The sequence below is a fragment of the Roseateles sp. P4_D2 genome (genome assembly GCF_056401875.1).
The window spans coordinates 170,477-228,147 of the sequence record NZ_JBFUIM010000001.1 but is presented as its reverse complement, the minus strand read 5'-3'; the positions used below and the strand labels follow the sequence as shown (position 1 = coordinate 228,147).

The window sequence follows — 57,671 nt, the reverse complement described above, 5'->3', positions numbered from 1 at the left end:
AATCGCCTCGGCCACGCGCTCGACCGGGATCGCACCGTCATCGGCCAGTGCCTTCAGCGCAGCGACGACGATGTAGTGGCGGTTGACCTCGAAATGCGCGCGCAGCTTGGAGCGGAAGTCGCTGCGGCCGAAGCCGTCCGTGCCCAGCACCTTGTAAGAGCGGCCCTTGGGGATGAAGGCGCGGATCTGCTCGGCGTAGTTCTTCATGTAGTCGGTCGACGCGATGACCGGGCCCTTGGTGTGGCCCAGCTGCTGGGTCACGAAGGGCACGCAGGCCAGCTCGGTGGGGTGCAGCAGGTTCCAGCGCTCGGCGTTCTGGCCGTCGCGGGCCAGCTCGTTGAAGCTCGGGCAGCTCCACACATTGGCGCCCACGCCCCACTCTTCTTCCAGCAGCATCTTGGCGACCTGGCTTTCGCGCAGGATGGTGCCCGAGCCCAGCAGGTTCACGCTGACCGGCTTGGAAGCATCCGCCTCTTCCAGCAGGTACATGCCCTTGAGGATCTGCTCCTCGGTGCCCGCCTTGAGCCCTGGCATCGGGTAGTTCTCGTTCAGCAGGGTGATGTAGTAATAGACGTTTTCCTGGTCTTCCACCATGCGCTTGAGGCCACGCTGCATGATGACGGCGACTTCGTGGGCGAAGGTCGGGTCGTAGCTCACGCAGTTCGGGATGGTGCCGGCGAGGATGTGGCTGTGGCCGTCCTCGTGCTGCAGTCCTTCGCCGTTCAGCGTCGTGCGGCCGGACGTGCCGCCCAGCAGGAAGCCACGGGCCTGCATGTCGCCGGCAGCCCAGGCCAGGTCGCCGATGCGCTGGAAGCCGAACATCGAGTAGTAGACGTAGAACGGGATCATCACCCGGTTGTTCGTCGAGTACGACGTCGCCGCGGCGATCCACGAAGCCATGCCGCCGGCCTCGTTGATGCCTTCCTGCAGCACCTGGCCGGCCTTGTCCTCGCGGTAGTACATGACCTGGTCGCGGTCGACCGGCGTGTACTGCTGGCCCGCGGGGTTGTAGATGCCGATCTGGCGGAACAGGCCTTCCATGCCAAAGGTACGTGCCTCGTCAACGAGGATGGGCACCGTGCGCGGGCCCAGTTCCTTGTCGCGCAGCAGCGTCGTCAGGAAGCGCACATAGGCCTGGGTCGTCGAGATCTCGCGGCCTTCGGCCGTCGGGTCCAGCACGGCCTGGAAGGTGGCCAGGTCGGGCACGTTCAGTTTTTCGTCGGTTTTGGCGCGGCGCTTGGGCAGGTAGCCGCCCAGCGCGTTGCGGCGCTCGTGCAGGTACTTCAGTTCCTGCGAGCCTTCGGCCGGTTGGTAGAACGGGATCTTGGGCAGGTCTTCGTCCGACACCGGGATGTTGAAGCGGTCGCGCATCGCGCGGATGTCGTCGTCCTGCAGCTTCTTGGTCTGGTGGGCGGTGTTCTTACCTTCACCGATCTTGCCCATGCCGAAGCCCTTGACGGTCTTCACGAGCAGCACGGTGGGCTGGCCGACGGTGTTGACGGCCTTGTGATAGGCCGCGTAGACCTTCTGCGGGTCGTGGCCGCCGCGCTGCAGGCGCCAGATGTCCTCGTCGCTCATCTTGGAGACGAGTTCCAGCAGCTTGGGGTGCTTGCCGAAGAAGTTCTTGCGCACGAAGGCGCCGTCATTGGCCTTCATGGCCTGGTAGTCACCGTCGACGGTGTCCATCATGACCTTGCGCAGCAGTTCGTCCTTGTCGCGCGCCAGCAGCGGGTCCCAGTAGCCACCCCAGATCAGCTTGATGACGTTCCAGCCCGCGCCGCGGAACTCGCCCTCAAGTTCTTGAATGATCTTGCCGTTGCCGCGCACCGGGCCGTCCAGGCGCTGCAGGTTGCAGTTGACGACGAAGATCAGGTTGTCCAGCTTCTCGCGCGCGGCGAGACCAATCGCGCCCAGCGATTCCGGCTCGTCCATCTCGCCGTCGCCCAGGAAGACCCAGACCTTGCGCTTGCTCGTGTCGGCAATGCCGCGGGCGTGCAGGTACTTCAGGAAGCGCGCCTGGTAGATGGCCATCAAGGGCCCCAGGCCCATCGAGACGGTCGGGAACTGCCAGAAGTTCGGCATCAACTTCGGATGCGGGTAGCTGGACAGGCCCTTGCCGTCGACTTCCTGGCGGAAGTTGATCAGCTGTTCTTCGGTGATGCGGCCTTCCATGAAGGCGCGGGCATAGATGCCGGGGGCGCTGTGGCCCTGGATGTAGAGCAGGTCGCCGCCATGCACGCCGTCGTCGGCATGCCAGAAGTGGTTGAAGCCGCAGCCCAGCATGGTGGCCAGCGACGCGAAGGAGCTGATGTGGCCGCCCAGGTCGCCACCGTCCTCGGGGTTGTGCTTGTTGGCCCGCACCACCATCGCCATGGCATTCCAGCGCATGTAGGCGCGCAGGCGTTCCTCGATCTCGATGTTGCCGGGGAAGCGCTCTTCCTGGTCGGGCGGGATGGTGTTGACGTAGGCCGTGTTGGCCGAGAACGGCACCTCGATGCCGGCCTGGCGGGCGTGGTCGATCAGGGTCTCGAGCAGGAAGTGGGCGCGGTCGCCACCTTCTTCGCCGATGACGGCCGAAAGGGCATCCAGCCACTCACGGGTTTCCTGTGGATCTTGGTCGTTCGCGGCGGCGCCGAGAAAGTCTTGCGGCTGGGCTGACATGGCCGTGTCTCCTAATAAATCCGCCTCTGCGGGCGAAAGTGGCAGTTCTAACAGGTGCGAGGTGCGGACCCAGGCCCGCGAGCGGGGCGGAGTGTCTCACAGGCTCGAGCACTTTCCCAAATGGTGCGAGGTGATTTCTTATTATGAAATCAACGAGGCCGGCATCGGCCCGGATAATTGCGCATGCCCCCTGTCTCTGCCTCGCCCAACCGCAGCCAACGCTGGCTCGCCACGATGCGCCGCCTGGTCGCCACCTGGTGGTTCAAGCAGTCGCCGTCACGCCAGGACCGCCTGGCCACGCTGGGCCCGCTGATCTCCGTGCTGCTCTTCCTGGCGGCCATCATTTCGGCCTTCTGGTACCTGCGCAACGAAGAAATCGAACGCGAGACCGAGTCGGTCAAGCGCGACACAGAGATCGCCCAGCAGCAGATCCGCCTGCGCCTGATCGAGAACCAGGAGCAGCTCGTGCGCATCGCGCGCGAGGTCGTCACACGGCAGATCGACGCGCACGAGTTCTCGGCCCAGGCCCAGGCTTTTGCGCGCGAGCGGCCCGAGCTGACGCACGTAACCTGGCTGAGCGCCAAGCGCGAGCGCCGCAGCAGCGTCGGCGCGGCGGGCTTCCAGGCCGACGGGCTGATGTCGGCGGACGGCGGCGACCCGTCCATGCCCATGGCCAACCAGTCCAACGCCGCGGCGATCGCCTTCGAGGCCGCCAAGGACCGCCGCCAGCCGGTCTATTCGCCGCCCTTCGCCGATGCCAACGGCGTCACCGTCTTTCAGCTGCACATCCCGCTGATCGACCGCGGCGGCTTCGCCGGCGTGCTGATCGCCGAGTACACCGTCGAATCGCTGCTGCGCTATTACGTGCCCAGCGAAGTCGCCACCCGCCACAGCATCGCCGTGCTGGATTCGCGCGACCAGGTCGTCAGCAGTACCGTCACGCCCATGCCGGGCCAGGTGCTGCGCCGCGCCTCGCTGCTGCACGACGTGCCGCTGGCGCCGGCACTCAATGGCCTGGTGCTGCGCGGCCAGGGCTGGCGCACTTCCATCGGCCTCATCAACAACGCACTGTTCTGGCTGGTGCTGGCGCTGGCGGGCATGACGGTGTGGATGCTGCTGGGCACCTGGCGCCACATGCGCCGGCGCACGCAGATCCAGAACGCGCTGACGCTGGAAACCAACTTCCGCCGCGCCATGGAGAACTCCATGCTGACCGGCATGCGCGCCATGGACATGGACACGCGCATCACCTACGTGAACCCGGCCTTCTGCGCGATGACAGGCTTCTCGGAGGCCGACCTCGTCGGCCGCACACCACCCTACCCGTTCTGGCCCGTGGACCGCCGCGAGGAGAACGCCCGCCTGCTGCAGCAAGAGCTGCAGGGCCGCAGCCCGTCGGGCGGAGTGGAGGTCAAGATCCAGCGCAAGGACGGCAGCCAGTTCGATGCCCGCGTCTATGTGTCGCCGCTGGTCGACACCAAGGGCAAGCAGACCGGCTGGATGACCTCGATGACCAACATCACCGAGGCCAAGCGCGTGCGCGACCAGCTCTCGGCCTCGCACGAACGCTTCACCACCGTGCTGGAAGGGCTGGACGCCGCCGTGTCCGTGCTGTCTGTGCAGCCGCCCGAGCTGCTGTTCGCCAACCGCAGCTACCGACTGTGGTTCGGCGCAGACCCGGCCGGGCACGCACTGCTGGCCGGCGGCCATCTGCTGGGCACGACCAGCCGCCGCGGCGGCCTGGACGACGGCACTGACGAAGTCGATGACTATTCCGGCCTGCCCGCCGAGGCGCTGACCGAAACCGGCTCCGACCCGCGCGAGGTCTATGTCGAGTCCCTGGCCATGTGGTTTGACGTGCGCGCGCGCTACCTGCAATGGACCGACGGCCGCCTGGCGCAGATGCTGATCGCCACCGACATCACGATGCGCCGCCACGCCGAGGCCCAGGCCGCGCTGCAGGCCGACAAGGCCCAGGTGACGAGCCGGCTGATGACCATGGGCGAGATGGCCTCCAGCGTCGCCCACGAGCTGAACCAGCCGCTGACCGCCATCACCAACTACTGCAACGGCATGGTCAGCCGTGTGCGCAATGACAGCATCGACAAGGATGCGCTGATGGCGGCACTGACCAAGACGGCCAAGCAGGCCGAGCGCGCCGGCCAGATCATTCACCGCATCCGCAACTTCGTGAAGCGCAGCGAACCGCAGCGCCAGCCGGCCAACGCGGCCGATATCGTCGAGGACGCGGTGGAGCTCGCCGGCATCGAGCTGCGCCGGCGCAACGTGGCCATCCACACCTATGTCGCCCAGCGCCTGCCGCAGCTGATGGTGGACCCCATCCTCGTCGAGCAGGTGCTGATGAACCTGCTGAAGAATGCCGCCGAAGCGATCGACAACGCCTCGCTCCCGACGTCGCGCCGCCACATCGAGCTGCGCGTCATCCCCAAGCACAGCGCCGAGCTGGGCGGCCAGATCGAGTTCTCGGTCACCGACATGGGGCCGGGTTTGCCCGATGAAGTTCTGTCGCGCATGTACGAGGCCTTCTTCTCGACCAAGGCCGATGGCCTGGGCATCGGCTTAGGGTTATGCCGGTCTATCGTCGAGTCCCACCAGGGCCGGATAAAAGCCGAGAACCTCTACAATGGCTCCTTGGTCGTCGGCTGCCGATTTGCATTCACGATTCCGGTCACCATCACCTCAGAACACCTGCGTCAGGAAGCCTCACCAGGCACTCCCGGCAGCGCTCAGAGAACAGAACCCACAGCACCATGAGCTTGATCCCCAAGAAGGGCAACGTCTACGTTGTCGATGACGACGAAGCGGTCCGCGACTCCCTGCAGTGGCTTCTCGAAGGCAAGGATTACCGGGTCAAGTGCTTTGATTCCGCCGAATCCTTCCTCGCCCGCTACGACCCCCGCGAGGTTGCCTGCCTCATCGCCGACATCCGCATGGATGGCATGACCGGCCTGGAACTCCAGGACCGCCTCATCGAGCGCAAGAGCCCCCTGCCCATCGTCTTCATCACCGGCCACGGCGACGTGCCCATGGCGGTGCAGACGATGAAGAAGGGCGCGATGGACTTCATCGAGAAGCCCTTCAAGGAAGAAGAGCTGCTGGCCCTGGTGGAGCGCATGCTCGACCAGGCCCGCGAAGCCTTCTCCAGCCACCAGGAAGCCGCCAGCCGCGACGCCCTGCTGGCGCGCCTGACGACGCGCGAAGCGCAGGTGCTGGAGCGCATCGTCGCCGGCCGCCTGAACAAGCAGATCGCCGACGACCTCGGCATCAGCATCAAGACGGTCGAGGCGCACCGCGCCAACATCATGGAAAAGCTCAACGCCAACACCGTGGCCGATCTGCTGAAGATCGCATTGGGTGCCACGGCGAAGGCCTGACCTCCACTGACTACCGGAAGGCCGCTGAACTCTCAGCGGCTTTTTGCTTTCTGAATTTTGAACACGGCCACAGAGGCACAGAGACACAGAGAAATTCAAGGTTTCTCTCTGTGTCTCTGTGCCTCTGTGGCTTTGTTTTGCAGTTTTTGAACGGACCCACACTGCCATGACCGCCCAACTGATCGACGGCCTCGCCCTCTCCAAATCCATCCGCGCCGAAGTCGCGACCCGCGCGGCGGCGCTGACCGCCAAGGGTGTGCAGCCCGGCCTGGCCGTCGTCATCGTCGGCGACGATCCGGCCAGCCACGTCTACGTGCGCAACAAAGTCAAGGCCTGTGCCGACGCCGGCCTGCATTCGGTGCTGGAGAAGTACGAAGCGACGTTCAGCGAAGCCGAACTGCTAGCCCGCATCGATGCGCTCAACAACGACCCCAGCATCCACGGCATCCTGGTGCAGATGCCCCTGCCCAAGCACATCGACCCGCACAAGGTCATCGAAGCCATCGCGACGAGCAAGGATGTGGACGGTTACTCGACGCTGAGCGCCGGCGAGCTGATGACCCAGCTGCCGGGTTTTCGGCCCTGCACGCCCTATGGCTGCATGAAGCTCATCGAGAGCACCGGCTTCAACCTGCGCGGCAAGCATGCCGTCGTCATCGGCCGCAGCAACACCGTGGGCAAGCCCATGGCCCTGCTGCTGCTGCAGGCCCATGCCACGGTCACCGTCTGCCACAGCGCCACGCCGGACATCGGCCACCATACCCGCCAGGCCGACGTCGTCGTCGCCGCGGTCGGCCGGCGCAACATGCTGACCGCCGACATGGTCAAGCCGGGTGCAGTCGTCATCGACGTGGGCATCAACCGCAACGACGAGGGCAAGCTCTGCGGCGACGTGGACTTCGACGGCGTCAAGGAAGTGGCTGGCTTTATCACGCCCGTGCCCGGCGGCGTGGGTCCTATGACCATTGCCATGTTGCTGGTCAACACGCTTGAATCTGCGGAACGCGTCGCCAAGTCTGCTTGATATGACAAATCCTCTGCTCTCCACTGCCGCCCTGCCCGACTTCGCGGCCATCCATCCCGAGCATGTGCAGCCGGCCATCCAGCAACTGCTTGCCGCCGCGCAGGTTGCACTGGACGAGGCCACCAAGCCCGAGACGCCGGGCGACTACGACGCGCTGTCGCGCATCCTCGATACCAGCACCGAGCACCTGGGCGCCGCCTGGGGTGCCGTGGGCCATCTGAACGCCGTCGCCGATACGCCGGCACTGCGCGAGGCCTACAACGCGATGCTGCCGGCCGTCACCGAGTTCAGCACGGCCATGGGCGCCAACGAGGCGCTGTTCGCCAAGTACAAGGCCGTGGTCGCCGCTCAAGGTTCAACGCTGAGCGCACCGCGCCAGCAGGTGCTCAAGCACGCCATCCGCAACTTCGTGCTGTCCGGCGCCGAACTGCAGGGCGCGGCCCGCGAGCGCTATGCCGCGATCCAGGAGCGCAGCGCCGAACTGCAGCAGCAGTTCAGCGAGCATGTGCTGGACGCGACCGACGGCTGGAGCTACATCGCCAGCGCCGAGGAACTGGCCGGCGTGCCGCAGGATGTGCTGGATGCCACCAAGCTCGACGACGGCGGCCACAAGCTCACGCTGCATTTCCCGGTCTACCTGCCCGTCATGCAATACGCGGAAAGTCGCGAGTTGCGCGAGAAGCTCTACCGCGCCTACGTGACCCGCGCCAGCGAGACGAGCAAGCCGGAATGGGACAACACCGCCGCCATGCGCGAGATCGTGGCCCTGCGCCAGGAAGAGGCCCAGTTGCTCGGCTATGCCAGCTTCGCCGAGGTGTCGCTGGCGCCCAAGATGGCCTCGACGCCGGAGGAGGTGAAGACCTTCCTGCGCGACCTCGCCAAGCGCGCCCGGCCCTTCGCCGAAAAGGACCTGGCCGAGCTGCGCGAGTTTTCCAAGGGGCAACCGCTGGAATCCTGGGACGTCTCCTACTGGAGCGAGAAGCTCAAGGAAGCCCGCTACGCCTTCAGCGACCAGACGGTGAAGCAGTACTTCACGGCCACCAAGGTCGTGCCGGGCCTGTTCTCCATCATCGAGCGCCTGTTCGACGTGTCCATCAGCGAGGCCACGGCGTCGGTCTGGCACGAGACCGTCAAGTTCTACGAGATGCGCCGCGGTGGCCAACTCATCGCCCAGTTCTATCTCGACCTTTACGCGCGCAACGGCAAGCGCCCCGGCGCCTGGATGGACGAGGTGCGCAGCCGCTGGCTCAAGCCCACGGGTGAGCAGCAGACGCCAGTGGCGCTGCTGACCTGCAACTTCGCCAGCCCCGTCGGCGACAAGCCGGCGCTGCTGACCCACGACGACGTCATCACCCTCTTCCACGAATTCGGCCACGGCCTGCATCACATGCTGACGCAGGTGAACGACCTCGGCGTCTCCGGCATCTCCGGTGTCGAATGGGACGCCGTCGAACTGCCCAGCCAGTTCATGGAGAACTTCTGCTGGGAATGGGACGTGCTGCAGCAGTTGAGCGGCCACGTCGACAGCGGCGAGCCGTTGCCGCGCGATCTCTTCGACAAGATGACAGCGGCCAAGAACTTCCAAAGCGGGCTGATGACGCTGCGCCAGATCGAGTTCGCGCTGTTCGACATGCGCCTGCATGGCGAGCCGGGCGCTGAGGCCGACGTGCAGAAGGTGCTGGACGAGGTGCGCGCCGAGGTCGCCGTGCTGATCCCGCCGGCCTTCAACCGCTTCCAGCACAGCTTCTCCCACGTCTTCGCAGGCGGCTATGCGGCGGGCTATTACAGCTACAAGTGGGCCGAGCTGCTCAGCGCCGACGCCTGGAGTGCGTTCGAAGAGGAAGGCGTGTTCAACGCCGCCACCGGCAAGCGCTTCCTGAATGAAGTGCTGGAGCAAGGCGGAGCGCGCGATGCCATCGACAACTTCAAGGCCTTCCGCGGCCGCGAGCCCAAGATCGACGCGCTGCTGCGTCACCAGGGCATGAGCTGAAAGGCTTCTGATGCGTTACGTGGCGCTGTGGCGCGGCATCAACGTCGGTAAGGCCAAGCGCCTCGCGATGGCCGACCTCAAGGCCCTGCTCACCGAGCTGGGCGCCACCAAGGTCTCGACGCTGCTGAACAGCGGCAATGCCGTCTTCGACGTCAAGAAGAAGCTCAGCGCCGACAAGATCCGCACCGCCGTGCGGGAGCAGCTGGGCGTCGATGCCGCCGTCATCCTGAAGACGGCGGCCGAATGGGCCGCCATCGCGGCGGGGCATGGCATTGACGAGGCAGACGACCCCAGCCGCCTGCTCGTCGCGATGACAACCGATGCGGCCGCGCTGCAGGCCGCAGCTGCCATCACAGCACAGGGCGCCGAGCGCTTCGTCGTCACCGAGCACGCAGCCTATCTGTGGTGCGCCCACGGCATCCTGGAAAGCAAGGCCGCCGTTGCGCTGCTGAAAAATCTCGGCGAAGACTGCACGACTCGCAACTGGGCGACGGTCGAGAAGCTGAACGCGCTGGCGAACGGCTGATCGCCGGCCAGCGCGACCAGACAAGCGCTCGTCAGGCGCGAGCGCGGCGCCGCGCCAGGCCAGTGGCCAGACAGGCGATCGCCACCAGGGCAGCCGAACCCGGCTCGGGCAGGCGCCCTGCTTCGACATAGGTGCGGAAGTTGACGTCGTAGTCAGGGACGGCATACACCGCACCGTTCAGGAACAGCTGGCCTTGGCTATAGACATCGCCGCTCGTCCCCGTGAACGACGGGCTGAAATTGCCGGGGCTCTGCCCCTTGAAGCCGAAGACCAACTGGTCACCAGCGCTCAGCGAAATACCGGCAGACGACACGTCGATCAGATTCCATCCGGCAACCAGGCCATTCAGCACCGCGTCGAAGTCGTTCGCATCGCTTTGCCAACCCGCACCCTGGTTGACGAAGAACTGGATACCCGCGCCCAGATTGGCTGCATTGAAATACACCTCGATCGCCGTCAACTGGCCCGTCTGCCCCGCCACCACGCCTTGCTGCCAGGTCAAGGTCGGGGCGCCGCCGTTGAAGCTGACCGTACCAATCACGTCATTGGCCTGGTCAACCACGGGTGCTGCATGAGCCCCCGTCGATGCCAACACCAAAGCCCCCAGCGCGGTTGCTGCCTTGGCAACCAGAGTCTTGCTGATTCGCATGTCCGACCTCCCATAGTTATGGACAGCCCAACGCAGCAGGATCCATACCAGCGCGCCGCCTTGCTCTGTAAACAAGGCTACAGCGGCAGGGGCGAGGAACTGCTAGCGGCGGCCGCCTCGCTCATTGTCAAAAAGATCGACAGGCAATTACCCGAAGCCTCAGCACCGCTGCAGGCCCGCCGTCATGCCAGACGCGGCAGCTCAGGCCCCACCGTCCAGCGTGTGTACCCGCATGCCGACACGGTCCCGTATGGGTTCGCGCCAGGCCGCGCGCTGCAGCACGCGCCGCCCGTCCTTCAGGCCAGCTGACCAGCGCGCGCGCAGGCGCTCGTCGCTGAAGTCGATGTCGCGCCAGGAGTCCTCGCCGGGCAGGGCCTGCATGACGAGGTGGACAACGTCGATGCGCGAGTCGCAGCCCAGGGCCAACAGTTCCTTGATGGCCGGGTCTGCCGCCGTCTTGGCGTCGAGTTTGCGGCCCACCAGGCGCAGCGCGCGGCGCAGGTTCTGCAGGCGCTCGTGGTCGTCCAGGTGTTCGAAGATGCGGCTGGCGTACTGGATGTCCTTGTAGCGCGTCAGTGCGCCGGCCATGGTGCTGGGCGCTGCCTCGCTGGCGTCCCAGAGGTCGACCATGAAGCACAGGGTGTCGCGGCGCTCGCTGTCGTCGAGCACGACATCCAACGGCGTGTTGGAGTAGATGCCGCCGTCCCAGTAGGCGTCCTTGCCGATCTGCACCGGTGCGAAGCCCGGCGGCAGTGCGCCGCTGGCCATCACATGCTCGGGGGCAATGCGGGTGCGGCCGTCACGGTTGTCGAACAGCGCCAGGCCGCCGGTGCGCACATTGACGGCGCACAGCGTCAGCCGCGTCTCGGCCGCGGCGATGCGCTCGAAGTCCACCAGCTCGCGCAGCGTCTCCTCCAGTGGCGCGGTGTCATAAAAGCCCAGCTCGGTCAGCGGCGCACGCCGGTTCATGTCCCAGGCCTGCGGGCCGCGCGGCTTGAAGAAGCCCGGGATGCCGCTCGTCAGCGTCTGCCAGGTCTGCAGCCCTTGCTGCCAGATCGCCGTGAAGGGGCTGGCCGGCAGATGTGGCGCAAAGCCGGGCCGCGTCACGCGGTCCCAGAAGGTGCGCAGCGCCTTCAGGCGCTCGGCCGGCGCATTGCCGGCGATCAATGCCGCGTTGATGGCGCCGATGGAGGTGCCGACCAACCAGTCAGGCGGCAGGCTGGCGTCCTCCAGCGCCTCGACGAAGCCGGCCTGGTAGGCACCCAGGGCGCCGCCACCCTGGAAGACGTAGACGGTTTGCGAGGGGCGCTTAGCCATCAGCTGAGTTGCACCGCGTCGTCGCAGGGAATGGCGCGGAAGACCGGCAGGGCCTCGGTCGCCGCCGCATGCGCGACGAGATGTGGGAAACCATCCGCTGCCACCACCTCGGGCAGCAGGAACTGCGTGAAGGTCCAGGCGACGCCGACCGTGATGCCCGCCTGGCGGATGCCGCCTTCGCTGGCATCCAGCGGCTGGTGGCTCAGTTCTTTCTCCAGCTCGCCATAGGCTGCCAGCAGCTGGCCAGTGACGCGCTCGATCCAGGGCTCATGCCGCTTCTCGGCCGGGCGCAGGCCGCGCTCGTAGACGATCTGGGCCGTCTTCTCGCAGGCCGCCAGCGCCAGGCCGGTGAGGCGCAGCTCGCGCAGCAGCTCGGCCGGCTCGCTCGATTGCAGGCTGCGGCCGGCCAGGGCCTGAACGTACTCGAGCATCAGCGTCGAATCCATCAGCAGGCTGCCGCCAACGTCGTCATCGCAGATCAGCGTCGGCGCCTTGACGACCGGGTTGATCTGCCGGAAGGCGTCGAAGCCGCGGAACACCGAGATGGCCGCATGCTCGAAGGGCAGGCCGAGCAGCCGCATCGAGATCGCGACGCGGCGCACATAGGGGGAGTCCAGCATGCCGATGAGCTTCATGGGCCTTCCTTCTGCTTCGGAGAAGCAACGCCATGCTCGCGCATCAGCTGCTCCAGGGCTTCGCCGCCGTGACGGCGTTCAATCTCGGCTCGCATCACGCCGTTGTAGCCGTCAGCGAAGGCAAGTGCGAGCAGCGAGCCCTCCTCGCCCTTGTAGACCCAGTCGACGCCGTAGCGTTTCTCCAGCCGCTGGGCCTTGGCCGCTTCAGCTTTGGTCTTCGGGGGCCCGAATATCTGCAGTTGCAGAAGGCCTGCCTTGATGTCCGCACGTGCCTTGGCCTCACCGCGCTCCGCCGCACCGGCGGGATTGCCGACGCGCAAGTCGACGGACGCGACCAACTGCCGTTCTGTCTTGATCACGTCGCCGTCGGAAGCGCCGAACTGGTTGAACATGCCGAGCAGGCTCAAGACCGCCAGCAACGCAGCCAGCACGGCCACGACTTGAACGGTGCGAACGCCACGGCGCCGGCGCCACTGCGGCTCCACCCAATCAGAAAGCATGGTCACTCGTCGCACCGGTTTCAGTCAGCAGCCGGCCTTCGGCAGCCCCAAAGCCGCCCATCAATCCAAACATTGCATCAGCTCCTTGAACGCCGATTTTCGGCCAACGGCGCCAGCGCCGCCTGTACGCGGCCTTGCCAGCCGGCTTGCTCGGCCGCCGTCCAGTCCGGCCAGCGCTGCGCGTCGGCCTCCAGCTCGGTGGCCATGGCCTGCAGCGCCACATGCTGGGTCAGCAGCGCGGCCAGGCTCAGCCGGGCCAGCCACTCCTGGGTCTGACGCACGCGCGGATAGGCCTGGAACAGCCAGCGCGCCACCTCGGGCCGCGCGCGCCAGTCGGCGCTGCCGAAGCGTTCGGTGGCCAAGGCCGTCAGCCGCTGGCCCGCGCCCAGGCAGTCAAAGGCCACGCAGCCCTCAAAGCCGCGCGGCACCAGTTCATCGTGGATGCCGCAGCGGTGGTCAGCGCAAAGGTGGTGGCAGGGTGTCTCGGCCGGCTTGTCGAAGCCAAAGCCCTGGCTCGCATCGAAGGGTGGAATCACGCAGCACAGCGCTACGCAGGCCGAGCAGTCGGCCTTGAGATGTGCGGGGAGCTGTACTGGCGTGGTCACTACGCCGCATTGTCCGACACGCCCACCATCCAGCCCACGCCGAAGCGGTCATCGACCATGCCGAACAGCGGCGCCCAGAAGGTCTTGGCCAGCGGCATCTTGACCTGGCCACCTTCGGCGAGAGCCGCAAACGCCTCCCGCGCGGCATCGGCGTCGGGGCAGTCCAGCGACAACGAGAAGCCCTTGAAGGCCGTGTCGCCGTCGCACATGCCGTCGGACATCATGACCAGGGCCCCGCCGATATGGACCGAGGCATGCATGATCTTGTTCTCCGAGCCAGCCGGCAGCGTGCCCGGCGGCGGCGGCTCGGGGCTCTCGGAGTTGCGCATCAGGAACTCCACCTTGGCGCCCAGGGCCTTCTTGTAGAACTCGATGGCCTCTTCGCAGCGGCCGTTGAAGAACAGGTAGGGGTCGATCTTCATGCGAGTCTCCTTCAGTTCAGAGAGAGGAAGGACTCTAGCGCCGCCGGCCGGGAGGGTGCCGGCAGCTTGTGTCAGGGCGTTTTGAAGTCTCCCGCCGTCGAGATGACAAAGTTGTCGGCCACGATGTGCCTTCGCCAGGCCGCATTGGCCTGCTCGACGCTGACGGCCGCCAGCGCATCGTCGCGCTTTTGCGCCGCGGCCCAGGTCTCGCCGCGTTCGGCCAGGCTGGTCAAGCCACCGGCCAGGGCACCGGGGTCGGCGCGGCCCTGCTTGCGGCCTTCCAGGATGTCCTTCTTGGCGCGCTCCAGTTCGGCCGCCGTGACGCCATCCCTGGCCATGCGGGCCACCTCCTCCTGCACGACGGCAATGACGCGCTCGCGCTTGTCCGGCGCATAGCTGGCCTGGATGGCGAAGCTCCCGGCATTGCCCCAGTAGCCCGCGTTCAAGGAGGCGCCGATGCCATACGTCAGCCCTTCCTTCTGGCGCACGCGCTCGGACAGCCGGCTCTCCAGCCCGCCGCCGCCGAAGATGTGCACGGCCAGCTCCAGCGCGGGGTAGTCGGGCTCCTCGGCGTTCAGCGGCAGGGTCTGATGCAGGCGCACGATGGCATTGGCCTTGTCGCGCGCAATGGCATCGAAGCGTGCCGGCGGCACGGCCAGGTGCTGGGGAATGTGGCGCACGAACTTGGGCGCGGCAGGCTTCTTCCAGTCGCCGAAGAGCTTGTCGATCTCGGCACCCAGGCCATCCGGCAGCGCACCCACGACGCTGACCTGGGCGTCGTTGGTGCTCCAGTAGTCGGCATAGAAGCGCTTCACCTCGTCCAGCGTCGTCGCCTTCAGGTTGGCGATGCGCTCGTCCACGCCCATCACATAGTCGGGGTGGCCCAGGCTGACGCCGCGGGCCTTGTTGTAGTGGCCACGCGTGGCTTCCTGGCGCAGCACGCTGGGCTCCTGGCGCGAAGCCTCGATGCCGGCAATGTTGGCCTTGATGTCGCGGTCGAAGGCCTCCTGAGGGAACAGCGGCTTGCGCAGCGCATCGGCTGCCACGCGCAGGGCCGGCAGCAGCGTGTCGCGCTCGGCGCTGATGAAGATGCTCGCGCCCTGGTCATAGCTGGTGACGTTGAGGTTGGCACGCAGCTTGATCAGCGCGTCCTGCAACTGCTGCTTGGTATAGCCGGCACTGCCCTCGTCCATCAGTGCGCCGACCATGCCGGTGCCGTTGCGCGCGAAGGTCGCGTCGCGTTCGCCCCAGCGCAGCTGCATCTGCAGCACGACGGTGTTGCCGCGCGTCTGCTTCTTCAGCGTGTGCAGTGCGATGCCGCTGGGCAAGGCCGTGCGCGACATGCGCGTCTCCAGCACCGCTGGCACAGGCTCGAGCTGTTCGCCCTCCTCCACCTTGGGCGGGCCCTTGAGTTCGGCCAGGCGCTGCGCCAGCGACGGCGCGACGGGGATGTCCACGCGCTCGACGGCGTTGACCGGCAGGTAACGGCCCAGCGTGCGATTGGCCGGCTTGAAATAGGCGGCGCGCACGCGCTCGACGTCCGCCAGCGTGACCTTGGGAATGTCTTCCATCAGCTGGAAGAGCAGCCGCCAGTCGCCTGCAGCGATCAACCCGGAGATCTGCTGGATCAGCGCCTCGGGGTTCTTCATCTGCTGGCGGTAGCTGTTGACGGCGATGTCGCGCACGCGCCCGAGTTCGCTCTCCTCGAAGGGCTTGGCCGCACGGCCCTCGGCAAGGTCCAGCAGCAGGGTTTCGATCTTGTCGACATCGGCTCCCGGCGGCAGCACCGCGTAGGCGCCCACGGTGCCTGGCTCCGCTCCGCCCGCGCCGCCAATACCCGCGGCGACCGCCAGCTTGGGCTCGACCAGTTGCTTGTAGAGCTGGCCGCTGGGCTGCAGGCTCATCAACAGGCCGTAAACGACCAACGCCGGCGTGTCGGGGTGGGTGATGGCCGGCACGTGATAGGCCGCCAGCAGGATGGGCTGGCCGCCGACACGGCGCACGACGACGGTGCGCTCGCCGTCCTGGGCGGGCTCGACCGTGTAGGGCTGCGGGATGGGCGCGGCGGGCTTGGGCGTAGCACCGAAGTGCTTGGCGATCAGCGCCAGCGTCGCGGCCTTGTCGAACTGGCCGGCGATCAGTAGCGTCGCGTTGTCGGGCCGGTAATAGCGCTTGTAGAAAGCCTGCAGCTTCTCGATCGGCACATTCTCGATGTCGCTCTTGGGGCCGATGGTGGCGTGGCCATAGGGATGCCAGGCAAACGCTGCCGCATTGACACGCTGGTTCAGCACGGCAAACGGCTGGTTCTCGCCGCGCTCGAACTCATTGCGCACCACGCTCATCTCGGTGTCCAGGTCGACCTTGGCGACGCGGCTGTTCACCATGCGATCAGCTTCCAGGTCGAGCAGGAAGGCCAGGGTGTCGGCATTCGCGTTGAAGCTCGCGAAGTAGTTGGTGCGGTCCACCGTCGTCGTGCCGTTGAACTTGACGCCGCGCAGCGCCATCGCGCCGGGGATGTCCTTCTGCCTCTCGGTGCCCTTGAACAGCATGTGCTCCAGCAGGTGGGCCATGCCGTATTCACCGGGCGCCTCATGGCGGCTGCCGACGCGGTAGGTGATGTTGACGGTGGTGGTGGTCTGCGTCGCGTCGGGGAAGAGCAGCAGCTGCAGGCCGTTGGGCAGGCGGTATTCCTCAATGCCGCCCAGCTCGCGCACCTTTTCGGGTGTTGCAACGCCGGCCGCATGCGCCGCCACGGCGGGCTTGGCCTTGGGCACCGGCTGAGGCTGGGCCTGCGCCGCCCCCAGGGCCAGGCTCATCAGGGCGACGCCCAGGGCTCGCGGCATCCACCCATCCAGCACTCTCATCATCTGTCTCTCTCCAGGCAGCCGCATCTTCGGCTTGGCGGGGATTCTGCGCGGTTTTACAGGCCCGGCCATCGGTCAGGGTTCGTCAGATTCCAATGCAGACGTGACGCCCCCGGCCGAGCGTCCGCGCTCGCTTCCCCAACAACACGTCAACCGGCCTGCAAACGGGCCAACAGGGCGGAAACCGCATCCACGCTGGCCGGCTTGGTCAGGTGCTCGTCAAAGCCGGCGGCGCGCGAGCGCTTCTTGTCTTCCTCCGAGCCCCAGCCCGTCAGCGCCACCAGCAGCGTGGACGCAAAGCGCGGGTCCTGGCGCAACCGGGTCGCGAACTCGTGACCATCCATGCCGGGCATGCCGACGTCGCAGAAGACGGCCTGAGGCAGGAAGCTGGCTGCCGTCTGCAACGCGGCCGGGCCGCTGTTCGCGACCTCTACCTCGTGGCCCGACAGCGACAACAGCATGGCCAGCGACGTGGCCGCATCGTCGTTGTCGTCCACCACCAGGATGCGCGCCGGCGGGGCTGGCTCGGGCTCGCTGGCTGGCAGTGGCGCCGGTGCGGAATCTTCGGCCGCCAGCGGCAGCTCGATGGTGAACGTGCTGCCCAGGCCCGGCCCGGCGCTCACCGCGCTGACCTGGCCACCGTGCAGCGTCACCAGGCTCCTGACCAGGGCCAGGCCGATGCCCAGCCCGCCCTGGGCGCGCTCCAGCGACCGGTTCACCTGGGCAAACATGTCGAAGACGCGCCCGATCATGTCCTGCGGCACGCCCACGCCGCTGTCGCGCACGGTCAGCACGGCCTGCGCGCCGGCGCGAGCCAGCGTGACCCAGATGCGGCCGCCATCGGGCGTGTACTTGGCCGCGTTGTTCAGCAGGTTGCTCAGCGACTGCGCCAGCCGTGTCAGGTCGCCGTCCACCCAAAGCTCCTCGTCCGGCAGCGTGACGCTGAGCTGGTGCCCCCCCCGTTCGATCAGCGGCTGGCAGGACTCCAGCGCCATCTCAACGACGCGGCGCATGTCCAGCGACTCGCGCTGCAGGATGAGCTTGCCGGTCGAGATGCGCGACACCTCGAGCAGGTCGTCGATGAGGCGCAGCAAATGGCTCATCTGCCGGTCCATCATGTCCGTGACACCCTTGTACTGGGCCTCGTCCTGCGGCGGGTTGGCGCCCAGCAGCTGCAGGCCAGTCCGGATGGGTGCCAGCGGGTTGCGCAGCTCGTGGGCCAGCGTGGCCAGGAACTCGTCCTTGCGCTGATCGGCCTGACGCAGCGAGTGGTCCGCGCGCAGCAGCGAGTCGATCTGGTCGCGGATCTGGTACTGCCAGCGCCGCCCGCGCAGGGCCGTTCGCACCGCGCTGACCATGACGCGCGTGGACGTCGGCCGGTCCAGCACCGTGAGGTTGCGCAGCCTTGCCTCGCGCAGCCCCGGCGCCTCCAGGCCGTGGCGGCACAGGGCCACCACGGGCAGGTTGGACCATGCGGGCTGGCGCTCCAGCACGTTCAGCAGCACTGCGAAGCCCGCGTCGGCAAAGGCGGCATCGGTGACCATCAATGCACCGGCGCCCTCGTGCATCAGCTCCTCGGCATGGCGCCAGCCCTGGCAGACGGCGACATCGATGCCCGCCTCGGCCAGCAGCCTGCGCGTGACGTCGCCGTCACGTGCCGTCGGCGCCAGYACGATGACGCGCTCGCTGCAGGAGCGGTCAGCGTCGTCCCGTTCGATCATCGCCAGACTCACCCTCGTGCTGGAACGGCAACTCGACGGGAACGCCCGCCAGCACGCCGCGCAGATGCACCAGCGGCGGCCCCAGGTGCACGCCCTGGCCGTCGAACCACAGCTGGCGGATGGTGTCCTCATGCCGGCCGCTGCGCTTCTTGATGACCGAGATGGCCTTGCGCACCGCGCCGGCATGCTCGTACATCCTGAACAGCACGACGGCATCGGCCAGATAGCTCATGTCGACCGGGCTGCGCATGTTGGGGCCCATCAGGCCGGACTGTGTCGCCACGACGAAGGTCGCCACGCCATGGTTGTTCAGGTAGGTCAGCAGCTCGTGCAGCTGCACGACCAGCGCACGCTCCTCGGGCATGGCGTTCAGGTAGCCGTTCAGGCTGTCGATGACCACGACGCGGGCCCCATCGGTTTCGACGGAACGGCGCACGAGGTTGGCGAACTGGCTGGGCAGCACCTCGGCAGCGTCGAGCTGGCGCACATGGAGCTTGCCGGGGCCAACACCCTCCTCGACGCTCAACCCCAAGTTGGCCAGACGGTCCAGCAGCAGCGTGCGGCCCTCCTCGAAGGTGAAAATGACGGCATGGCCGCCGCGCTTGGCCGCCATGACGGCATATTGCGAGGCGATGGTGGACTTGCCCGAGCCCGCCGGGCCGACCAGCAGCGTCGCCGTGCCGCGATCAGTGCCGCCGCCAAGCAGTTCGTCCAGCGCCGCGATACCGCTGGGCACGACTTCGCGCTGGTAAGGCGAGCCATGCTGGCTGGGCTTCAGGCGCGGGAACACCTCCAGGCCGCCCTGCCGGATGACGATGTCCTGCTGGCCGCTGATGAAGTCGCTGCCGCGGAACTTGGTGATGCGCAGCTGGCGCTGTGCTGGCCCGTAGGGGGGCACATGGCGCTCCAGCGCAATGACGCCGTGCGCGATGCTGTGCAACTGGGTGTCGACGCGGTCGCTCGAACGGTCGTCCAGGAAGAGCACGGTGCAGCCGCGGCCGACGAAGAACTGCTTCAGCGCCAGGATCTGGCGCCGGTAACGCAGCGACGACTGGGCCAGCAGGCGCAGTTCCGACAGCGAATCCAGCACCATGCGGCGCGGCTTGCAGCGCTCGACGGCCTCCAGCACGCGCTTGGTCGTCTCGCTCAACTCCACCTCCGACGGGTGGTACATGGTCAACTCGGCGTCGCCGAACAGGTCGCTTTCACCAGCCACCAGTTCGACGACCTCGATGCCGTCGAGCGTCCACCCATGCGACGCCGCCCCGGCGCGCAACTCGGCCGCCGTCTCGCCCAGCGTCACGTACAGGCAGGGCTCGCCCTCGCGGACGCCCTGCATCAGGTACTGCAGCGCCAGCGTCGTCTTGCCGGCGCCAGGTTCGCCGTCGACCAAATAGAGCTGCCCGGCAATCAGCCCGCCATGCAGGACTTCATCCAGGCCGGGCACGCCGCTTGCGGAACGCGATCTGTTCCCAGTCATCGCCAATCTCCAGTCAGGAAATGCGGCCTCATGCCAGGCCGCCATGCACAGGTGACAAGCCAGTGTATGTCCGCCAAATGATCGGGTCCGGGTCGGGTCCGGGTCGGGTTTGCGCGTGCGAACTGGGGGTCAGGGGCATCGTGCCCAGGCGTACACTGTCCCGGCTGTCGCGCGTCTGCTCACTGCCGCGGCGGCCCTAGCAGACCGGGCGCCACGCATCACTTCTGCGTTCCCATGCTCGCCGGCTCCCGCCGTCGGCTTTGGTTGTCATCTGCTTGCAGCGGCGAGCCCCACTTCCACTCCTCGAAGACTCTTCGAGGCGCCCCTCCCGGCACCGCGGCCCGCCCCTTCCCGGAGCGCGCCAAACGCGGCCCCGCCCCCATTGACGACCTGCGTGACAGGGCCGCCGCTCGCACCGACGGCGCCCGATGCCCACGCCCTGGAGATGCTGATGAAGCCGGTCCCCCTTGCACCCGATACCAAACGTGACGCGCTCCGCGATGGCTTGCTCGCCACCGTCGACCTGCTCAAGCGCCGCCGCGCCGCCGAGATCGCCGAAAAAACCATCGAGGAGTACGTCGCCCTGCACTGGCTCGAGTGGCATGGCGGCTCACTGCGCCTGACGACGACGGGCGAGAACATGTGCAGGCACCTGACTTCGCAGCTGGACCGCATCACCCCGCGCCCGGCGTACTGACGCGCGGCGCCCACCCGGCCCCACGATGTCGGCACCCGATCCCCTGCTGCTGGCCATTGCGCGCATCGGCACCTTCGACGGCAAGCGCGCGCTGACCGGCGCCAGCGGCTTCTTCTTCCGGCGCGACGCCCGCCTCTACCTGGTCACCAGCCGGCACGTCTTCATCGACGAAGAGGCCGACCACCACCCCGACCGCGTCGAACTCGAACTGCATGCCGACGCCGACAACCTGACCGATGCCATCGTGCTGTCGGTGCTGCTCTACCGTGACGGCCGCGCCAATTGGCGCCAGGGCCGGGACGATGCCGGTGGCATCGACGTGGCGGTGCTGGAGATCGACGCGGGCGCCCTGCCCGAGACGGTCCAGCTCACTGCCTTCACGCTTGAGAGCCTGCCCGGCGCGGACGACGACGTGCCGCTGGGCCAGCCCATCCTGATCACCGGCTTCCCGCTCGGCTTTCACGATGACCTGCACCATCTCCCGGTCGTGCGCCAGGGCGCCATCGCTTCGCCCTATGGCTGGCGCTTCCAGGGCCAGGGCTGGTTCCTGACCGATGCGCGCACTCATCGCGGCATCAGCGGCGCGCCGGTCGTCATGCGGGCGCCGGGCCGCAAGCCCCTGCCCTGGCTGCTGGTGGGCATCCATTCGACGCGCTTCGACATCGGCAACCGCGACCTCGAGGCCGACGAGTCGCTGGGCCTGAATGCGGCCTGGTATCCCGACATCCTCGCGACCCTGACCGACCCCTCGCCGCGCCGCGAACCCCCATCCAAACCCGAGCCGGCCGCAAAGGCCTCGCCTTGAGCTCAGGGAGCGACGGCGCGCAAAGCCGGCTCGTTGCGCTGGAGCGGCAGATCGCCGCCGCCGAGGCGACGCTGCTGGAACTGCAGGCCGCCATCCTCGAAGCCCGCAGCGAACGAGGCCTGTCGGCCGCTCACGACGCCCGCCTGGAGAACAAGCGCCTGCAGGCGGAAAACCAGTTGGCGACGCAGGAAGTGGAGACCGCCCATGCAGCGCTGGAAGTTGCCGTCAAGGCATCCCAGACCGACTCGCTGACCGGGCTGAAGAATCGCGAGGTGCTGTGGGACCGGCTGAGCCACGACATCGCCCTCGCGCGCCGGCATGGTGAACGCCTGATCATCTATTTCCTCGATATCGACGGCTTCAAGCAGGTCAACGACGAGTTCGGCCACGCCGTCGGTGACCTGCTGCTGCAGCGTGCGGCGCGCGTGCTGCAGGCCACGGTTCGCGACAGCGACACGGTCTGCCGCATGGGCGGCGACGAGTTCGTCGTGCTGGTCGCCGCGGCCCGGCGCGAGGACGCCACACAAGTGGCCGACAAGATCGCTCGCGCACTGGCCGAGCCCTGCATGCTCGCCGGCCACCCCATGTCCATCTCGGCCAGCATCGGTTACAGCGTCTTCCCCGACGACGGCGAGTCGCCCGGCGTGCTGATGCGCAAGGCGGACGAGGCCATGTACCGCATCAAGCGGACCGCGTCGCACCCACGCTAGCCACGGCGGTTCCCGCCACCTGAACTTCCGCTTCTGTCGCAACAGTCCTCTGTACTGAGGATGTCGAGCCGACGCCATCGCATCACAGTGCATGGCACGCGCGCAGGTGACCCAGGGCCGTCCTGTGGGCTGAGCCTGCTGGCATGCGGAGGACTCGAAATGCGCACCATTCAACGCCTTGTTTTCTATTCCACAGTCCGCGGGCTGGTGCTTGCTGTCGTGGCTTGCCTTGGCTGCGCCGTCCCGGCGTTAGCACAGGCAGCGGCGCCTGCACCCTGCCTGCCCATCGAAGGGCCGGCATTCCTGGGCGGCAAGGACCCGAGCCGGACCTCGGTCGTGGTGTTTGTCCACGGTGTGCTCAGCAGCGCCAGGACCGCCTGGAGCGGCAAGGAAGATCAGTCCTGGCCCTGCCTGCTGAGGGCCGAACCTGCCTTCGACAACAGCAACATCTACCTCTACCGCTACGACACCCAACTGCTGGGCAGCAGCCCCGAAGTCGACAAGGTCGCCGAGCAGCTGCGCAAGGACCTGCAGAACGACGGCGTGCTGGACCACGCCCACATCACGATCGTGGCGCACAGCATGGGCGGCCTGGTCACGGCCCAGATGCTGCTACGCATGCATGCCAAGGAGGACATGCGCGACAAGCTCCGCCGCATCAAGCTCGTCAGTTTCTTCGGCACGCCGGCGACGGGCGCCGACATTGCCAACGTGGCGAGCTACGTCTCCGACAGCCTCCAGTTCGCCGGCATGAGGCCCGACGGCCACCAGCAGGCCCTGATCGACCAGTGGCAGAAAGTCGCCTGGCCGTTTCACTGGTACTGCCTGGCGGAGGGGCAGAAGATGGGCTTCTTTTCCTTTGCCTCCGCTCTGGGCGGCGGGGTGCTGGTGGTGCCCAAAGACAGTGCGACCGCGCTATGCCAGCGTCGACCTGACGGCGTCGATGTGCTGGAGCAGTTCGACCACAGCAGCATGGTCAAGCCGGTGTCGCTGCAGGACACGCCGCACCGCTATCTGAAGCGCTACTTCCTGTCCTGCGCAGGCGACGCAATTCCCAAGACCTATCCGAGCAGCGAGGTCAACACGCCCGATGGCCAGGCCATGCTGCAAACACTGGCCAGGCTGAGGGCCAGCGAGTTCAATCTCGACGCGGCGCCCACGGTCGTGCAGGAGGCGCTTTACCAGTCTGACACCTGGTCCGACAGATTCGTCCTTCCGTCCAACCTCGGCCAGCCGGCACTGATGACTCGATCCTTCGAGCGGCTCCCAGGCCGGGCGTTCGCACTCGAGTTCGTCAAGCTGTTCGCCGCAAACCCGGAGGAACTGGCGCCCGCCTGGGTAGGTCGGCTCGGCACCCTGGATCGATACCGCGCGGACGGCCAACTGACGGAACTCCGGCAGGCCTGGGTCTCCGCCGGTTACGCACAGGATTCCGACATCGTGCTGGTGCTTGAACAGCGCAGCAGCGGTGAACAGGTCGTCATCTTTGGCTCGGTGCAAAACGACGCCACGGGCGCGCGCCGGGGTCGAATCCGTGGGCTGCTGATCCTGCCGGCCCAGCCAAAGACCTGCACCTGACACCAAACCGGAACCGCCGCGCCCGCGGCCTGGCGCGGCTACGGTGCGCGCTTGAGTTCGGCGCGAGTCAGCCGACGCTGTATGGCACTGAGTGCGGCGCGACGGCGTTGCTGAGATCCAGATGATTTGAGCGTGACTGAGGCAATGTCGAAACATTGCATGCAGCGAAGCGCGCCGGCTTTGCAGGAACCGCGGGCAGCAAGGGAAGCTGCTGCGGCTGGCCGGCTTGCAATGCCGCGGGAGCCCATAGGCCTGCAGCCGGGACGCCACTGCGCGCGACGGTAGCAATCATCAGCTCTTGCAGCGCACCAACGTAGCGCCGGGGCAACTTGATGCGGGTGACGCGGCCGGCTCCGACAGCACTCGTGATCTCCATCGTTCCGCCCAGCAGCCTGCACAGGCGGGCGACGATGGACAGGCCGATGCCCTCGCCGGAAGCCGCGATTGCGGACGCGCCCGCTGTTCGGATGAGCCCGATGGGTCCACCGCTGCACAGCTCGCGGCCGGCGTCTCCGACATCGAAGTACCAGTGGCCAGCCTCCCCAGCGCCACAGTGGCCGTAGGTCAGCACCACGCCAGCGGCGCGCGTGTACTGGATCGCGTTAAGCATCAGGTTCTGCGCAATGCGCGCCACCATCAGCGGGTCGCTCTCCGCGACGAGGCTCGCCGGGCCGCTGATCTCCAGGCTCAGCCCGCGCGAATTCGCCACGACGCGCAGGTTGTTGCACATGTCGTCGAGCGCCTTGGCGACGTCCACCGTGCGAATCACCGGTCGTTCCTGCTGGGTGTCGAGCCGGGCCAGGTCGGCCACGCCGTTCAGCAGCTCTCGCAGGCCGGCAACGTTGCGATCCAGCACGGCCATCAATTCCAAACGGCGCAAGTCGCTGCGCGGCTTCTGCAACAGCGCAGTGACCGCCGTGACCACGCTGAGCTTGCCGCGCAGGTCATGGACGGCTTGCTGCCACAGCTCGGAGGCCTGCGCGTGGGGGTCGGGCCCCGGATCACCCGTCACATCCCGCCAACCGACGTGCGAGCCAAATGAGCCGTGCGTGCCGGTCAGGATCGCCGCGCCCTGGGGCGCGACCGTCATGCCGAATGGAGGGTGTTGCGAGTTCATGGTGAGCAGCCGCTATATCGACGGCACAAGCATTCCCGAAGCCCCAGCGGCGTTCCGTGCGCTGCCGCACCAACGGTGCGTTTCCAACCCAGCCTCGGTCATCACCTGCGTCGCGGATTGCTGACAACAAGGACGATGCCCGCAAAGCCCGTCAGCTGGCGGCCGAAAGCCATCATCACCTGCAGGTTCTCCTGCCCGGTGCGGACGGCCGGCCTGTTGCCAAGCCTATTTCTTGCGCGGAGCGACAGAAATCGCCTCCGCAGCCTTCTCAGCCGAGGTGGCGGGAATCACAGGCGCTGGCGCATGGGCCTTCTTCGCTTTCTTCTGTTCCTTGTTGCCGCGTTGACCTTTGGACATGGGATCTTTCGTTGAGGGAGCGAGCACAGCGCGTCGCAAGGTCTTGCTTTTAGACATTGGGAGCGCTGGTGTCGGTGCGGCGGCGCACGGACACCTGAAGCATCTGCAGATTCCAGGCGGTCGCTGACAGCGGCGCTGTACTGCTGCCGGTGTCGCCGAGGAAGGCAGTTTCCTGAATCCGTGACCTTACCTCTGTAGCCCCGCACCCTGAGGGTGCCGCCCGATGGCAACGAGTTGCCTGAGTTTGGGGAAGATTTTGGCGATGCGCGCGGTACCAGGCCAAACAGGGCGGGCGCGCCCGCATGGCGATCAGCAGCGCTCTCGCCGGCTGATCACTTCAACCAGCGCAGATCGACGGCAGCGGCCATCGCCTGGTAGCCGACTTCGTTGGGATGCAGATGATCGCCGCTGTCGAAGGCCGGCAGCAGCTGATCGGGCCGGGCCGGGTCGCGCAGCAGGCGGTCGAAGTCGAGCAGCGCATCGAAGGCGCCGGCGGTTCTGATCCAGCGGTTGACCGCCTGGCGCTTGGCCTCGCTCTGCGGCGTCGGGCGCAACAACCCCTTGGCCTCGCCGCAGGGCAGCAGCGTCGCGCCCCAGATCTTCAGGCCGCTCGCATGCGCTTTTGCAATCAGGTCGCGCATGCCGGCGATGATCTGCTGCGCGCTGACGTCGTCCTGCGGTGTTGCCGGCGCCTTCGCCGCGGTGATGTCATTGATGCCCTGCATCAGCACGATCCAGCGCACGCCCGGCTTGCTCAGCGCATCGCGCTCGAAGCGCGCCAGCACGCTCGGGCCGACGAAGGGAGCGCGCCCGTCGTTGAGGATGCGGTTGCCGGCGATGCCCGCATTGGCCACGCCGATAGTCGCCAGCTGCGGGTCGCCCTGCAGACGCGCGGCCAGGAAATCCGGCCAGCGCGCATTGCGGTCGTCGGCCGAGCCGACACCATCGGTGATGGAGTCACCTACCACCACCAAGGTGCGTGCCGGGGCGGCGGCGCTCACCTCCAGATCGGTGACGAAGTAGCGGCTGTCGTCGGTGGTCGCGCCGGCCGGGAACAGCGTCGCCGCGCCGGCGTCCTCGCCCGGCCACAGCCAGGCGGTCTGCAGCGCCGCGCCATGCAGCGTCGATGGTCCGGTCTCCTGCGGCAGATACAGGCTCAGCGCCAGCTGCTGCAGCGCGGCCACGCGCAGCTCAACCGGATCGCTCAGGACGCTGTCGCCGGGGGCGATCGTCACCGTCGGCAGCTTTTGGAAGCTGAGTGCCCGATCGCTGCCCGGTTGGATGGCCGAGCCGGCGGCGTGCAGCGCCAGATGGACCGGTCCGAGGTTCAGCGGCGCGCTGCCGAACAGATTGGACAGGCGTATGCGCACCTGCGTACCGGCGACGCTGCTGCGCACGACCTGGCGTATCGTCTGCGGCTGCAGCGACGGGCCGGGCGAGTCCGGTGCGGCCGCCCAGCCAGTCACCCAATGCGGGTCGGCGGCGACGGCGCTGGCCGCGCAGCAGAGTGCCAGCAGGCCGGCGAGCAGATGTTTCACACGCATTTCAATCATTCCCGGCTTCAAGAAAGGCGCCGATTCTGCCCATCGGCCGCGACCTTTCCGTTCGTAATGGGCGACGCTGACTTACAAGTTTGAGCGGAGGAGTGCGCGATGGCATCACCGCCGTCACTCGCGACTTCGTCGGCACATACGGGGGCGCCAATTTCAGCCGCATACAGACTGATCTGTTCGATGCAGTCGCTCAACGTTCGAAGCTACGAAAAGCCTGTTTGAGGAATGTCTGCGCTGCGGCCTGACTTACCTGGGTTGAACCGTTCCTCACCACTTGGCGCGACCCAACCCCCTTTGACCTCCAACAGCGAACCGACGGGAGCGAGCAGGCCGACGCCACTTTCAGATGCTTGCTCCCACGGGGCGTACGTGATCGCCGACAAGGTACTGCCGAGTTGTGCTTCAACTTCGGTCTCGCGGATCCACACCTTCGCTTGTGTTCCACGAAGCGAGTCGCGGATGACGGACTGAGCGATCTGCGAGCGAGTTTCGGAGTAGGCGAGTAACCGTGCTTCGAACTGCACGAGCAACCTCCTGTTCGCAGCCTCGCCAGCAGCTACGGACCGGGCGTACTGCCCCCGATAGCCGGCTGGTGAGTTGAAGAACGCATCGTAGGCAACCTCGGAAACGCGGATCAGGAAGGAGGCACGATGACAGCCGCGGATGGCTTGCCCAGAGAATTGCTCCCAGCAGAAACCTTCGACCAATGCCGATTCGAGGAGCCCGACAACGGCATCGAAGCTGAGGTAGGAGTGAAGCGTGCTCGCGCGCGAACTGTCGACTGAAGCACAGAACTGCCAAGTGCTACCGCTCATGAGCGGCTAGCGCATTCTCGACAGACCGTCAGTGCCTCTTAGGCATGCAGGCTGCACCCTAGATCGACGCGATTTGAAAGGTGCAAGCGCTTGATTCATTGAAGTCTTCTCCCAAATCTGCCGGAGCTAAACAGTCATCAAATTTCCGATCAGAGCGGCAACCCCCAGTCATAGGCCCAGCTGCCACTACCGCCGCCACGGCGCGCTCCTGATCGCCTCCGTCGCCTGCGCCTGCGGCAGCGCCTTGGCGAACAACCAGCCCTGCCCCACCTGCACGCCGAGCTGCTCAAGCAGCGCAGCCTGCTTTTCGTCCTCGACGCCCTCGGCCAGCGTCTGCTTGCCCAGCGCCAGCGCCAGGCCGACGATGGTGCGGACGATCTCCTGGGCCTCGCGGCCGGCGGCCAGGCGGATGACGAAGCTGCGGTCGACCTTCAGCGTGTCGAAGGGGAAGCGATGCAGATAGGCCAGTGATGAGTAGCCGGTGCCGAAGTCGTCAATGCTGAGCTTGAAGCCCATGCGCGCCAGCTCCTGCAGAACCTCGGCGCTGCGCTGCGGGTTGGCCATGGCCATGCTCTCGGTGACTTCGAGCTTGAGTCGGTGCGTGGGCACGTCGCCCAGCGCCGCGAGCGTGGCGCGGGCGTCGGCCAGCAGTTCCAGGTCGCGCTCCAGCTGCACGCCGGACAGGTTGACGGCCACCTCGCCGGTGAAGCCCAGCGGCTGCCAGCGTCGCAGCTGGCCCGCGGCCTCCAGCAGGGCCCAGCGGCCGATGGCGCAGATCTGGCCGCTGGCCTCGGCCACGGGGATGAAGTCGCCCGGCATGATCAGCCCGCGCTCGGGATGGCGCCAGCGGATCAGCGCTTCGAAGCCGAGCAGGGCGCGGTCCGACAGCCGCACAAAGGGCTGGTAGTGCAGCTCGAACTGCGTGCCGCTGGCCAGGGCTGCGTCGATGGCGTCGCGCAGCCAGCGGCGCGATTGTTCGACGAGCTGCTCGGCCGGATCGAACTCATGCGTCTGGCCAGGGCCGCCAGCCTTGGCGCGAGCGAGCGCCCCTTCAGCCGCCGTCAGCAGCTCGTCGGCCGTGGCCGGGCCATGGCGGCGCTGGGCCCAGGCGATGCCGGCGGTGAGCTGCAGCATGGGTGTCGCGACATTGAAGGGCGACTGCAGCAGGGCCTGCACGCGGCGGCCCAAGTCGGCCGCGCTGTCGCCACCGGCCAGCAGCAGTGCGAACTGGTCGGGGCCCATGCGCGCCACGAGATGACGCGCTCCGAAATTCGATTTGAGGCGGCTGGCCAGCTCGGTCAGCACGGTATCGCCGACGACGGGCCCATGGGTCTCGTTCAGGGCCCGGAAACCATCCAGGCCGAGCAGCAGCAGGCCGGTCTCGGGCGCCAGCACGCCGGACAGCAGCTGCGTCAGCTGCTCGCGGAACAGCACGCGGTTGGCCAGCCCGGTGAGGCGGTCGTGCAGGGCGTCGAAGCTGATCTGCTGCTGCAGGCGCTGGCTCTCGGAGATGTCGGTCAGCGAGCCGGCCATGCGCACCGGCTTGCCGCTCTTTCCTTCACCCTCGCGCACGGCCAGGCCGCGCGCCAGCAGCCAGCGCTCCTGGCCACCCTGATGGAAATGCAGCACCTGGTGGAACTGCAGGCTCTGCCCGTCCAGATGCGCCTGCAGCTCGGCCTCGAAGGCGTGGCGCATGGCAGGCTCCAGGGGCTGCGTCCACGCCTGGATGGCATGGCCGGCCTCGGCGGCAGACAGGCCCATCAGCGCCAGCCAGCGCGGTGAGTAATAGACCTCGCCCGTCGTCAGGTCCCAGTCCCACAGGCCGTCGTTGGCGCCCTGGGCCGCCAAGGCATAGCGCTGCTCGCTCGCGGCGAGCTGGCGCGCGGCCACCCGGCGCCGGCCCTGCTCGATGCCGGCACGCAGTGCGCTGCCGCCCAGCGTCGCGATGGCCAGGGCCAGCAGCGGCGGCGCCACTGCGAAGACGAAGTAGTGGCTCTCGAAGGCCCACTGCACGCCGGCCAGCAGGGCCAGCGTGCCCAACACGATGGCGGCCAAGGCGACACCCAGGGAGCGGCGGGCGAGCAGCGCCACGGCGGCAAAGGGCAGCAGGAAGACGGCGGCCAGTTCGGCCGCGCCGCCCCAGGCCGGACGCACCAGGCTGCGGCCCGTCAGCAGGTTGTCGGTGACGGTGGCGATCCTCTCCATGCCCGGCAGGCGGGCGTCGAAGGGCGTGGGCACGTGGTCGCCGGCGGCCAGGGCCGACACGCCCAGGACCACCACGCGCCCTTGCAGCCGCGCCGGCTCGACGCGGCCGGCCAGCAGCTCGGCAAAACCCACGCTGTCAAAGCTGCTGGCCGGGCCACCGGGGCCGTAGTAATTCACCCCGAGGCGCGACAGCTCGTCCAGGCGGAACTGCAGCCCCTTGCCGGCGGTGAATTCCGCGCCGAAGCGGGCTCGGGCTGCAGGCCAGTCGACACCGCGCGCGAAGGCGGCCAGGCGCAGCGGCAGGGAGGGATAGACCTCGCCGTTCAGGCGCAGCAGCGGCAGGTCGCGGCGCATGCTGCCGTCGGGTTCCGGCCGCACGCTGATGTGGCCCAGGGCTGCGGCGGCCTCGGCCAGGACGGCCTCCGGGGCGACGAGGCGGCGCGGCCGGTAGTAGCCCTCGCTGCGCGCCAAGGCCGCTTCGTCGTCATAGCGCAGCAGGGCCTGAGCCAGCACGGGCGCAGGCGCCGCGGCGGCGTCGGCCTTGCCGTCATCGGGCAGGGAGAAGGGAATGAGGGCGCAAGTGCAGGCTTTCATCGCCGCGGCCAGGGCGGCGCTGCCTTCGGGCGTGCCGCCGCCGGGCAGCAGCAGGATGTCCAGCGCCACGGCGCGCGCGCCGCCCGCCTGCAGGGCCTGCACGGCACGCGCCATCTCGGCACGGTCGGGCACGCGCCCGCCCAGGGCTTCCAGCGCGGCGTCGTCCACGCGCACCAGCAGCAACGGCAATTCGGTGCCCGGCGCCAGTTCACCGCGCCAGCGCGTCTGCCAGTCCAACGCCCATTGGTCGGGGCGTTCCAGCACAGGCACGTCGGCACGCCAGGCCAGCATCGCCAGGCCCAGCAGGGCCGCCGCCAGGCCGATCAGCACATAGCCGATACGGGATCTCAATCCAGCGACCCCAGCCGCTGTTCGACGCGAGCGACCTTGTCGGCCGCCCAAGCCATGGCCGCCACGCACTGGCTGCCATCGCAATGCGTGCCGTTGAGCTTCTTCTGCAGGCGCACCGGGTAGCGTGGCTTGATGCCGCGGGTCTGCGGGCCGGCAGGCTCGACGTCGACCTCGCCGGTCTTCACCAGCACGGCGGTCGCGCGGTCGTCGCCGACCTCGACGCTGAACTCGGTGCCGCGCACGGCGGTCACGGCGGTGGGCGTGCGCACGCGCCAGCTGCCGCCGCCCGACGGCGTCACGCGCTGGCCGATCAGGCCCGTTTCCAACAGCAACTCGGCGGCCCGCGGTTGGGCAGGCGCCACGCTGAAGGCCTCGATGCGCAGCTGGCTCTTGTCGGCCAGCACAACGACGGAACCGTCGACGAACTTCAGCCGCACGCGGCCGGCCGCGCCGGTTCGCAGCGTCGTGCCGACGTCGAGCTTGTCGCCCACCGCCAGCGCCTTGCCATCGACGCGCTGGGCCTCGCCGCTGACGGCCATGACCTCGCAGGCCTGCTGGGCCAAGGCGGCTGAACTCAGCAGGGACAGGCACAACACCAGCAAACGCATTTCTTCAAACTCCTATCGAGATGGATCGCCGAACAAGGCGTATCCCGCCCAGTAGAACGGATGCGTCCAGCGCCCGCCACCGAGAGTTCCCTCGATCATCCCCACTTGAGCCAGGCGCAGCGCCTCGGCCCGCGGCGCCTTGGCCGAGAAGGTGGCGGCCGTCAGCACCGCGGCGGATGAGGTCTCTACCGCCCAATGCGTGGCCAGCACCGAGCGGCTGCCGGCGAAGAAGAAGCCGCGCACCAGGCCCGACATGGCCGCCCCGCCCTGCTCGCCCGCTGCCGTGTTGCAGGCCGACAGCAGCACGGCCTGCGCGTTCAGGCGCAAGGTCAACACGTCGTCGAGTTCGAGCAGCGGCGAGGCCGTGGCGTCGGGGCCAGGCGCCAATGCGAGCGCGGGCTTGGACACGCCTGGCAGCTCGCCGGGCATCAGCCCATGCGTGGCGAAGGCAACGACGCGGCGGTCCTGCAGGGGCGCGGCCAGCACCGCCTCGCGCGTGGCGGCGGCGCCGAGCAGCAGATCGGTGTGCGGGTTGGCGCCCAGGGCCTTGGCCAGCGCCGTCAGCTCGGTGCGGGTTTCGGGCAGCGGCGGGATGTCGCCATAGCTGAAACCCCAGGCGGCGTCGTACCTGGTGGCGCTGCTGTTCAACGCGGCGCGGCCGGCAGGGATCGTGGTTTTTGCGTTGGACTTGAACTGCGGGTCACCGACGCCGAACAGCGGCTTGGCTGCCAGCGCCGGCGCGGCAGCGCGGCGCAGCGCGAACAGTGCGCCGGCCGAGGGCAGTTGGGTGACGGCCATGCGGCGGGCAACGAAGGCGCTGGGCTCGGGTGTGGTCAGCACGGCCGCAAACGGAAGGGCCGCCAGCGCACCGTCGGCGGCGACAAGCAGGCTCTTCACATCGGCACCGGGCTGCAGCGGCGCGATGAGTTCGCGCCAGACTTCATGCAGGGCCGCCGCTGGCAGCGCGGGCGGGCGGCCACTGCTCAGGTCCAGCGCCGTGCGGATCTGCACCACCTTGTCGGCCCAGCCGGCCGCGCCGATGCTGGACGCGGCAAAGCGCGTCGGCGCGCCGGGCGTGACCCACCAGGCCAGCGTCGCCCCCTCCAGCGGCTGCACGACGAGCAGGGCCTCGCCGGGCGACATCAGCTTTTGCAGCGCTGCGGGCGGCGGAAGTGCAGGCGTGACGAGGTCGGCATAGGCCGGGTAGGCCTTGGCGACGCGTTCGCGCTGGGCGTTCAAGACCTCACGCGCGGCCTGGGCCTGCTCCCGGCCCTGGCGCACCTGCTCGCGCACGGCGGCGAGTTCATCGGCCAGGGCCTTCTGCCTCTTCTTGCGTTCGGCGTCGGGCAGGGCCTTGAGCTCGGCCTTGGTCTCCTCGCTGCTGTTGCGCCGGCGCACACGGTCCTCCTCACCCAGCTGGGTGGCAAGTGCACCGTTGCGCGAGCTGGCGGCGGCGCGCAGGTTGGCCTCGTCCTCCAGCAGCGCGCGCAGGGCTGGCGTCGCGGCCAGCAGGCGTGCCGTGGCGTCGGTCAGCGCGCGATGGGCGGCGCCGGCCTGCAGGCGGTCGGCCACCTGCATGGCGCGGTCGGTCCAGGCCGGCTCCAACGCCTCGCCGCGCAGGGCTCGCGCGCCGATCTCGCGCAGGAACTCGTCAAACGCCAGGCCCAGCACGAAGCCACGCGCGCCGTTGAGGTCCAGGTCCTGCCAGCCGCCAGGGTTGTCCAGCAGGGCCGTGAACAGCGGCTGGTAGTCGCTCCAGGCGCCGGCCATATCGCCCTTGAGCATGCGCACCAAGGCGCGCACGCCGCTGGCCTCCTGCGTCTGCGGATGGGTCTCGCCGTAAAGGCGCTGGCGATAGCGCAATACGCGCTCGACGGCGTCCAAGGCCTCGTCGAAGCGGCCGTTCTTGGCGGCCAGCAACGCGCGCAGCCGCCAGTCGCTGGCGCGGTCCTTGGCCAGGCTGTCGGCGGGCAGGCTGGCCAGGAAGTCGCGGTAGAAGGCATCGGCCTCGGGCCAGCGGCGCAGGCCGATCAGCGCCCTCACCTGCTCCTGGCGCGCCAGCCAGCGGGTGTGGCTGGCGGCACTGGCGCCCGAGCGCTGCAGCATGTCGTCGGCGCGCTGGGCGTTCTCCAGCGCGGCGGCATATTGCCGCGCAGCCACCTGAGCCTGGCCAAGGCGGTAGCTCCAGCGCGCACCCAACGCATCACTCAGTTGGCCGGCCCGCCACAGCGCCAGATTGCCCTGGGCAATCTGGATGGCCTCGGGGGCGCGGCCGTGTCGCACCAGGGCATAGACCAGCATGCCTTGCGAGCCGTCGTACCAGCCATAGGCGTCCTGCACGGCGGGGTCGCGCAGCGGCCGCTGGCCTCCACCGGGGAGTCTGCGCGCGTCCTCCACGCCCTTCTGCGCCAGGCGCACAGCCTCCCGCATCGTGGCCACCGCATCGGCCAGGCGCCCGTCCCAGCGCTCGATCTCGGAGCGCACCTGCAGATGCTGCACGCGCAGCCTCAGCGTCGCAGCGGGGTCGCCGTCACCGAGGGCCGCCTGGGCCTGCTTGACGAGGCCTTGAGCGCGCGACCACATGCGCTCCAGCACTGAGCGGTCACGCGCCTGGGACAGCGCATAGACTTGGCGCAGCGCGGCCTCGGCACGCGCGGTTGGTGACAACGTCGTGTCGCTGGCAAAGGCATCCGCCGCAGCCAGGGATTGGCCCGAGCTGCCCCAGATGAATTCGGCGCTCAGGTATTGGCGGATCCAGATCTCGCCGCCGGGCTGGCTGCGGCCCAAGGTGGCCAGCTCGCGCAGCAGCTCGACGTACTTGCCGCGCTGCTCCAGCGCCTGGGCGGCACGAGCCTGGCGCTGCAGCAGCGCGTAGCGCGCCGCGGGTTCGGCCGGCAGCACTTCAGCGAGCAGAGCCTGGGCTTCGGACTGAGCCATGACGACGAGCGCCTCGCCGTCGTCATCCTCCACCTGCGCTACCGCCGTGGATGCAGCCAACAGCAGACCGGCAAGCCAGATCAGAAATCTCATCGCCCCACCTCCAGTGCCGGATGCTAGGGGGCTTGCGCCAACCGGCGCCAGAGAGCTATTGCTGACGCAGATGTCTGGCCGGCAGCTGGGCCACAAGCAACAGCGAGGCCATCAGCCACATCGGCGCTACCAGGGCAGTGGCCGCGGCGAGGATGCCGAAGCCGGCGGGCATGGCCACCGTCGCACCGTTGACCGTCAACATGCGCAGGCCCAGCGCCTGGCCATGGCGACCGGGCGGCGTCACATGGTGCAGCATGGCCATGATCATGGGCTGCACCGAGCCCAGCGCCACGCCCAGCAAAGCGGAGCCGCACATCAGACCAACGGTGCCCGGCAGCCAGGCGTAGGCCATGAAGGTCAGCATTGCGACCACCATGGCCGTGCGCAGGGCCTTGACCTCGTCCAGTTCGTCGGCGAAGCGCACGATGGCCAGACGCACGCAGGTGGCCGCGGCAGCGAAGCTGCCCAGCACGATGCCGATGCTGACTGCCGACAGGCCGCGCGCATGGCCCACCACGGGCACGACGAAGCTGTGCGCATCCCAGCAGGCCGACAGCACCAGGTTGACGAGGATGAGGCGGCGAAAGGCCGGCAGCCGGAACAACTGCCAGGCGGCGCGCTCGCGAAAGCTCTTGGTCAGTGGCTCGGGCTGATGGCGCGGTACCTTCTGCGCAAAACCCCAGGCCAGCAGCGGCAGCAGCGTCGCGAAGCCGAAGGCAGCCGTCATGCCGAACTGATCGATGAGAATCCCGGCAATCACCGGCGCCAGCGCGTTGGACAGGGCCGGGCCCAGGGCCATCCAGCTGAAGATGCGCTTGAGCTCGCCCGGCTCGTCGGCCATCAACCCGGCCTCGCGCTGCAGCGCCACGGCCGCGACGGCGACCGCACCGCCACACAGCAGGCAGCCGACGGCGATGGCCCAGAGCTGCTGCACGGCCAACGCCAGCAGCGCGCCGCAGCCGGCCATCAGCACACCCACACCCACGGGCCGATGAAAGCCGTGTCGGTCCGCCAGCCGCCCGGCCCACAGCGACAGCACGATGGGCGCGACGGCAAACAGGCTGAGCAGCAGGCCGACCGAGGCTTCACCATAGCCCCGGTTCAACACCCACAGGCTGGCGGTCACGCGCGTGGTGGCCATGCAGGCATGCACGCAGATCATCGTGGCGATCAGCCACACGAAGGCGTGGCGCAGATTGGCCTTCTTCCCCGCTGGGGCGGAGTCGGTCACTCGGCGTCCTCGCCGAGCTCAACGAGCTTGTCGAGCTGCAACATGCGCTGGGCTGCGTCGTCGGGCAGCGCCTCGACGCTCTTGAGCTTGCGCGTCATCTGGCGCGTGCGGGTCTCGGCCAGATCGATGGTGTTGCTGGCCTCTTCGAGCTTCTTCTTCGTCTTGGCCAGCACCTCGCCGAACTTGCCGAACTCGGTCTTGACCGCTCCCAGCACTTCCCAGACCTCAGCCGAGCGTTTCTCCAGCGCCAGCGTGCGAAAGCCCATCTGCAGGCTGGTCAGCGTGGCCAGCAAGGTGGTGGGGCCGCAGAGCATGACCTTGTGTTCGCGCTGCAGGCTCTCCATCAGACCCGGGCGGCGCAGGGCCTCGGCGTACAGGCCCTCGGTGGGCACGAAGAGGATGCCGAAGTCGGTTGTATGCGGCGGCGCGATGTATTTCTCGCGGATGGTGCGCGCCTCCATCCGCAGGCGCATTTCGATGGCCTTGGCCGAGGCTTCGGCGGCCACGGGGTCGCCCTTTTCCTGGGCGTCGAGCAGGCGCTCGTAGTCCTCGCGCGGGAACTTGGCGTCGATGGGAAGCCAGAGTGGCTGGCCATCGTCGCGCTGGCCGGGCAGCTTGATCGCAAACTCCACGCGTTCGGACGAGCCGGGCAGCGTCGCCACGTTGGCTGCGTACTGTTCCGGCGTGAAAACCTGCTCCAGCAGGCCCGCCAGTTGCACTTCGCCAAAGATGCCGCGCGTCTTCACGTTGGTCAGCACGCGGTTCAGCGAGCCCACGTCGCGGGCCAGGTTCTGCATCTCGCCCAGGCCCTTGTGCACCTGCTCCAGGCGTTCGGCCACCTGCTTGAAGCTCTCGCCCAGGCGCTGCTCCAGCGTCGCGTGCAGCTTCTCGTCCACCGTCGCTCGCATCTGCTCGAGCTTCTTCTCGTTGTCCTGCTGGATGCTGGTCAGGCGCAACTCAACGGTATGGCGCAGCTCGGCCATGCGCTGTTCGTTGCTGGTGGACATGGCCTTGAGCTGCTCGAGCATTGCATCGGTCAGGCGCTGCATGGACTCGCCCTGCGCCAGCGCACTGCGCTGCGCGGCGGCGTCCTGGGCCTCGCGCGCGGCAAGTGCCTGCTGCGCGAGGGACTGGTTGCTGCCCTGCAATCCCTGCGTCAGCACCTGCTGGAATTGGGCAAGGCCTTGCACCAGTTCCTGGCGCGTGCCGCTGGCGCTGCGGCCCAGCTCGTCGCGCAGTTCGCGCTCCAGCCGCTCGTTGCTCTGCAGCAGCTCGGGCGCCACGCCGGTTTGCGGTTTCTGGCGAGCCCAGATCAACACCAGCAGGACCAAAACCAGGGCCAGCAGGCCCAGCATCAACACGTCGAACAGGCTCATGCGGGCCATTGTCGCCCGGCGCGCAATCGCTTTCATTGGTATCTTATTGGTATCGCGTAGAGTCGAGCATCTGGTCTTTTATTGGCATTATCAGGCGGGCGATGGAGCGACGACGTTTTGTTCTCGGGTTGGGCGGCGCGGCGGCGTTGAGCGGCGGACTGGCCGGCTGCGGCGGCGGTGGGAATTCGGCACCTGCGCCCTCTCCTGCGCCGGCGCCTGCCCCACCGGCGGGGCTGGACTGGGACGGCCTCTCGCGCCAGCTGCAGGGCCAACTGGTGCTGCCCGCGCAAGCCGACTTCGACCGCCTGCGCCGCGGCGCAAACGCCCGCTACGACAGCCAGCTGCCTCTGGCCGTCGCGCGCTGCGCGAGCGCCGCCGATGTCGCCTCGGCCCTGGCCTTCGCCAAGCAGCAAAAGCTCGTCTTCACGGGCCGCAGTGGCGGCCACAGCTATCTCGGAGCCAGCACCGGCAGCGGCCTGATCATCGACGTGGGCGCCATGGACGGTGTGCAACTGGACGGGGAGCGCGCCACCGTGGGCGCCGGCGCCAAGCTCACCGACGTCTACGACAGCCTCATCACCGCCGGCCGTTGCATCCCCTCGGGGAGCTGCGTCAGCGTCGGCATCGCCGGCATCACACTGGGCGGCGGCATCGGCGTGCTGGACCGCGCCTATGGCCTGACCTGCGACGCGCTGCTATCGGCCCGCGTCATCACGGCCAACGGCGAGCAGCTCGAATGCAGCGACACGCTGCGGCCCGATCTCTTCTGGGCCCTGCGTGGCGGTGGCGGTGGCCAGGTCGCCTTGGTCACGTCGCTGACTTTCCAGACCCACGCCGTCGCGCCGTTGACACAGTTCGGCGCGAGCTTCGCGCTCAGCGAACTGCCGGCCGTCCTGGCGGCCTGGCAGGCCTGGCCACAGACCCTGCCAGACACGGTCTGGTCCCAGCTCGCGCTGTCAGGCCAGGGGGCTTATCTGTGGGGCATCGCCATCGGCGACGCGGCCACCGTGCAGCCGCACTGGAGCGCCCTGCTCGCCCGCATCGGCCGCATGCCGCTGGACGCCACGCTGCAGGCGCGCAGCTACCGGGACGTCATGCTCGGCAGCTGCGCGGCGCTGAGCCGCGCCCAATGCCATCTGCCGAGCCAGAACGCCAACGGCCAGCTGGGCCGCGTGGCCATGGCGGCCAGCTCGGACTATTTCGACAACGCGCTGGATGCCACCGGCGTCACCGCCCTGGGCCAGGCCCTGCAACAGCGTCGTGACAGCGGCCGCGCCGGTGCCGTGCTGCTCAACCTGATGGGCGGCGCCATCGCTCGCGTCGCGCCCGATGCGACGGCCTTCGCGCACCGCCGCGCCCTCTTCAGCGCCCAATACCTGGCCGAGTTTCCGGTCAGCGCAGCGGCTGCGACGCTGGACGAGGCAGCGGCCTGGACACACGGCATGCGCACGACGATGCAGGCCTGGAGCAGCGGCGGTGCCTATGTGAACTATCTGGACGGCCTGCTGGCCAGGCCGGCCGAGGCCTATTTCGGCGCCAACCTCGCGCGGCTGCGCCAGGTCAAGCAGGCCTACGACCCGGCCGGGGTGTTCAAGGCTGTGCCGGACCTAGGGTGAGACGAGAGAGGCCACGGCGCGCGGGAGTTCGGCCTCGATGAGGGCCTCCAGCGCCTTCACGCGCTGCTCGGCCGTCGTCGCGGCCCAGGGGTTGGCAGCGGCCTCGCGGTCCACCGGCAGGCGTGCCGCCACGGCGAGCGACTGCTCGCGCCTGAGCTTGAGATCGCTGAGGTCGATCAGCGCGACGCGGATGGATACATAGGACGCGAACACCGGCAGGGCGCCCTGGCCATCGAAGCTGATCTGGCCGCTGGGGCGCTGGTCCAGCACAAAGCCCGGGCCTTCCAGGGTCGCAAGGATGCGGCCCGGCAAGGCCGCGGCCAGGGCCGGCTCCTGGCGGCTGCGCGTGACCAGCAGCAGCTGGGCCGCGCCGCTCTGGCGCACCGCGTCGCCGAGCTTGCCAGGCAGGCTGAGCCTGCCGTCAACGAACAGGTGAGCCGGGTCGCCGAACAGGCTGCGCGTGGTCGAGGTGTACAGCTTGACCTCGCGACCTTTGGCCGAGGCCGTGATGGCACCGTTCAAGGCCTGTAGCACCGCGTTGTCCAGGCCACCGGTGGGCGTGGACGTCCAGTCGCCCGACTGCACCGTGTCGCCACGCGCCGGGCTCAAGGAGATGAGCTGCACGTTGTCACCCAGCAGGGACAGGACTGCGAACTTGTTGGGGTCTCGCGGCGTCTTGTCTTCCACGACGGGCGCGGGCGGCGGCGGCGCGCCCTTGTTCTTGACGGACTGGCCGAAAGCCAGCGCGGGCAGCAAGGAAAGCAGGCAGATCAGGCGGCGGTTCATGCGGGAATGACTTCAGGGTTCAGCGGCGTGAGGGGCTTGGCACCGGTCAGCGCGGCGACGAGGTTGTCGGCAGCCAGGTCTGCCATGGCCAGGCGGGTGGGCATGGTGGCGCTGGCGATGTGCGGCGTGAGGACGACGTTGGGCAGCGTCAGCAACGCCGGATTCACACGCGGTTCGCCTTCGAAGACATCAAGGCCGGCAGCGGCGATGCGGTTCTCGCGCAGTGCCGCGGCCAGCGCATCTTCGTCGACGATGCCGCCGCGGGCGATGTTGACGAGAGTGGCCGTCGGCTTCATCAGCGCCAGCTCGGGCGCGGCGATGCAGTGGTGGGACTCGGCCGAATAAGGCAGCACGAGGATGAGGTGATCGGCCTGGCGCAGCAGCGCTTCCTTGGTCAGATAGCTTGCGCCAAGTTCAGCCTCGATGTCGGCCGGCAGCCGCGAACGGTTGTGATAGATCACCTTCATGCCGAAGCCGAAGCGGCCACGCCGCGCAATGGCCTGGCCGATGCGGCCCATGCCGAGGATGCCCAGCGTGGCGCCATGCACGTCGGAGCCGGCCAGGAAGTCCCAGGCCCAGCTCTTCCAGCGCCCGTCGCGCAGCAGGCGCTCGCCCTCGCTCATGCGCCGGGCCGTGGCCATCAGCAGCGCAAAGCCGAAGTCGGCCGTCGATTCGGTCAGCACATCGGGCGTGTTGGTGACGAGGACACGGCGCACCGTGCAAGCGGCCAGGTCGATGTGGTTGTAGCCCACGCTCATCGTGCAGACGGCGCGCAGATCGGGGCAGGCATCAAGCAGCTCGGCGGTGATGCGCTCGGTGCCGGTGATGTAAGCGCCGACCTTGCCTTGCAGACGGGCGCGCAACTCGTCGGGGGTCAGCGGCGCCTCGCCCTGATGGAAGTCCACGTCGAATTGGGCCGCGAGTTTTTCAACGACGGCCGCTGGCGCCCTGCGCGCGATCAGGACTTTCTTCATCGCATCCATATCCAGCCCATCACGAAGAGAAGCGGCAGCAGCACCGCGCAAGACCAGAGCAGATAGCCACCAAAGCTCGGCATCTTGACACCTCGCTCCTCGGCAATGGCCTTGACCATGAAATTGGGCGCGTTGCCGATATAGGTCATCGCGCCCATGAAGACGGCGCCGCCTGAGATGGCCGCCAGCAGCGATGCACCTTCATTCATCAGCTGGGCTGCATTGCCGCCGGCGAGGTTGAAGAAGGCGAGATAGGTCGGCGCGTTGTCCAGCACCGAAGACAGGCCGCCCGTCAGCCAGAAATAGGCCATCGGCGAATCGAGCATGGCGGCCAGCGACGCGAACACACCGGCCGGGCCGGCCTTGAGCATGGCGATGACGGGCACCATGGTCAGGAAGATGGCGATGAAGAGCTTGGCCACTTCCTGCATCGGCGCCCAGCTGAACTGGTTCTTCTCGCGCACACCGGCCGGTGTCAGCCACAGCGACGCGAACGTCACGACGACGAGGCCCACGTCGCGCACCAGGGCTTGCAACGGCAGCGGCGTGCCCCAGAGGTCGAAGACGATGCCCGGCTTCCAGGTACCGCTCATCAGCACCAGGCCGATGGCCACGACGAGCGGCAGCAGGTTGATGACGCCTTCCAGACCCAGCCGGGGCGCGTCGGGTGTCGGGTCAGCGGGCGTGATGCCTTCCTTGCGGTAGAGCCAGGCGTCGATGCCCCAGAACACGGCGAGCAGCGCAGCGAGCAGGAACAGCGTTTCCTGCCACAGTTGCCCGGCCGTCCAGAAGAAGCTGACGCCCTGCAGGAAGCCGAGAAAGAGCGGCGGGTCGCCCAGCGGCGTCAGCGACCCGCCGACGTTGCTGACGATGAAGATGAAGAAGACGACGACATGGGCGTTGTGGCGGCGGTTGTCGTTGGCGCGGATCAGCGGGCGGATCAGCAACATGGAGGCGCCCGTCGTGCCCATGAAGCTGGCCAGTGCGGCGCCCAGCAGCATCAGGCCCGAGTTGAGCGTCGGGCTGCCATGCAGATTGCCGCGGATGAAGATGCCGCCGGCCGTCGTGTACAGCGCGCCGAGCAGGATGGTGAAAGGCAGGTATTCCTCGACCAGCGTGTGCACCAGCACGCCGCCGGTCTCTGCCGCCCCGAATGCGAGCGCAAACGGGATCAGCAAGGCCAGCGTCCAGCCCGCGGCGATCTTGCCGAAGTGGTGGTGCCAGAAGGCCGGCGCGGCCAACGGCATGACGGCAATCGACAACAGCAGGCCCGCGAACGGCGCGGCCCAGGTCAGGCCGAGTTCGGCGCCGGAGAAACTCATTCGATGAAGCGCGTGAACTCGGCCACCGGCGCGCGCTCGGTGACGAGGCTGTTCTCGATGGCATCCGGGTCGGCATAGCCCATGGACATGCCGCAGACCACCATCTGCTCATCGCTCAATTGCAACTCCTCGGCGATGACGCGGTGGAACTGCGTGAACGCGGCCTGCGGGCAGGTGTGCAGGCCGCGCGCACGGGCCGCCACCATGATGTTCTGCAGGAACATGCCGTAGTCCAGCCACGAACCCTGCTGCATGACGCGGTCGATGGTGAACATCAGGCCGACCGGCGCGTCGAAGAAGATGAAATTGCGGCCATGCTGGTGCTGCATGCGCGACTTGTCGGTCTTGGCGATGCCCAGCAGCCCGTAGAGATCCCAGCCCACCTTGCGGCGGCGGTCGATGTAGGGGCTGCGCCATTCGGTGGGGTAGTAGGCGTATTCCTCCTTGTGGCCGGCGTTCTGCTCGGGGTCGAGGTAGGCGGCCTGGATGCGGCCGGCCACGCGCGTCAACGCCGCACCCGTCATCACATGCACCTGCCACGGCTGGGTGTTGGTGCCAGAGGGCGCCCAGGAGGCGACCTCAAGAATGTCCTCGATGGTCGCGCGCGGCACCGGTTTCGGCAGGAAGGCGCGCAGCGAGTGCCGGGTCTTGATGGCGGCATCGACCGCGGCGGTCTGCTCGGGCGTGGGCGTGGCGAAACGGCTCATGGCGTCAGGGTCTTCAAGGCTTGGAGATAGGAGGCCGGCAGCTCGGCCACCGGGCGGCGGCTGACGCGGTCGACGTAGACATGCACGAAATGACCCCGCGCTGCGCACGCGGCGGCGCCTTCAGCGAACAGGCCGATCTCGTAGCGCACGCTGGAGCGTCCTTGCTGGGCCACGCGCACGCCGGCCTCGATGCGCTGCGGAAAGGCGAGTGACTCAAAGAAGTTGCAATGCGTCTCGACGACCAGGCCAATGACCTCGCCGCCATGGATGTCCAGCGCGCCGGCCTCGATGAGCAGGCTGTTCACCGCCGTGTCGAAGAGGCTGTAGTAGACGACGTTGTTCAAGTGGCCATAGACGTCGTTGTCCATCCACCGTGTGGTCAGGGACACGAAGCGGGGGTAGGCGTCGCGCGCGTCGGGCTGGGGACGGGTCGTCATGGCGGCATTCTTCCATGCACGTCCGCCGAGCCCGCTTTACGGGGCTGATTGCGGCTTATGCACTTGCACGATCTGTTTTTCCGGAGCGACACTGGGCCGCAGACAACGATTTCACAACGGCTGGCAAGGAGCTCGCATGAACCGATCCCGAGTAGTGAGTTTTGCATTTGCACTGGCGGCCGTCTTCGGCGCCCAGGCCGCACTGGCCGACAACGCGACCAAGGATGACGCGGTCGCCACCGTCAAGAAGGCTGTGACCTTCATCAAGGCCAACGGCAAGGACAAGGCCTATGCCACGATCACGGCCAAGGACCCGCAGTTCGTCAAGGCCGACCTCTACATCGTCGTCTACGGCATGGACGGCAAATGCCTGGCCCACGGCGCCAACGAGAAGCAGGTCGGCCGCGACCTGATCGACCTCAAGGACATCGATGGCAAGCCCTTCATCCGCGAGCGCGTCGAACTGGGCAAGTCCAGCCCCAAGGGCTTCTGGCAGGACTACAAGTTCACCAACCCGGCGAGCAAGAAGATCGAACCCAAGCAGATGTACTGCGAGCGACTGGACGACACCATCGTCTGCGGCGGCATCTACAAGTAAAGCGCGGATGGCTGGCCGTCCCCTGCCCTGCCGCCGGCTCGCGCCGGTTGCTACTCTTGAAGGTTGCCGATGAAGCTGGCTTCAAAGATGTTGCTGCCGCCGATGGTGGCACTGGCCGTCGTGCTGGCCATCGGCCTGGGCAACAGCATGCTGTCCCTGCGTGAGGTCGTCGCCTCCAACGAGGCCGGCCAGCAGCGCAACGAGGTCTTCATGACCACGGTGTCCGTGCAGACCCAGGTGGGCGAGATGCATGGCGGCGTCTATCGCACCATCGCCTTGATCGGCTCGCTGGACGACGCCAAGGTAAAGGCCCTGCGGGGGCAGTTGAAGACCCAGGTTGAGGGCCTCACGCGCACGCTGACCACGTTGGCCGAGATGGAGGCCACGCCCGCCGAGACCGACGCCCACATCAACGCGACCCTGCCGCTGCTGAAAGCCTACCTGGCCAAGGCCGACGCCGCCGTCGACCTGGCCTCGGTCGACCCCAACACCGGCGTTGCCGCGATGCAGGACGCCGAGGCCCGCTACAAGGAAGTCGCGACGCTGATGGGCAAGATCGTGCAGAGCATGGGGGCCGATCAGCAAGCCGCGTCGGAGTCCCAGCAGGCCACGGCCCGCCAGCGCGCCTGGGTCTTCGCCCTGATCTCTCTGCTGACCGCTGGCGCCGGCATGGGCCTGCTGCTCGCCAACCAGCGCAAGATCGCAGCCGACGTCAACGCCTCGCTGTCGCTGGCCGAATCGGTCGCCGCGGGTGATCTGACCCAGCGCGCCAACCCGCAGGGGCAGGACGAACTGGCCGGCCTGATGCGGGCGCTGAACCAGATGTGCGAGCAACTCGGCCAGACGGTGGGCGAAGTCATGACGGTGGCCGACTCCATCCGCACCGCGTCGTCCGAGATCGCCTCGGGCAATCAGGACCTGAGCCAGCGTACCGAGCAGACGGCCTCGAGCCTGGAGATCACCAGCTCGTCCATGGCGCAGCTGACCGGCATCGTGCGCCAGAGCACCGACAGCGCGCAGACGGCCAACCAACTCGCCACCAGCGCCGCCACCGTGGCCCACCGCGGCGGCAGCGTCGTACAGCAGGTGGTGGACACGATGAATGACATCACCGCGTCCAGCAAGCGCATCGCCGACATCATCGGCGTCATCGACGACATCGCCTTCCAGACCAACATCCTGGCGTTGAATGCCGCCGTGGAAGCGGCGCGCGCCGGCGAGCAGGGCCGCGGCTTCGCGGTCGTGGCCGGCGAGGTGCGCAGCCTGGCGGGGCGCAGCGCCGCGGCGGCCAAGGAAATCAAGACCCTGATCGGCGCCAGCGTCGAGCGCGTGCAATCCGGCGCCCGCCTGGTGCAGGACGCCGGCTCGACGATGACCGACATCGTCGGCGCCGTGCAGCGCGTGACCGACATCATTGGCGAGATCAGCACCAGCGCCGCCGCCCAGAGCCGCGGCATCGACGATGTCACCAGCGCCGTCACCAAGGTCGACGACATGACGCAGCAGAACGCCGCCCTCGTCGAGGAAAGCGCCGCGGCCGCCGAGTCGCTTCGCGAGCAGGCGCAGCGCCTGGCCCAGGTGGTCAGCCAGTTCCGCGTGCGATAGCGGCCCAGGCGGCCCAGGACTGGGCGGCCAGATTCAGCGTGTTGATCTGCACGGCGACCGTCGTTGCCAGGTCGTGACCGTAGCCGCCGGCCATGCTCAGCGCCACGGGGATGCGGCGTTCGCTTAAGCCCGCCAGTACGCGCCGATCACGTTCGGCCAAACCTTCATAGGTCAACTTCAACCGGCCCAGGCGGTCGCCTTCGTGGGGGTCGGCGCCGGCAAGATAGAACACCAGGCCCGGATCAATGCGACGCCAGACCTCGCCGAGTGCCGCGTCCAGCGCAGCCAGGTAGTCCGCATCGCCACAGCCGTCGGCCAGATCCACGTCCAGATCGCTCGCCTCCTTGCGAAACGGGAAGTTGCGCGCGCCGTGCATGGAGAAGGTGAACACCGTGTCGTCGTCGCGGAAGATGGCCGCAGTGCCATTGCCCTGGTGCACGTCCAGGTCGATGACGAGGACGCGCAACAGGCTGCGGTGGCTTCTTGCCCACTCGGCCTGCATCAAGCGCGCAGCGACGGCAACGTCATTGAAGACGCAATAGCCGGAGCCCTTGTCGGCATAGGCATGGTGGGTGCCACCCGCCATATTGGCCGCGACGCCCTCGACCAGGGCCGCCCGGGCGGCCGCGATGCTGGCGCCCACCGAGCGCCGCGAACGCTCGGCCATGGACGGGCTCCACGGGAAGCCGATCTCGCGCTGCTGGGCGGCGCTGAGGTGACCGAGCAGGACCGCATCCACATAGTCCGGCGTATGGGCCAGGGCCAGTTCACCCTCGCTGGCGGCCGGCGCCTGCTGCATGCGCAGCAACCCCGGCTCGCGCTCGAAATGCTCCCGTAACAAGCGGTACTTAGATTGCGGGAAGCGGTGCCCCGGCGGCAGGGCCAGGCTGTGGGCATCGGAATGGAAGGCCTGCATGGCCGCCACGATAGCCGTGGACCTTTGTCACACCCCGACACCCCTAGTTTGCTGCACTGCACAAAATAGTTCTTGCAATCTGGCGCCCGGCCCCTATCATTCAGTTCATGTTGCAGTGCAGCAAAAGAAGCACAGCAAACGGTTCAACCACCTGAAATCGGAGTCTCACCATGCTGACCGCTGAACAAGTCCTCGCCGCCCACAAGGCCAATGTCGAAACCCTCTTCGGCCTGACGAACAAGGCTTTCGAAGGCGTCGAAAAGCTCGTCGAGCTGAACCTGCAAGTCGCTCGCACCGCGCTGAGCGAAGCCGCTGACACCACCGCCGCCGCCCTGTCCGTCAAGGACGCACAAGAGCTGCTGTCCCTGCAAGCCGCCCTGCTGCAGCCGACCGCCGAGAAGGCCGCCTCCTACAGCCGCCACATCTACGACATCGCCTCCGCCACCGGCGCCGAAGTCGCCAAGGCTGCTGAAGCCAAGTTCGCCGATGTGCAGAAGAGCTTCACCGCCGTTGTCGACAACGCCGCCAAGAACGCCCCGGCCGGCACCGAGAACGCCGTCGCCCTGGTGAAGTCGGCTGTCGCTGCCGCCAACAACGCTTTCGAGTCGGTCCAGAAGGCCACCAAGCAAGCCGTTGAAGTGGCCGAGTCCAACTTCCAGGCCGCGACCAGCCAAGCCGTCAAGGCCACGCAGACCGCGACCCGCGCCGCCAAGCGCGCCGCCTGATCCTCAGGCTCTCGCCTCCCGAAAGCCCGGTGCACCCGCACCGGGCTTTTTCTTTGCCCGGCGCAAGTGCACCGGGCTTTCTCCTTTCCGACATTCGCGAACCCGGCTGTTGATTCGTCGCCGGCTGGCGTCGATTCGCCGATTCGGCGGCTCGCCGGTTGCGACGGGCGTGTCTACTCATGCCATCGCAAGTCGAGAACCGCACCATGAGACCCAACCGCATCCGCCATCGCCCGCCGTACCACCCGGCACACCGCGTCGTCTTCGGGCTGGGCGTTGTCGGCATCGGCACGCTGGCCCTGCTGGATAACCTCCATGTCTTCGGCATGCCGCTGCTGCGCACCTTCTGGCCGCTGACCCTGGTGCTGTTCGGGCTGAGTCGCATCGTCTGGCCACGCCACGCGGGCAACTGGCTGTTCGGCATCGCCCTGGTCATCGTCGGCGCCGTGATGACCGCACAGAACCTGGACCTCGTCAGCATCCGGCTGCGCGACTGGTGGCCCGTCTTCATCATCCTGGCTGGCCTGTCCATCCTGGCGCGTGGCATGTTCCCGCGCTACCGCGGAGCAGGGGCTTGCGCCGACACGCCGTCGACGCTCGAGCACGGCGATCGCATTGCCATCGACGCCAGCTTCAGCGCCATCCGCCAGCAGAACGATTCGCGCGCCTTCAAGGGCGGCCGCATCGACGTGACCTTCGGCGGCGTCGAGCTCGACCTGCGCCAAGCCGCGATCGAGGGCCCTGAGGCCGTGCTCGAGATCTCGGCTCGCTTCAGCGGTGTCGAGCTGCGCGTGCCGCGCGACTGGCAAGTCATTGTCGACATCGCGCCAACGCTGGGCGGCGTGGAGGACCGTACGGTGCCGCCCATGAACCCGACGCAACGCCTCGTGCTGCGGGGCGACGCGATGTTCGGCGGCGTCGAAGTCAAGAACTGAAGTGCACCCGCTGCTGGTGCACCGGCGCGGCCTGGCCGCCTGCCTGCTGGCCGCCGCGCTGGCGGGCGCGGTGCTGGCCGCGCTGCTGGTCATCGAGGGGTTGGCCGACGCTCCCTGGGCCCTGGCCTGGGCATTGCCGCTGAGCACAGTGCTGAGCTTTGTCGCACTGTCGCTGTATCACCTCTGCCGCAGCCAGCCCTTCGGTGCCGGCCGCTGGCCGCGGGCACTGGCTGCACGGATTGCGGCCGTGCTGCTGCTCGGCGGCGCGGCGCTCGCACTCGCGGCAGGCTGGAATGCAGCGGGCCTCGCCCTCGGCCGCCCGGCCGGCCTGGTCACGATGACCCCGGCGACCTGGGGCCTCTTGCTGCTGGCCAATCTCATCCTGCTGACGCTGTCGGTGCTGGCCCACGACCTGCTGCTGGCCGTCGAATCCGCGCAAGCCTCCGCCACCCGCGAGGCCGAGGCGCGGCTGCTGGCCCGCGACATGGAGCTGCAGCTGCTGCGCCTGCAGATCGACCCACATTTCCTTTTCAACAGCCTGAACTCCATCAGCGCGCTGACCAGTTTCGACCCCGCTGGCGCGCGGCAGATGAGCATCGACCTGGCCCAGTTCTTCCGGCAGACCCTGGCGCTGGCCGGCCGCGAGCGCATCCGCCTGGAGGACGAGCTCGACCTCATCGGCCATTACCTCGCCATCGAGCGCCAACGCCTGGGCGACAAGCTGCGCAGCGCCATTGATGCGCCGCCCGAGACCCTGGCCGCCCTGCTGCCGCCGCTGACGCTGCAGCCCCTGGTCGAGAACGCCCTCAAGCACGGCCTGCGCGCGTTGGACGGCGGCGGCCTGCTGCAGATCCAGGCCTTGGTGCGCGACGGCTGGTTGCACCTGGCCGTGCGCAATCCCGTGCCCGCAGAACCATCGCGAGAACCCGGCATGGGCCAAGGCCTGCGCCATCTGCGCGAGCGGCTGGCCGCGCAGTACCGCGACCGTGCCCGTGTGAGCTGGGGCGCGACGCGCGAGGGCTTCGCGGTTGAGATCAGCATTCCCTTCGAGAACGAGACGCCATGACGCTGCAAGCCCTCATTGCCGACGACGAACCCCTGGCCCGCCGCCTGCTGCGCGAGTTCCTGAAAGCCCACGCCGACATCACCGTCGCCGTCGAAGCCGAGAACGGCCTGGATGCCGCCCGCGCCATCACCGAGCTCAAGCCCGATCTCGTCTTTCTCGACATCCAGATGCCGCGCCTGACGGGCCTCGAAGTGCTGGAGCTGACCGGCCGGCGCGACGGTGTCATCTTCACGACGGCGCATGACCAGCACGCCATGCGCGCCTTCGAGCTGCATGCGGTGGACTATCTGCTCAAGCCCTTCAACCAGACGCGCTTCGACACCGCGCTGACACGCGCGCGCCGCCTGCTTGGTCAGGCTCAGCCCGGACTGGACAAACTCGTCTCGCCCCAGGCGCTGAGCCGTGTGCTCGTACGCGACGCCGAGCGCAGCGGGGGCATGCAGGTGCTGGCGGTCGACGCCATCGACTACATCGAGGCTCAGGCCGACAACGTCGCCTTCCACAGCGCCGGCCGTGACCACCTGAAAGCCCAGCGCATCTCGGACCTGGAAGCCCAGCTCGACCCCAGCCGCTTCGTGCGCGTGCACCGCTCCTTCATCATCAACCTCACGGCGCTGCAGGCTCTGGAGAAGACGGACAGCGACGCCCACGTCGCGCGCATGAGGAATGGCAAGCGCATTCCCGTCAGCCGCAGCGGCTACGACAGGCTGCGCGCGGTACTCTGACGCTCGGCGCGAAGGCTGCGGCGGGAAAACACGGAGCGTCATAGGCGGCATTGACATTAGGATAGCGCTATCCAAAGCCCTCAGATCCGCTCTCGCTCGCGCCCCATGACCCACCTTGCGCCCGAATCCCTCGTCTTCATGGGCGTCGCCGGCAGCGGTAAATCCGCGCTGGGCGCTGCCGTCGCCCAAAGAGCCGGCCGTGTCTGGCTGGAGGGCGACGACTTCCACAGCGAGGCCAACCGCCGCAAGATGGCCCAGGGCCAGCCGCTGACCGACGATGACCGCGCCGGGTGGCTCGCCGCGCTGTGCGAGCAACTGCGTTGTCACCCGCTAGGCGCCATGGCCGCATGCTCAGCGCTCAAGCGCCGCTACCGTGACCAGCTCCGCCAAGCCTCACCGGGCCTGCGCTTCGCCTTCCTGGATGTCGACCGGGCCGAGGCCCGCCGTCGCATCGAGGCACGCGGCGGCCATTTCTTCTCCGTCAGCCTGGTCGACAGCCAGTTCGAGACGCTGGAGTCGCCCGTCGGCGAGCCGGGCGTGCTGCACCTGGATGCACTCGCCCCGCTGGACCAGTTGCAGGCGCAGGTGTTCGCCTGGTTGCAGAGCACAGCATGAGCGCGCGCCCGCTCACTCGGCGCGAAATCGTCGGCTACGGCCTGGGCGACATGGGGTTCAACTTCTACTGGACCAACATCTCGACCTTCCTGCTGATCTTCTACACCGACGTGTTCGGCATCACCGCAGCCGCCGCCGCGACGATGTTGTTCGTCATCAAGATCTTCAACGCCTTCACCGACCCCATGATCGGCGCCTTCGCCGACCGCACGCAGACGCGCTGGGGCAAGTTCCGGCCCTATCTGCTCTTCATGCCGGTGCCGCTGGCGGTGATCGGTGTGCTGACCTATTCCACGCCCGACTTCGGCCCCACGGGCAAGCTGGTGTGGGCCTACGTGACCTACCTGCTCTTGATGACGGTCTACACCAGCGTCAACCTGCCCTACAGCGCCTTGTCGGGGGTGATCTCGGGCGACGCGCGGGAGCGCAATGCTGTCAACGCGTCCCGTTTCGTCTGCGGCTTTGCGGGCGGCACCCTCGTCACGGCCGTGTCGCCCCGGCTGGTGGGCTGGTTCGGTGGTGGCGACCCAGCCCTGGGCTGGACGCTGACCATGGTGTTCTGGGGCGTCGCCGCCGCGCTGATCTTCGCCTTCACCTTCAGCGCGACGACCGAGCGCGTCCAGCCGGTACAGGCCGAGCCCTCCAGCGTGCGCCAGGACCTGGCCGACCTGCGCAGCAACCTGCCCTGGATCCTGCTGTTCTTCCTGGCGCTGATCATCATGCTCAGCATCACGCTGCGCATGACCAGCGCGGCCTACTACTTCAAGTACGTGGTCAACCGGCCCGAGCTTCTGGCCACCTTCATGCCGGCCTACCTGCTGGCCGCGGCGGCCGGCACGGCGTGCACGCCCTTCCTCACTCGCTTCATCGACAAGCGCAAGCTGCTGATCGGGTTGATGCTCGCTTCCACCGTGCTGTCGATGGCCTTCCTGTTCGTCGACGCCGATCAGATCGCGCTGATGTATGCGCTGCAGATCGCGCTCGGTCTCGTCCTCGGCCCGAAATCGCCGCTGTCCTTTTCGATGCTGGCCGATTCGGCCGACTTCAACGAATGGCGCAACGGCCGCCGCGCGACGGGCATGACCTTCGCGGCCAGCTCGTTCGCGCAGAAGCTCGGCACGGCTGTCGCCGTCGGCGTCATCGGCACGCTGTTCACGGCGCTGGGCTATGTGCCCAACGCGGTGCAATCGGCCGACTCCCAGGCCGGCATCGTCTGGCTGATGTCCGTGATCCCGGCCGGCTTCACGCTGCTGGCCGCCGTCATCATGGTCTTCTACACGCTGGACAACCCCACCATGGCGCGCATCCAGGCCGACCTGGCCGCGCGCAAGTTCTCCACTTCACCGGTCTGACGCCCATGCTGCGACACCTCGATGACGGCGAGCGCTGCGAGCTCACCAGCCCCACCGCCCTGCCCCAGGCCGCCGGCTTCCTGTGGAACCGCCGCATGATGATCCAGGTGACCTGCCGCGGCTACGCCACCGCGCAGTTCATGCAGCCCGAGCCGGCCAAGTACGCCCATGCGCCCAACCTGGAGGCCAAGACCTTCATGCAGCCGGAGCAGGCCTACTACGCCCACCACCCCGGCCGCTTCGTCTACGTGAAGGACGAGGACACCGGCGAGCTGTTCTCGGCGCCGTACGAGCCGGTGCGCGCGCCGGTCGACAGCTTCAGCTTCTTCGTCGGCCGGCACGACCTGAGCTGGACGGTGGAGCACCTCGGCCTGCGCGTGGAGATGGCGTTAGGCCTGCCGACCGACGATGTCGTCGAGCTGTGGGAGGTTCGCGTCACCAACCTTTCGGGCCGGCCACGGCGCATCAGCGTCGTGCCCTACTTTCCCATCGGCTACATGTCGTGGATGAACCAGTCGGCCGAGTGGCGCGCCGACCTGGGCGGCATCGTGGCCAGCAGCGTGACGCCCTACCAGAAGGTGGCGGACTACTTCAAGAACCTGCAGCTCAAGGACAAGACCTATTTCCTCTGCGAGCGCCCACCTGATGCCTGGGAGGCCAGCCAGAGCGCGTTTGAAGGCGAAGGCGGCCTGCACCGCCCGAGCGCGCTGCAGGTCGAGCAGCTCGCCGGTGGCGACGCCCGCTACGAAACGCCTGCTGCCTGTGTGCAGTACAGGCTGACGCTGCAGCCCAACGAGGGCCAGACCTGGCGCTTCCTCTTCGGCCCTGCGCTGGACGACGCCGAGATCGCCAGCGTACGCGAGACCTACCTCAGCGAAGCCGGCTTCGCCCGCGCCCACGCTGCCTATGCCGACTACGTCGACGGCGGCCGAGGCTGCCTGCGCATCACGACGCCCGACGCCGACTTCGACCGCTTCGTGAACCACTGGCTGCCGCGCCAGGTTTTCTATCACGGCGACGTGAACCGCCTCAGTACCGACCCGCAGACGCGCAACTACTTGCAGGACAACCTCGGCATGGCCTATATCGCGCCGAGCGTCACGCGCGGCGCACTGTTGCATGCGCTGAGCCAACAGGCCGCCAACGGCTCCATGCCGGACGGCATCCTGCTCATCGAAGGCGCCGAGCTGAAGTACATCAACCAGGTGCCGCACACCGACCACTGCGTTTGGCTGCCCGTGTGCCTGCAGGCCTACCTCGACGAGACGGGCGACTTCGCGCTGTTGGATGTAGTGGTGAACGACCTCACCGTCGCCGAACGGCTGGACGCCGCCATGACCTGGCTGCAGCAGGACCGCGACGCCCGCGGCCTGAGTTTCATCGCCCAGGGCGACTGGTGCGACCCGATGAACATGGTGGGCTACAACGGCCGCGGCGTGTCGGGCTGGCTCACTGTTGCGGCCGCCTATGCGATGCGGCTGTGGGGCGGTATCTGCGCCAGCGCCGGCCGCTCCGACCAAGCCGCGCGCTGGCAGGCTGCGGTCAAGGAACTGAATGCCGCTGCCAACAGTCATCTGTGGGATGGCGACTGGTTCGCCCGCGGTATTACCGATGACGACGTGGTGTTCGGAGTCAGCGCCGACACCGAGGGCCGCATCTACCTCAACCCCCAGTCCTGGGCCATGCTCAGCGGCGCGGCGAGCAAGGAGCAGCGCGTGAAGATGCTGGCCGCCATCGACGCGCAGCTCGACACGCCGCACGGTGTGGCCATGTTCAACCCGCCCTACTCCGGCATGCGCGACGACGTAGGCCGCGTGACGCAAAAGCACCCGGGCTCGGCCGAGAACGGCGCGGTCTACAACCACGCCGCCAGCTTCTACGTGCATGCGCTGTACGACGCCGGAGAGGGCGACCGCGCCTACAGCGCACTGCGCCGCATGATTCCGGGGCCTGACGAGGCCGACTATCTGCAGCGCGGCCAGTTGCCGGTCTTCATTCCCAACTACTACCGCGGCGCGCACCAGCAGTTCCCGCGTACGGCCGGCCGCTCCAGCCAGCTCTTCAACACCGGCACCGCGGCCTGGGCCTATCGCTGCGTCATCGAAGGCCTTTGCGGCCTGCGCGGCGATGCGAAAGGCCTGCGAGTGAAGCCGCAACTGCCCTCGGGCTGGGACGAGCTCAGCGCTGAACGCGAATTCCGCGGTGCGCGTTTCCACCTGCAGGTTCGCCGCACCGGCCAAAACCGCGTACTTCTGGATGGCCAGCCATTGCCAGATGGCCTGGTGCGCGACATCGAGCCCGGCCGCAGCTACCGGCTGGACGTCGAGCTAGGTTGACGCCCGCCGCACGACCTGGAAGCCCAGGTCCACGTTCGGCTGCTCCACCGGCTGGCCGCGCATCAGCTTCATCAACATCTGCGCCGCCTGCTCGCCGATTTGACGGCGCGGCGTGGCCACGGTGGTGAGTGGCGGCACCATCTGGTCGCTGCCAGGCAGGTCGTTGAAGCCGGCCACCGCCACGCGGCCAGGCACGGCCACCCCCAGGCGCAAGGCCGCCAGCAGCGCGCCCTGCGCAAGGTCGTCGTTGCAGAAGAAGATGGCGTCAGTCTCAGGCGCCTCGCGCAGCACACGCTCCAGCATCGCGCCACCGAGCGCCATGGACGAGGGCTCGGCGATCAGCACCTTGTTCACGCTCTCGCCCAGGCCGGCTTGCACCAGCGCCTCCTTGTAGCCCTCACCGCGTTCCAAGGTGCGTGGGTCGAGCTGGGCGGCAACGTAGACGACGCGGCGTCGACCCGAATCGAGCAGATGCTGCGTGATGGCCCGCCCGGCATCGCGTTGCGAGAAGCCCACGCTGTGGCTGCCCGGCTCCACCTCCATCACATGCACGCAGGGAACGCCGCTGCCCTCGATCAGAGCGGCCGCCGCCGGGCTGCGATCGCGGCCGGTGACGATGAGACCGGCCGGCCGGTGTGCCAGAAAGCTGCGCAGCACGGCCTCCTCTTCGCTGGCGTCGTAATGGGTGACGCCGATCAGCGTCTGGTAGCCAGCCGGCACGAGCGTGGTCTGCACCGCGTCGAGCAGCTCTACGAACAAGGTATTGCTCAGCTTGGGGATCAGCACCGCGACATGGGAGCTGCGGCTGGAGGCCAGCGCGCGGGCGGCTGGATCGGGCACGTAGCCCAGCGCAGTGGCGGCGGCCTGGACGCGCTCGCACAGCTCCTGCGCCACCGCCCGCTCGCCACGCAGGGCCCGCGACACGGTGATGGGGCTGACGCCGGCGGCCTGCGCCACGTCCGCCAGCGTCACCCGGCCGGTGGCCCTGGTGCGTCTGGGGGAGGCGGCTGATGTCGTCTTGCTGCTCGGCATTTCTACATGGTATCCCCCATATCGGAGGGGGAATTCGATGCCTAGGATAGCGCAATCCCGAAACGCGATAGCCCTCGGCGCAGCTGTTCAACCCTTGGGGATCGCGTGTTCGGGCGAGTTTCAACCTAAGCCATCCGGTTTTTTTAAGCTCTCCGGACAGCGCTATCCAATAACCAAGTTTGTTTACCGAATACCGGCTCAACGACCACAAGGCAGCGGCCCACCGTGCCACCTCAGGAGACCTCCCATGCGAAATCCCGGTTCCAAGACCCTGATCCATCTGGCGGCCCTCACGGCTTGCGCCGTGCTGGCGCTTCCCGCCCTGGCCCAAAGCGCTGAGACACCGGCCACAACGCCTGACGCCGCGCCAGAGGTCAATCCCGGCGCCAGCGTGCTGAGCACCGTGGTCATTACGGGCTCGCGCATCTCGGCGCGCGGCTTCACGCAACCGACGCCGACCACGCGCCTCACCGCCTCGGACCTCGAGAAGGCGGCTCACCCGAACATTTTCCAGAGCCTCGTTGAGTTGCCTGCGCTCCAGGGCAGCACGGGTCGCACCACCTTCACCAACAGCACCAGCAGTGGCTTGCAGGGCCTCAGTTCCCTGAGCCTGCGCGGCCTCACCCCGATCCGCACGCTGACCCTGCTCGATGGCCAACGCGTGGTGCCGGCCAACGTGACCGGCGTGGCTGACATCAGCCAGTTCCCACAGCTCCTCGTCACCCAAGTCGACGTGGTGACCGGCGGTGCCGGCGCCTCTTACGGCTCCGACGCCGTCGGCGGCGTGGTGAACTTCATCACCGACAAGCGCTTCAAGGGCTTCAAGGCCAACATCGAAGCTGGCCAGACCAACTACGGCGACGACAAGAACGGCGCACTGCAAGCCGCCTGGGGCCGGAGCTTCCTCAACGACCGTGCGCACATTGCCGTGAGCGTGGAACTCGTCCGTGAAAAGGGCGTGCCCTCACCCCGCTTTGGTGGCCAGGGCGCCAACGGCCGCACCTGGTTCAACAATCCGGCCTGGCAACAGCGCCCTACCGGCCAGACCACGGACGGCAGGCCGCAGCTGTTCGACATCCGCAACGCCCAACAGTTCCAGTACTCCAAGTACGGCTTGATCACCCAGGGCCCGCTGCAGGGTACCGCCTTCGGCAAGGACGGCGTGCCCTACAAGTTCGACTACGGCTCCAACGGCGTGCCCACAGGCACGGGTGCAGTGACAGGCTGCATCACACCCTTCTGCGTGGGCGGCGACCTCTCCGGCACCATCGGCGGCGGCACCACCATGGGCATGAACCTGCAGCGTCAGGTCTTCTACACCCGTGCTAGCTATGAGCTGGACGATGACAACGAGGTCTACTTCACGGTCAACCTGGCCAGGACCAACGCTCGCAACACGCCCAACCCCGGTTCGCCCAAGCTGGACAACTTGACCATCCAGTGCGAGAACCCCTACGTGCCGGCCTCCATCAAGCAGGCCTGCGTGGACAAGGGCATCACCAGCTTCAAGTTCGGCACGGCCTACGGCAACCAGCCCAAGGACATCGAAGTCAACCCGATCCGCGAACAGAAGCGGTTCGTGCTGGGTGCGACCGGCAAGGCTAGCGCGCTAGGCCAGACTTGGTCGTATGACGGCTACTTCGAGCACGGCGAAAACAGCATCGACCTGAAGGTCAGCAACATCATGCTGAACCCGCGCTTCAACGCCGCCATCGACGCCGTGCGCAATTCGTCCGGCCAGATCGTCTGCCGAAACGCCACCGCCGTGGCCGCGGGCTGCGCGCCGCTGAACATCATCGGCGATGTGCAGCAGGATCCGGCCGCGCTGGCCTATGTGTTCCCGGCCGTCGGTCCGCATCAGTTGTCGGTGCAGCGTCAGACGGTGGCCAGCTTCAACCTCAACGGCCAGCCGTTCTCGAACTGGGCAGGACCGGTGGCCGTTGCCTTCGGGGCGGAAGCTCGCAAGGAAGGTTACTGGGTGACGGGCGACCCCTACGGCAATGGCGTCTACCCCGCAACGCCCAATACGGCCGACTACCCGGCTGACCCGCTCCTCAACACCACTGTGGGCAACAACTGGTTCGCCGGCAACTACCACGCTGCGGCGGGCGCCTACAACGTGAAAGAAGCTTTCGTCGAAGTGAACGCTCCGATGTTCAAGTCCGACAGCCTGGGCGAGGCCAACCTCAACGCGGCCGTGCGCCGCACGCTCTACAGCACCGCCGGCGGCATCAACAGTTGGAAGATCGGCTCGACCTGGAAGACCGGGGTAGATGGCCTGCGCGTTCGCTACGTCGCCTCGCGTGATGTGCGTGCGCCGAATCTCTCCGAGCTGTTTGCCGCGCCGGTGGTCATCAACCAGGCCGTCAACTTCCAGGGCAACACCTACAACGTGCAGCAGCGCACCATCGGCAACGTCAACCTTCGCCCCGAGCTGGCCAACAACCGCATCCTCGGCCTGGTGTTGTCGCAGCCCAAGTGGGCGCCAGGCTTCAGTGCGTCGATCGACTACTTCGACATCAAGTTGAAGGACGTGATCTCCACCCTCGGAGCCCAGCAGGAAGTGGACCTCTGCGCTGCCGGCAACCAAGAGATCTGCGCCGCGATGGATCTTGTCAGCCCCGTGAAGTACGTGACGCTGCAGGCCTTCAATCTGGCCAGGATGCGCAGCAAGGGCTTCGACATGGAAGCTCTCTACCGATTCAACCTGGCCAGCGTCAATCTGCCCGGCAAGCTCACGCTGCGTGGCCTGGCAACGCACACCAACAGCTTCCTGGTCACATCGGGCATCGTGGGCACCATCCCGGCCGAGCGCGCAGGCGTCAACCTCGGCGACACGCCGACGTGGAAGGCCCAGTTCTCGCAATCCTGGGAAGGCGAAAAGGCCAGCTTCACGGTGGGCCAGCGCTGGGTCAGCAATGGCGTCTACAGCAACGAGTTCATCGAGTGCCAGACCACCTGCCCAGTCTCCACCGCCATGCACCAGACCATCGACAACAACCACATGAAGGGCGCTTTCTATTGGGATCTCGCCGGCAACTACAAGATCAACAAAAACATCACCGCCTACTTCAAGATCGACAACGTCACCGACGTCGCGCCGCCCAA

The 57,671-nt window shown here is 67.6% G+C and carries 46 protein-coding genes (2 of these 46 running past the window's edge); 20 read left to right on the top strand and 26 right to left on the bottom strand.

The features are described 5' to 3' along the window. Positions 1–2,661 carry the 5' portion of a pyruvate dehydrogenase (acetyl-transferring), homodimeric type gene (gene aceE / locus AC1DW0_RS00985; protein ID WP_056195024.1) on the bottom strand. It extends 48 nt beyond the left edge of the window, so only the first 2,661 of its 2,709 coding nucleotides appear in the window; the start codon lies at positions 2,659–2,661; the stop codon falls past the left edge of the window. 183 nt (positions 2,662–2,844) lie between these two features. Between aceE and AC1DW0_RS00980 the strand changes: the two genes are divergently transcribed. From AC1DW0_RS00980 to AC1DW0_RS00960, 5 genes are all read left to right on the top strand, one after another. After that, the gene (locus tag AC1DW0_RS00980) at positions 2,845–5,436 is read left to right on the top strand and encodes a PAS domain S-box protein (protein ID WP_457320874.1); all 2,592 of its coding nucleotides are present in this window, start codon (positions 2,845–2,847) and stop codon (positions 5,434–5,436) included. Further along, positions 5,433–6,056, top strand: a complete 624-nt coding sequence (locus AC1DW0_RS00975) for a response regulator transcription factor (protein WP_056195018.1) — start codon at positions 5,433–5,435, stop codon at positions 6,054–6,056. The genes AC1DW0_RS00980 and AC1DW0_RS00975 overlap by 4 nt, the downstream gene beginning before the upstream one ends. Before the next feature lie 166 nt (positions 6,057–6,222). Then, the gene (folD, locus tag AC1DW0_RS00970) at positions 6,223–7,080 is read left to right on the top strand and encodes a bifunctional methylenetetrahydrofolate dehydrogenase/methenyltetrahydrofolate cyclohydrolase FolD (RefSeq protein ID WP_477944515.1); all 858 of its coding nucleotides are present in this window, start codon (positions 6,223–6,225) and stop codon (positions 7,078–7,080) included. A gap of 1 nt (position 7,081) precedes the next feature. Continuing rightward, positions 7,082–9,070, top strand: coding sequence for a M3 family metallopeptidase (locus tag AC1DW0_RS00965; RefSeq protein ID WP_477944513.1), 1,989 nt, complete (start codon positions 7,082–7,084; stop codon positions 9,068–9,070). A gap of 10 nt (positions 9,071–9,080) precedes the next feature. Then, positions 9,081–9,596 (top strand): DUF1697 domain-containing protein, encoded by a 516-nt coding sequence (locus AC1DW0_RS00960; RefSeq protein WP_056195005.1) that lies wholly within the window; start codon positions 9,081–9,083, stop codon positions 9,594–9,596. Between the two features lie 31 nt (positions 9,597–9,627). Here AC1DW0_RS00960 and AC1DW0_RS00955 read toward each other — a convergent pair whose 3' ends face one another. The 9 genes from AC1DW0_RS00955 to AC1DW0_RS00915 all read right to left on the bottom strand — a co-directional run bounded on the left by AC1DW0_RS00955 (position 9,628) and on the right by AC1DW0_RS00915 (position 19,789). Further along, the gene (locus tag AC1DW0_RS00955) at positions 9,628–10,245 is read right to left on the bottom strand and encodes a hypothetical protein (protein ID WP_457391625.1); all 618 of its coding nucleotides are present in this window, start codon (positions 10,243–10,245) and stop codon (positions 9,628–9,630) included. A gap of 201 nt (positions 10,246–10,446) precedes the next feature. Next, complete coding sequence (locus tag AC1DW0_RS00950; RefSeq protein ID WP_477944511.1) at positions 10,447–11,562, bottom strand: patatin-like phospholipase family protein; 1,116 nt, start codon at positions 11,560–11,562, stop codon at positions 10,447–10,449. Then, positions 11,562–12,197: a glutathione S-transferase gene (locus tag AC1DW0_RS00945; protein ID WP_056194997.1), complete on the bottom strand. Its 636-nt coding sequence runs from the start codon at positions 12,195–12,197 to the stop codon at positions 11,562–11,564. Before AC1DW0_RS00945 ends, AC1DW0_RS00950 begins: the two co-directional genes overlap by 1 nt. Continuing rightward, the gene (locus AC1DW0_RS00940) at positions 12,194–12,634 is read right to left on the bottom strand and encodes a hypothetical protein (protein ID WP_477944509.1); all 441 of its coding nucleotides are present in this window, start codon (positions 12,632–12,634) and stop codon (positions 12,194–12,196) included. The genes AC1DW0_RS00945 and AC1DW0_RS00940 overlap by 4 nt, the downstream gene beginning before the upstream one ends. A 140-nt stretch (positions 12,635–12,774) precedes the next feature. Beyond that, positions 12,775–13,233: a hypothetical protein gene (locus AC1DW0_RS00935; protein WP_477944507.1), complete on the bottom strand. Its 459-nt coding sequence runs from the start codon at positions 13,231–13,233 to the stop codon at positions 12,775–12,777. Between the two features lie 68 nt (positions 13,234–13,301). Beyond that, the gene (locus tag AC1DW0_RS00930; RefSeq protein ID WP_056194989.1) at positions 13,302–13,724 is read right to left on the bottom strand and encodes a VOC family protein; all 423 of its coding nucleotides are present in this window, start codon (positions 13,722–13,724) and stop codon (positions 13,302–13,304) included. Between the two features lie 71 nt (positions 13,725–13,795). Further along, the gene (locus AC1DW0_RS00925; RefSeq protein WP_477944505.1) at positions 13,796–16,591 is read right to left on the bottom strand and encodes a M16 family metallopeptidase; all 2,796 of its coding nucleotides are present in this window, start codon (positions 16,589–16,591) and stop codon (positions 13,796–13,798) included. A gap of 146 nt (positions 16,592–16,737) precedes the next feature. Then, positions 16,738–18,309, bottom strand: coding sequence for a hybrid sensor histidine kinase/response regulator (locus AC1DW0_RS00920; protein ID WP_457391632.1), 1,572 nt, complete (start codon positions 18,307–18,309; stop codon positions 16,738–16,740). After that, positions 18,287–19,789 carry a DUF7125 family protein gene (locus tag AC1DW0_RS00915; RefSeq protein ID WP_457356154.1) on the bottom strand — a complete coding sequence of 501 codons (1,503 nt, stop codon included), beginning with the start codon at positions 19,787–19,789 and terminating at the stop codon, positions 18,287–18,289. The genes AC1DW0_RS00920 and AC1DW0_RS00915 overlap by 23 nt, the downstream gene beginning before the upstream one ends. A 451-nt stretch (positions 19,790–20,240) precedes the next feature. Here AC1DW0_RS00915 and AC1DW0_RS00910 point away from each other — a divergent pair, with 451 nt between their 5' ends. The 4 genes from AC1DW0_RS00910 to AC1DW0_RS00895 all read left to right on the top strand — a co-directional run bounded on the left by AC1DW0_RS00910 (position 20,241) and on the right by AC1DW0_RS00895 (position 23,579). Further along, the gene (locus tag AC1DW0_RS00910; protein WP_056197143.1) at positions 20,241–20,486 is read left to right on the top strand and encodes a hypothetical protein; all 246 of its coding nucleotides are present in this window, start codon (positions 20,241–20,243) and stop codon (positions 20,484–20,486) included. A gap of 25 nt (positions 20,487–20,511) precedes the next feature. Continuing rightward, positions 20,512–21,291: a S1 family peptidase gene (locus tag AC1DW0_RS00905; protein WP_056194977.1), complete on the top strand. Its 780-nt coding sequence runs from the start codon at positions 20,512–20,514 to the stop codon at positions 21,289–21,291. Continuing rightward, positions 21,288–22,001: a GGDEF domain-containing protein gene (locus AC1DW0_RS00900; protein ID WP_056194974.1), complete on the top strand. Its 714-nt coding sequence runs from the start codon at positions 21,288–21,290 to the stop codon at positions 21,999–22,001. The genes AC1DW0_RS00905 and AC1DW0_RS00900 overlap by 4 nt, the downstream gene beginning before the upstream one ends. Before the next feature lie 159 nt (positions 22,002–22,160). Further along, positions 22,161–23,579 (top strand): esterase/lipase family protein, encoded by a 1,419-nt coding sequence (locus tag AC1DW0_RS00895; protein ID WP_162247751.1) that lies wholly within the window; start codon positions 22,161–22,163, stop codon positions 23,577–23,579. Positions 23,580–23,646: 67 nt separating this feature from the next. Here the strand turns inward: AC1DW0_RS00895 and AC1DW0_RS00890 are convergent, their stop codons facing one another. From AC1DW0_RS00890 to AC1DW0_RS00850, 9 genes are all read right to left on the bottom strand, one after another. Beyond that, a complete protein-coding gene (locus AC1DW0_RS00890; RefSeq protein WP_477944501.1) occupies positions 23,647–24,669 on the bottom strand; it encodes a sensor histidine kinase in 1,023 nt (340 codons plus the stop codon). A 252-nt stretch (positions 24,670–24,921) separates the two neighbouring features. Beyond that, complete coding sequence (locus AC1DW0_RS00885; protein WP_268795242.1) at positions 24,922–25,053, bottom strand: hypothetical protein; 132 nt, start codon at positions 25,051–25,053, stop codon at positions 24,922–24,924. A gap of 332 nt (positions 25,054–25,385) precedes the next feature. Beyond that, a complete protein-coding gene (locus tag AC1DW0_RS00880; protein ID WP_056194967.1) occupies positions 25,386–26,597 on the bottom strand; it encodes an SGNH/GDSL hydrolase family protein in 1,212 nt (403 codons plus the stop codon). A gap of 212 nt (positions 26,598–26,809) precedes the next feature. Next, positions 26,810–27,421: a hypothetical protein gene (locus tag AC1DW0_RS00875; RefSeq protein WP_477944498.1), complete on the bottom strand. Its 612-nt coding sequence runs from the start codon at positions 27,419–27,421 to the stop codon at positions 26,810–26,812. Positions 27,422–27,607: 186 nt separating this feature from the next. Next, positions 27,608–30,571: an EAL domain-containing protein gene (locus tag AC1DW0_RS00870; protein ID WP_457356151.1), complete on the bottom strand. Its 2,964-nt coding sequence runs from the start codon at positions 30,569–30,571 to the stop codon at positions 27,608–27,610. Beyond that, positions 30,568–31,179 carry a FecR family protein gene (locus AC1DW0_RS00865; RefSeq protein ID WP_457321902.1) on the bottom strand — a complete coding sequence of 204 codons (612 nt, stop codon included), beginning with the start codon at positions 31,177–31,179 and terminating at the stop codon, positions 30,568–30,570. The genes AC1DW0_RS00870 and AC1DW0_RS00865 overlap by 4 nt, the downstream gene beginning before the upstream one ends. Positions 31,180–31,191: 12 nt before the next feature. Further along, entirely contained in the window at positions 31,192–34,209 is a 3,018-nt protein-coding gene (locus AC1DW0_RS00860; protein ID WP_477944496.1) for a CHAT domain-containing protein, read from the bottom strand. Positions 34,210–34,264: 55 nt separating this feature from the next. Further along, positions 34,265–35,440: an MFS transporter gene (locus AC1DW0_RS00855; RefSeq protein ID WP_056194955.1), complete on the bottom strand. Its 1,176-nt coding sequence runs from the start codon at positions 35,438–35,440 to the stop codon at positions 34,265–34,267. Beyond that, positions 35,437–36,816 carry a DNA recombination protein RmuC gene (locus tag AC1DW0_RS00850; RefSeq protein ID WP_477944915.1) on the bottom strand — a complete coding sequence of 460 codons (1,380 nt, stop codon included), beginning with the start codon at positions 36,814–36,816 and terminating at the stop codon, positions 35,437–35,439. Before AC1DW0_RS00850 ends, AC1DW0_RS00855 begins: the two co-directional genes overlap by 4 nt. A gap of 101 nt (positions 36,817–36,917) precedes the next feature. Here AC1DW0_RS00850 and AC1DW0_RS00845 point away from each other — a divergent pair, with 101 nt between their 5' ends. Further along, entirely contained in the window at positions 36,918–38,432 is a 1,515-nt protein-coding gene (locus tag AC1DW0_RS00845) for an FAD-binding oxidoreductase (RefSeq protein WP_477944494.1), read from the top strand. On the opposite strand, the gene AC1DW0_RS00840 is transcribed toward AC1DW0_RS00845, so the two are convergent. Genes AC1DW0_RS00840 through AC1DW0_RS00820 form a run of 5 tightly spaced genes read right to left on the bottom strand, consistent with a single transcriptional unit; the run spans position 38,424 to position 42,658 of the window. After that, complete coding sequence (locus AC1DW0_RS00840; protein WP_477944492.1) at positions 38,424–39,218, bottom strand: hypothetical protein; 795 nt, start codon at positions 39,216–39,218, stop codon at positions 38,424–38,426. The two genes, AC1DW0_RS00845 and AC1DW0_RS00840, sit on opposite strands and share 9 nt — an antisense overlap. Next, complete coding sequence (locus tag AC1DW0_RS00835; RefSeq protein ID WP_477944490.1) at positions 39,215–40,201, bottom strand: 2-hydroxyacid dehydrogenase; 987 nt, start codon at positions 40,199–40,201, stop codon at positions 39,215–39,217. The genes AC1DW0_RS00840 and AC1DW0_RS00835 overlap by 4 nt, the downstream gene beginning before the upstream one ends. After that, complete coding sequence (locus AC1DW0_RS00830) at positions 40,189–41,514, bottom strand: sodium:proton antiporter (protein WP_457321888.1); 1,326 nt, start codon at positions 41,512–41,514, stop codon at positions 40,189–40,191. The genes AC1DW0_RS00835 and AC1DW0_RS00830 overlap by 13 nt, the downstream gene beginning before the upstream one ends. Beyond that, positions 41,511–42,221, bottom strand: a complete 711-nt coding sequence (locus tag AC1DW0_RS00825; protein ID WP_457321886.1) for a nitroreductase — start codon at positions 42,219–42,221, stop codon at positions 41,511–41,513. Before AC1DW0_RS00825 ends, AC1DW0_RS00830 begins: the two co-directional genes overlap by 4 nt. Beyond that, a complete protein-coding gene (locus AC1DW0_RS00820) occupies positions 42,218–42,658 on the bottom strand; it encodes an acyl-CoA thioesterase (protein WP_477944487.1) in 441 nt (146 codons plus the stop codon). Before AC1DW0_RS00820 ends, AC1DW0_RS00825 begins: the two co-directional genes overlap by 4 nt. A gap of 136 nt (positions 42,659–42,794) precedes the next feature. On the opposite strand from AC1DW0_RS00820, the gene AC1DW0_RS00815 reads away from it, so the two are divergent. Beyond that, positions 42,795–43,256, top strand: coding sequence for a cache domain-containing protein (locus tag AC1DW0_RS00815; protein WP_056194935.1), 462 nt, complete (start codon positions 42,795–42,797; stop codon positions 43,254–43,256). Between the two features lie 69 nt (positions 43,257–43,325). After that, a complete protein-coding gene (locus AC1DW0_RS00810) occupies positions 43,326–44,861 on the top strand; it encodes a methyl-accepting chemotaxis protein (protein ID WP_477944485.1) in 1,536 nt (511 codons plus the stop codon). Here AC1DW0_RS00810 and AC1DW0_RS00805 read toward each other — a convergent pair. Further along, positions 44,839–45,777: a histone deacetylase family protein gene (locus tag AC1DW0_RS00805; RefSeq protein ID WP_477944483.1), complete on the bottom strand. Its 939-nt coding sequence runs from the start codon at positions 45,775–45,777 to the stop codon at positions 44,839–44,841. The two genes, AC1DW0_RS00810 and AC1DW0_RS00805, sit on opposite strands and share 23 nt — an antisense overlap. 170 nt (positions 45,778–45,947) lie before the next feature. Between AC1DW0_RS00805 and AC1DW0_RS00800 the strand changes: the two genes are divergently transcribed. From AC1DW0_RS00800 to AC1DW0_RS00770, 7 genes are all read left to right on the top strand, one after another. After that, a complete protein-coding gene (locus AC1DW0_RS00800; RefSeq protein ID WP_457325672.1) occupies positions 45,948–46,502 on the top strand; it encodes a phasin family protein in 555 nt (184 codons plus the stop codon). 206 nt (positions 46,503–46,708) lie between these two features. Continuing rightward, entirely contained in the window at positions 46,709–47,437 is a 729-nt protein-coding gene (locus tag AC1DW0_RS00795) for a LiaI-LiaF-like domain-containing protein (protein WP_477944481.1), read from the top strand. Position 47,438: 1 nt separating this feature from the next. Then, on the top strand, positions 47,439–48,503 hold the full coding sequence (locus AC1DW0_RS00790) for a sensor histidine kinase (RefSeq protein WP_477944479.1): 1,065 nt from the start codon (positions 47,439–47,441) through the stop codon (positions 48,501–48,503). Further along, the gene (locus tag AC1DW0_RS00785) at positions 48,500–49,228 is read left to right on the top strand and encodes a LytR/AlgR family response regulator transcription factor (protein WP_457391655.1); all 729 of its coding nucleotides are present in this window, start codon (positions 48,500–48,502) and stop codon (positions 49,226–49,228) included. The genes AC1DW0_RS00790 and AC1DW0_RS00785 overlap by 4 nt, the downstream gene beginning before the upstream one ends. A 105-nt stretch (positions 49,229–49,333) precedes the next feature. Next, positions 49,334–49,843: a gluconokinase gene (locus AC1DW0_RS00780; RefSeq protein ID WP_235531901.1), complete on the top strand. Its 510-nt coding sequence runs from the start codon at positions 49,334–49,336 to the stop codon at positions 49,841–49,843. Next, positions 49,840–51,195 carry an MFS transporter gene (locus AC1DW0_RS00775; protein WP_457391657.1) on the top strand — a complete coding sequence of 452 codons (1,356 nt, stop codon included), beginning with the start codon at positions 49,840–49,842 and terminating at the stop codon, positions 51,193–51,195. The genes AC1DW0_RS00780 and AC1DW0_RS00775 overlap by 4 nt, the downstream gene beginning before the upstream one ends. Before the next feature lie 5 nt (positions 51,196–51,200). Continuing rightward, entirely contained in the window at positions 51,201–53,531 is a 2,331-nt protein-coding gene (locus AC1DW0_RS00770; RefSeq protein ID WP_477944476.1) for a GH36-type glycosyl hydrolase domain-containing protein, read from the top strand. Here the strand turns inward: AC1DW0_RS00770 and gntR are convergent. Beyond that, a complete protein-coding gene (gene gntR / locus AC1DW0_RS00765) occupies positions 53,523–54,563 on the bottom strand; it encodes an HTH-type transcriptional regulator GntR (protein ID WP_457325778.1) in 1,041 nt (346 codons plus the stop codon). The genes AC1DW0_RS00770 and gntR overlap by 9 nt on opposite strands. Before the next feature lie 247 nt (positions 54,564–54,810). On the opposite strand from gntR, the gene AC1DW0_RS00760 reads away from it, so the two are divergent. Further along, on the top strand, positions 54,811–57,671 hold the 5' portion of the coding sequence (locus tag AC1DW0_RS00760) for a TonB-dependent receptor plug domain-containing protein (RefSeq protein WP_477944474.1). The gene runs 94 nt beyond the window's last position; the window shows 2,861 of its 2,955 coding nt (coding positions 1–2,861); it begins with the start codon at positions 54,811–54,813; the stop codon falls past the right edge of the window.

Excerpts from the sequence above, each read along its gene's own strand:
- AC1DW0_RS00980 (WP_457320874.1), top strand. The coding sequence starts at position 2,845 with ATGCCCCCTGTCTCTGCCTCGCCCAACCGCAGCCAACGCTGGCTCGCC.
- AC1DW0_RS00975 (WP_056195018.1), top strand. The coding sequence starts at position 5,433 with ATGAGCTTGATCCCCAAGAAGGGCAACGTCTACGTTGTCGATGACGAC.
- folD (WP_477944515.1), top strand. The coding sequence starts at position 6,223 with ATGACCGCCCAACTGATCGACGGCCTCGCCCTCTCCAAATCCATCCGC.
- AC1DW0_RS00965 (WP_477944513.1), top strand. The coding sequence starts at position 7,082 with ATGACAAATCCTCTGCTCTCCACTGCCGCCCTGCCCGACTTCGCGGCC.
- AC1DW0_RS00960 (WP_056195005.1), top strand. The coding sequence starts at position 9,081 with ATGCGTTACGTGGCGCTGTGGCGCGGCATCAACGTCGGTAAGGCCAAG.
- AC1DW0_RS00955 (WP_457391625.1), bottom strand. The coding sequence starts at position 10,245 with ATGCGAATCAGCAAGACTCTGGTTGCCAAGGCAGCAACCGCGCTGGGG.
- AC1DW0_RS00950 (WP_477944511.1), bottom strand. The coding sequence starts at position 11,562 with ATGGCTAAGCGCCCCTCGCAAACCGTCTACGTCTTCCAGGGTGGCGGC.
- AC1DW0_RS00945 (WP_056194997.1), bottom strand. The coding sequence starts at position 12,197 with ATGAAGCTCATCGGCATGCTGGACTCCCCCTATGTGCGCCGCGTCGCG.
- AC1DW0_RS00930 (WP_056194989.1), bottom strand. The coding sequence starts at position 13,724 with ATGAAGATCGACCCCTACCTGTTCTTCAACGGCCGCTGCGAAGAGGCC.
- AC1DW0_RS00925 (WP_477944505.1), bottom strand. The coding sequence starts at position 16,591 with ATGATGAGAGTGCTGGATGGGTGGATGCCGCGAGCCCTGGGCGTCGCC.
- AC1DW0_RS00915 (WP_457356154.1), bottom strand. The coding sequence starts at position 19,789 with ATGACTGGGAACAGATCGCGTTCCGCAAGCGGCGTGCCCGGCCTGGAT.
- AC1DW0_RS00910 (WP_056197143.1), top strand. The coding sequence starts at position 20,241 with ATGAAGCCGGTCCCCCTTGCACCCGATACCAAACGTGACGCGCTCCGC.
- AC1DW0_RS00905 (WP_056194977.1), top strand. The coding sequence starts at position 20,512 with ATGTCGGCACCCGATCCCCTGCTGCTGGCCATTGCGCGCATCGGCACC.
- AC1DW0_RS00895 (WP_162247751.1), top strand. The coding sequence starts at position 22,161 with ATGCGCACCATTCAACGCCTTGTTTTCTATTCCACAGTCCGCGGGCTG.
- AC1DW0_RS00890 (WP_477944501.1), bottom strand. The coding sequence starts at position 24,669 with ATGACGGTCGCGCCCCAGGGCGCGGCGATCCTGACCGGCACGCACGGC.
- AC1DW0_RS00885 (WP_268795242.1), bottom strand. The coding sequence starts at position 25,053 with ATGTCCAAAGGTCAACGCGGCAACAAGGAACAGAAGAAAGCGAAGAAG.
- AC1DW0_RS00880 (WP_056194967.1), bottom strand. The coding sequence starts at position 26,597 with ATGCGTGTGAAACATCTGCTCGCCGGCCTGCTGGCACTCTGCTGCGCG.
- AC1DW0_RS00875 (WP_477944498.1), bottom strand. The coding sequence starts at position 27,421 with ATGAGCGGTAGCACTTGGCAGTTCTGTGCTTCAGTCGACAGTTCGCGC.
- AC1DW0_RS00865 (WP_457321902.1), bottom strand. The coding sequence starts at position 31,179 with ATGCGTTTGCTGGTGTTGTGCCTGTCCCTGCTGAGTTCAGCCGCCTTG.
- AC1DW0_RS00860 (WP_477944496.1), bottom strand. The coding sequence starts at position 34,209 with ATGAGATTTCTGATCTGGCTTGCCGGTCTGCTGTTGGCTGCATCCACG.
- AC1DW0_RS00850 (WP_477944915.1), bottom strand. The coding sequence starts at position 36,816 with ATGAGCCTGTTCGACGTGTTGATGCTGGGCCTGCTGGCCCTGGTTTTG.
- AC1DW0_RS00845 (WP_477944494.1), top strand. The coding sequence starts at position 36,918 with ATGGAGCGACGACGTTTTGTTCTCGGGTTGGGCGGCGCGGCGGCGTTG.
- AC1DW0_RS00840 (WP_477944492.1), bottom strand. The coding sequence starts at position 39,218 with ATGAACCGCCGCCTGATCTGCCTGCTTTCCTTGCTGCCCGCGCTGGCT.
- AC1DW0_RS00835 (WP_477944490.1), bottom strand. The coding sequence starts at position 40,201 with ATGGATGCGATGAAGAAAGTCCTGATCGCGCGCAGGGCGCCAGCGGCC.
- AC1DW0_RS00830 (WP_457321888.1), bottom strand. The coding sequence starts at position 41,514 with ATGAGTTTCTCCGGCGCCGAACTCGGCCTGACCTGGGCCGCGCCGTTC.
- AC1DW0_RS00825 (WP_457321886.1), bottom strand. The coding sequence starts at position 42,221 with ATGAGCCGTTTCGCCACGCCCACGCCCGAGCAGACCGCCGCGGTCGAT.
- AC1DW0_RS00820 (WP_477944487.1), bottom strand. The coding sequence starts at position 42,658 with ATGACGACCCGTCCCCAGCCCGACGCGCGCGACGCCTACCCCCGCTTC.
- AC1DW0_RS00815 (WP_056194935.1), top strand. The coding sequence starts at position 42,795 with ATGAACCGATCCCGAGTAGTGAGTTTTGCATTTGCACTGGCGGCCGTC.
- AC1DW0_RS00810 (WP_477944485.1), top strand. The coding sequence starts at position 43,326 with ATGAAGCTGGCTTCAAAGATGTTGCTGCCGCCGATGGTGGCACTGGCC.
- AC1DW0_RS00805 (WP_477944483.1), bottom strand. The coding sequence starts at position 45,777 with ATGCAGGCCTTCCATTCCGATGCCCACAGCCTGGCCCTGCCGCCGGGG.
- AC1DW0_RS00800 (WP_457325672.1), top strand. The coding sequence starts at position 45,948 with ATGCTGACCGCTGAACAAGTCCTCGCCGCCCACAAGGCCAATGTCGAA.
- AC1DW0_RS00795 (WP_477944481.1), top strand. The coding sequence starts at position 46,709 with ATGAGACCCAACCGCATCCGCCATCGCCCGCCGTACCACCCGGCACAC.
- AC1DW0_RS00785 (WP_457391655.1), top strand. The coding sequence starts at position 48,500 with ATGACGCTGCAAGCCCTCATTGCCGACGACGAACCCCTGGCCCGCCGC.
- AC1DW0_RS00780 (WP_235531901.1), top strand. The coding sequence starts at position 49,334 with ATGACCCACCTTGCGCCCGAATCCCTCGTCTTCATGGGCGTCGCCGGC.
- AC1DW0_RS00775 (WP_457391657.1), top strand. The coding sequence starts at position 49,840 with ATGAGCGCGCGCCCGCTCACTCGGCGCGAAATCGTCGGCTACGGCCTG.
- AC1DW0_RS00770 (WP_477944476.1), top strand. The coding sequence starts at position 51,201 with ATGCTGCGACACCTCGATGACGGCGAGCGCTGCGAGCTCACCAGCCCC.
- gntR (WP_457325778.1), bottom strand. The coding sequence starts at position 54,563 with ATGCCGAGCAGCAAGACGACATCAGCCGCCTCCCCCAGACGCACCAGG.